The sequence below is a fragment of the Cryobacterium sp. SO1 genome (assembly GCF_004210215.2).
Taxonomy (GTDB): Bacteria; Actinomycetota; Actinomycetes; order Actinomycetales; family Microbacteriaceae; genus Cryobacterium.
This window is the reverse complement of record NZ_CP067394.1, coordinates 2,217,907-2,272,387: the sequence shown is the minus strand read 5'-3', so window position 1 is coordinate 2,272,387 and position 54,481 is coordinate 2,217,907. Positions and strand designations below refer to the sequence as shown.

General features: G+C 64.2%; 63 protein-coding genes and 1 tRNA gene (2 of these 64 running past the window's edge). 44 read left to right on the top strand and 20 right to left on the bottom strand.

Going from position 1 to position 54,481, the window contains the following annotated elements:
- The 5 genes from BJQ95_RS10750 to ndk all read left to right on the top strand — a co-directional run.
- A protein-coding gene (locus BJQ95_RS10750) for a TetR/AcrR family transcriptional regulator (RefSeq protein WP_130178834.1) crosses the window boundary here: on the top strand, positions 1-474 show its 3' portion. 141 nt of this gene lie to the left of the window's left edge; the window shows 474 of its 615 coding nt (coding positions 142-615); its start codon lies off the left edge, out of view; its stop codon occupies positions 472-474.
- A gap of 287 nt (positions 475-761) precedes the next feature.
- Positions 762-4,181, top strand: a complete 3,420-nt coding sequence (gene ileS / locus BJQ95_RS10745) for an isoleucine--tRNA ligase (protein WP_130178835.1) — start codon at positions 762-764, stop codon at positions 4,179-4,181.
- Positions 4,174-5,544, top strand: a complete 1,371-nt coding sequence (locus tag BJQ95_RS10740) for a folylpolyglutamate synthase/dihydrofolate synthase family protein (protein WP_130178836.1) — start codon at positions 4,174-4,176, stop codon at positions 5,542-5,544. The genes ileS and BJQ95_RS10740 overlap by 8 nt, the downstream gene beginning before the upstream one ends.
- Complete coding sequence (locus tag BJQ95_RS10735) at positions 5,541-5,882, top strand: DUF4233 domain-containing protein (RefSeq protein WP_240694889.1); 342 nt, start codon at positions 5,541-5,543, stop codon at positions 5,880-5,882. The genes BJQ95_RS10740 and BJQ95_RS10735 overlap by 4 nt, the downstream gene beginning before the upstream one ends.
- A 22-nt stretch (positions 5,883-5,904) precedes the next feature.
- A complete protein-coding gene (ndk, locus tag BJQ95_RS10730) occupies positions 5,905-6,324 on the top strand; it encodes a nucleoside-diphosphate kinase (protein ID WP_130178838.1) in 420 nt (139 codons plus the stop codon).
- Positions 6,325-6,341: 17 nt separating this feature from the next.
- On the opposite strand, the gene BJQ95_RS10725 is transcribed toward ndk, so the two are convergent.
- The gene (locus BJQ95_RS10725) at positions 6,342-6,941 is read right to left on the bottom strand and encodes a vitamin K epoxide reductase family protein (RefSeq protein WP_130178839.1); all 600 of its coding nucleotides are present in this window, start codon (positions 6,939-6,941) and stop codon (positions 6,342-6,344) included.
- Positions 6,942-7,221: 280 nt separating this feature from the next.
- On the opposite strand from BJQ95_RS10725, the gene BJQ95_RS10720 reads away from it, so the two are divergent.
- The 3 genes from BJQ95_RS10720 (at position 7,222) to BJQ95_RS10710 (ending at position 11,230) form a co-directional block, all read left to right on the top strand.
- Positions 7,222-9,828 carry an Rne/Rng family ribonuclease gene (locus BJQ95_RS10720; RefSeq protein WP_130178866.1) on the top strand — a complete coding sequence of 869 codons (2,607 nt, stop codon included), beginning with the start codon at positions 7,222-7,224 and terminating at the stop codon, positions 9,826-9,828.
- Between the two features lie 123 nt (positions 9,829-9,951).
- Positions 9,952-10,260: a hypothetical protein gene (locus tag BJQ95_RS10715; RefSeq protein ID WP_130178840.1), complete on the top strand. Its 309-nt coding sequence runs from the start codon at positions 9,952-9,954 to the stop codon at positions 10,258-10,260.
- A 16-nt stretch (positions 10,261-10,276) separates the two neighbouring features.
- A complete protein-coding gene (locus tag BJQ95_RS10710; protein ID WP_130178841.1) occupies positions 10,277-11,230 on the top strand; it encodes a hypothetical protein in 954 nt (317 codons plus the stop codon).
- A 10-nt stretch (positions 11,231-11,240) separates the two neighbouring features.
- Here BJQ95_RS10710 and BJQ95_RS10705 read toward each other — a convergent pair whose 3' ends face one another.
- The gene (locus BJQ95_RS10705; protein WP_130178842.1) at positions 11,241-11,528 is read right to left on the bottom strand and encodes a DUF4031 domain-containing protein; all 288 of its coding nucleotides are present in this window, start codon (positions 11,526-11,528) and stop codon (positions 11,241-11,243) included.
- 260 nt (positions 11,529-11,788) lie between these two features.
- Here BJQ95_RS10705 and rplU point away from each other — a divergent pair, with 260 nt between their 5' ends.
- From rplU to BJQ95_RS10635, 14 genes are all read left to right on the top strand, one after another.
- Complete coding sequence (rplU, locus tag BJQ95_RS10700; RefSeq protein ID WP_110127466.1) at positions 11,789-12,097, top strand: 50S ribosomal protein L21; 309 nt, start codon at positions 11,789-11,791, stop codon at positions 12,095-12,097.
- Positions 12,098-12,115: 18 nt separating this feature from the next.
- Positions 12,116-12,373: a 50S ribosomal protein L27 gene (rpmA, locus tag BJQ95_RS10695; protein ID WP_066595878.1), complete on the top strand. Its 258-nt coding sequence runs from the start codon at positions 12,116-12,118 to the stop codon at positions 12,371-12,373.
- An 84-nt stretch (positions 12,374-12,457) separates the two neighbouring features.
- Positions 12,458-14,041 carry a GTPase ObgE gene (obgE, locus tag BJQ95_RS10690; RefSeq protein WP_130178843.1) on the top strand — a complete coding sequence of 528 codons (1,584 nt, stop codon included), beginning with the start codon at positions 12,458-12,460 and terminating at the stop codon, positions 14,039-14,041.
- Entirely contained in the window at positions 14,038-14,844 is an 807-nt protein-coding gene (gene proB / locus BJQ95_RS10685; protein ID WP_130178844.1) for a glutamate 5-kinase, read from the top strand. The genes obgE and proB (BJQ95_RS10685) overlap by 4 nt, the downstream gene beginning before the upstream one ends.
- A 52-nt stretch (positions 14,845-14,896) precedes the next feature.
- Positions 14,897-15,706, top strand: a complete 810-nt coding sequence (gene proB / locus BJQ95_RS10680) for a glutamate 5-kinase (protein ID WP_130178845.1) — start codon at positions 14,897-14,899, stop codon at positions 15,704-15,706.
- 4 nt (positions 15,707-15,710) lie between these two features.
- On the top strand, positions 15,711-17,024 hold the full coding sequence (locus BJQ95_RS10675) for a glutamate-5-semialdehyde dehydrogenase (protein ID WP_130178846.1): 1,314 nt from the start codon (positions 15,711-15,713) through the stop codon (positions 17,022-17,024).
- 119 nt (positions 17,025-17,143) lie between these two features.
- Positions 17,144-17,350: a hypothetical protein gene (locus tag BJQ95_RS10670; RefSeq protein ID WP_130178847.1), complete on the top strand. Its 207-nt coding sequence runs from the start codon at positions 17,144-17,146 to the stop codon at positions 17,348-17,350.
- Positions 17,351-17,393: 43 nt separating this feature from the next.
- Positions 17,394-17,957 (top strand): nicotinate-nucleotide adenylyltransferase, encoded by a 564-nt coding sequence (nadD, locus tag BJQ95_RS10665; protein ID WP_240694893.1) that lies wholly within the window; start codon positions 17,394-17,396, stop codon positions 17,955-17,957.
- Positions 17,954-18,970, top strand: coding sequence for a hypothetical protein (locus BJQ95_RS10660; protein ID WP_256041352.1), 1,017 nt, complete (start codon positions 17,954-17,956; stop codon positions 18,968-18,970). The genes nadD and BJQ95_RS10660 overlap by 4 nt, the downstream gene beginning before the upstream one ends.
- A 58-nt stretch (positions 18,971-19,028) precedes the next feature.
- Complete coding sequence (gene rsfS / locus BJQ95_RS10655; protein ID WP_130178850.1) at positions 19,029-19,472, top strand: ribosome silencing factor; 444 nt, start codon at positions 19,029-19,031, stop codon at positions 19,470-19,472.
- 73 nt (positions 19,473-19,545) lie between these two features.
- A tRNA-Ala gene (locus BJQ95_RS10650) sits at positions 19,546-19,618 on the top strand.
- 159 nt (positions 19,619-19,777) lie between these two features.
- Positions 19,778-20,011 carry an AlpA family transcriptional regulator gene (locus tag BJQ95_RS10645; RefSeq protein ID WP_240694890.1) on the top strand — a complete coding sequence of 78 codons (234 nt, stop codon included), beginning with the start codon at positions 19,778-19,780 and terminating at the stop codon, positions 20,009-20,011.
- Positions 20,011-21,282, top strand: a complete 1,272-nt coding sequence (locus BJQ95_RS10640; protein ID WP_130178851.1) for a tyrosine-type recombinase/integrase — start codon at positions 20,011-20,013, stop codon at positions 21,280-21,282. Before BJQ95_RS10645 ends, BJQ95_RS10640 begins: the two co-directional genes overlap by 1 nt.
- 65 nt (positions 21,283-21,347) lie before the next feature.
- Complete coding sequence (locus BJQ95_RS10635) at positions 21,348-21,773, top strand: ASCH domain-containing protein (protein ID WP_130178852.1); 426 nt, start codon at positions 21,348-21,350, stop codon at positions 21,771-21,773.
- Positions 21,774-21,825: 52 nt separating this feature from the next.
- Here the strand turns inward: BJQ95_RS10635 and BJQ95_RS10630 are convergent, their stop codons facing one another.
- Positions 21,826-21,957, bottom strand: coding sequence for a hypothetical protein (locus BJQ95_RS10630; protein ID WP_256041351.1), 132 nt, complete (start codon positions 21,955-21,957; stop codon positions 21,826-21,828).
- 304 nt (positions 21,958-22,261) lie between these two features.
- Positions 22,262-22,750, bottom strand: coding sequence for a GNAT family N-acetyltransferase (locus BJQ95_RS10625; RefSeq protein WP_130178854.1), 489 nt, complete (start codon positions 22,748-22,750; stop codon positions 22,262-22,264).
- Positions 22,751-22,875: 125 nt separating this feature from the next.
- Here BJQ95_RS10625 and BJQ95_RS10620 point away from each other — a divergent pair, with 125 nt between their 5' ends.
- Positions 22,876-24,120 carry an IS256 family transposase gene (locus BJQ95_RS10620; protein ID WP_256041350.1) on the top strand — a complete coding sequence of 415 codons (1,245 nt, stop codon included), beginning with the start codon at positions 22,876-22,878 and terminating at the stop codon, positions 24,118-24,120.
- Between the two features lie 400 nt (positions 24,121-24,520).
- On the opposite strand, the gene BJQ95_RS10615 is transcribed toward BJQ95_RS10620, so the two are convergent.
- The 4 genes from BJQ95_RS10615 to BJQ95_RS19535 form a co-directional block, all read right to left on the bottom strand.
- The gene (locus BJQ95_RS10615; RefSeq protein ID WP_165384973.1) at positions 24,521-24,946 is read right to left on the bottom strand and encodes a sigma-70 domain-containing protein; all 426 of its coding nucleotides are present in this window, start codon (positions 24,944-24,946) and stop codon (positions 24,521-24,523) included.
- Positions 24,947-25,014: 68 nt separating this feature from the next.
- Entirely contained in the window at positions 25,015-25,131 is a 117-nt protein-coding gene (locus BJQ95_RS10610; RefSeq protein ID WP_165384972.1) for an antitoxin VbhA family protein, read from the bottom strand.
- 258 nt (positions 25,132-25,389) lie between these two features.
- Positions 25,390-25,623: a hypothetical protein gene (locus tag BJQ95_RS10605; protein ID WP_130178350.1), complete on the bottom strand. Its 234-nt coding sequence runs from the start codon at positions 25,621-25,623 to the stop codon at positions 25,390-25,392.
- Between the two features lie 8 nt (positions 25,624-25,631).
- Positions 25,632-25,799, bottom strand: a complete 168-nt coding sequence (locus BJQ95_RS19535) for a DUF2599 domain-containing protein (protein ID WP_130178349.1) — start codon at positions 25,797-25,799, stop codon at positions 25,632-25,634.
- Positions 25,800-25,962: 163 nt separating this feature from the next.
- Between BJQ95_RS19535 and BJQ95_RS10600 the strand changes: the two genes are divergently transcribed.
- Entirely contained in the window at positions 25,963-26,433 is a 471-nt protein-coding gene (locus BJQ95_RS10600) for a GNAT family N-acetyltransferase (RefSeq protein WP_130178348.1), read from the top strand.
- Positions 26,434-26,531: 98 nt separating this feature from the next.
- Here the strand turns inward: BJQ95_RS10600 and BJQ95_RS10595 are convergent, their stop codons facing one another.
- Complete coding sequence (locus tag BJQ95_RS10595) at positions 26,532-27,269, bottom strand: tyrosine-protein phosphatase (RefSeq protein WP_130178347.1); 738 nt, start codon at positions 27,267-27,269, stop codon at positions 26,532-26,534.
- 91 nt (positions 27,270-27,360) lie between these two features.
- Between BJQ95_RS10595 and BJQ95_RS10590 the strand changes: the two genes are divergently transcribed.
- The 5 genes from BJQ95_RS10590 (at position 27,361) to BJQ95_RS10570 (ending at position 31,852) form a co-directional block, all read left to right on the top strand.
- On the top strand, positions 27,361-27,741 hold the full coding sequence (locus BJQ95_RS10590) for a helix-turn-helix domain-containing protein (RefSeq protein WP_130178346.1): 381 nt from the start codon (positions 27,361-27,363) through the stop codon (positions 27,739-27,741).
- A 265-nt stretch (positions 27,742-28,006) separates the two neighbouring features.
- Positions 28,007-29,488 carry an IS21 family transposase gene (gene istA / locus BJQ95_RS10585; protein WP_130178144.1) on the top strand — a complete coding sequence of 494 codons (1,482 nt, stop codon included), beginning with the start codon at positions 28,007-28,009 and terminating at the stop codon, positions 29,486-29,488.
- On the top strand, positions 29,485-30,216 hold the full coding sequence (istB, locus tag BJQ95_RS10580) for an IS21-like element helper ATPase IstB (RefSeq protein ID WP_205750142.1): 732 nt from the start codon (positions 29,485-29,487) through the stop codon (positions 30,214-30,216). The genes istA and istB overlap by 4 nt, the downstream gene beginning before the upstream one ends.
- A gap of 205 nt (positions 30,217-30,421) precedes the next feature.
- On the top strand, positions 30,422-30,553 hold the full coding sequence (locus BJQ95_RS10575) for a hypothetical protein (protein WP_256041349.1): 132 nt from the start codon (positions 30,422-30,424) through the stop codon (positions 30,551-30,553).
- A gap of 24 nt (positions 30,554-30,577) precedes the next feature.
- On the top strand, positions 30,578-31,852 hold the full coding sequence (locus BJQ95_RS10570) for an MFS transporter (protein ID WP_240694838.1): 1,275 nt from the start codon (positions 30,578-30,580) through the stop codon (positions 31,850-31,852).
- A 146-nt stretch (positions 31,853-31,998) separates the two neighbouring features.
- Here the strand turns inward: BJQ95_RS10570 and BJQ95_RS10565 are convergent, their stop codons facing one another.
- The gene (locus tag BJQ95_RS10565; protein ID WP_205750176.1) at positions 31,999-32,595 is read right to left on the bottom strand and encodes a GNAT family N-acetyltransferase; all 597 of its coding nucleotides are present in this window, start codon (positions 32,593-32,595) and stop codon (positions 31,999-32,001) included.
- A gap of 118 nt (positions 32,596-32,713) precedes the next feature.
- Positions 32,714-33,208: a GNAT family N-acetyltransferase gene (locus tag BJQ95_RS10560; protein WP_165384979.1), complete on the bottom strand. Its 495-nt coding sequence runs from the start codon at positions 33,206-33,208 to the stop codon at positions 32,714-32,716.
- Between the two features lie 164 nt (positions 33,209-33,372).
- Between BJQ95_RS10560 and BJQ95_RS10555 the strand changes: the two genes are divergently transcribed.
- From BJQ95_RS10555 to BJQ95_RS10540, 4 genes are all read left to right on the top strand, one after another.
- Entirely contained in the window at positions 33,373-33,978 is a 606-nt protein-coding gene (locus tag BJQ95_RS10555; protein WP_130178438.1) for a GNAT family N-acetyltransferase, read from the top strand.
- Positions 33,979-34,139: 161 nt separating this feature from the next.
- Positions 34,140-34,565, top strand: a complete 426-nt coding sequence (locus tag BJQ95_RS10550) for a GNAT family N-acetyltransferase (RefSeq protein WP_130178439.1) — start codon at positions 34,140-34,142, stop codon at positions 34,563-34,565.
- A gap of 13 nt (positions 34,566-34,578) precedes the next feature.
- On the top strand, positions 34,579-35,094 hold the full coding sequence (locus BJQ95_RS10545) for an RES family NAD+ phosphorylase (RefSeq protein ID WP_370688330.1): 516 nt from the start codon (positions 34,579-34,581) through the stop codon (positions 35,092-35,094).
- A 110-nt stretch (positions 35,095-35,204) separates the two neighbouring features.
- Entirely contained in the window at positions 35,205-35,435 is a 231-nt protein-coding gene (locus BJQ95_RS10540; RefSeq protein WP_130178440.1) for a hypothetical protein, read from the top strand.
- Between the two features lie 1,029 nt (positions 35,436-36,464).
- Here BJQ95_RS10540 and BJQ95_RS10535 read toward each other — a convergent pair.
- Positions 36,465-37,709 carry an IS256 family transposase gene (locus BJQ95_RS10535; protein WP_256041348.1) on the bottom strand — a complete coding sequence of 415 codons (1,245 nt, stop codon included), beginning with the start codon at positions 37,707-37,709 and terminating at the stop codon, positions 36,465-36,467.
- A gap of 495 nt (positions 37,710-38,204) precedes the next feature.
- Between BJQ95_RS10535 and BJQ95_RS10530 the strand changes: the two genes are divergently transcribed.
- On the top strand, positions 38,205-38,435 hold the full coding sequence (locus BJQ95_RS10530) for a hypothetical protein (protein WP_130176240.1): 231 nt from the start codon (positions 38,205-38,207) through the stop codon (positions 38,433-38,435).
- A 146-nt stretch (positions 38,436-38,581) separates the two neighbouring features.
- Here the strand turns inward: BJQ95_RS10530 and BJQ95_RS10525 are convergent, their stop codons facing one another.
- From BJQ95_RS10525 to BJQ95_RS10495, 7 genes are all read right to left on the bottom strand, one after another.
- Entirely contained in the window at positions 38,582-39,187 is a 606-nt protein-coding gene (locus BJQ95_RS10525) for a GNAT family N-acetyltransferase (protein ID WP_130176241.1), read from the bottom strand.
- Positions 39,175-39,816 (bottom strand): phosphotransferase, encoded by a 642-nt coding sequence (locus BJQ95_RS10520; protein ID WP_240694577.1) that lies wholly within the window; start codon positions 39,814-39,816, stop codon positions 39,175-39,177. Before BJQ95_RS10520 ends, BJQ95_RS10525 begins: the two co-directional genes overlap by 13 nt.
- A gap of 952 nt (positions 39,817-40,768) precedes the next feature.
- Positions 40,769-41,809 carry a LacI family DNA-binding transcriptional regulator gene (locus BJQ95_RS10515; protein WP_130176243.1) on the bottom strand — a complete coding sequence of 347 codons (1,041 nt, stop codon included), beginning with the start codon at positions 41,807-41,809 and terminating at the stop codon, positions 40,769-40,771.
- Entirely contained in the window at positions 41,806-42,672 is an 867-nt protein-coding gene (locus tag BJQ95_RS10510; RefSeq protein WP_130176244.1) for a glycerophosphodiester phosphodiesterase family protein, read from the bottom strand. Before BJQ95_RS10510 ends, BJQ95_RS10515 begins: the two co-directional genes overlap by 4 nt.
- 31 nt (positions 42,673-42,703) lie before the next feature.
- Entirely contained in the window at positions 42,704-44,425 is a 1,722-nt protein-coding gene (locus BJQ95_RS10505) for an iron ABC transporter permease (protein WP_130176245.1), read from the bottom strand.
- On the bottom strand, positions 44,422-45,504 hold the full coding sequence (locus BJQ95_RS10500) for an ABC transporter ATP-binding protein (RefSeq protein WP_130176246.1): 1,083 nt from the start codon (positions 45,502-45,504) through the stop codon (positions 44,422-44,424). Before BJQ95_RS10500 ends, BJQ95_RS10505 begins: the two co-directional genes overlap by 4 nt.
- Positions 45,504-46,574, bottom strand: coding sequence for an extracellular solute-binding protein (locus tag BJQ95_RS10495; RefSeq protein ID WP_130176247.1), 1,071 nt, complete (start codon positions 46,572-46,574; stop codon positions 45,504-45,506). Before BJQ95_RS10495 ends, BJQ95_RS10500 begins: the two co-directional genes overlap by 1 nt.
- 439 nt (positions 46,575-47,013) lie before the next feature.
- On the opposite strand from BJQ95_RS10495, the gene BJQ95_RS10490 reads away from it, so the two are divergent.
- From BJQ95_RS10490 to BJQ95_RS10475, 4 genes are all read left to right on the top strand, one after another.
- On the top strand, positions 47,014-47,448 hold the full coding sequence (locus BJQ95_RS10490; protein WP_130176248.1) for an ASCH domain-containing protein: 435 nt from the start codon (positions 47,014-47,016) through the stop codon (positions 47,446-47,448).
- A gap of 530 nt (positions 47,449-47,978) precedes the next feature.
- A complete protein-coding gene (locus BJQ95_RS10485) occupies positions 47,979-48,317 on the top strand; it encodes an antibiotic biosynthesis monooxygenase (protein ID WP_370688329.1) in 339 nt (112 codons plus the stop codon).
- A 3-nt stretch (positions 48,318-48,320) separates the two neighbouring features.
- Entirely contained in the window at positions 48,321-48,947 is a 627-nt protein-coding gene (locus tag BJQ95_RS10480) for a GDSL-type esterase/lipase family protein (RefSeq protein WP_130176249.1), read from the top strand.
- An 88-nt stretch (positions 48,948-49,035) separates the two neighbouring features.
- Complete coding sequence (locus BJQ95_RS10475; RefSeq protein WP_130176250.1) at positions 49,036-49,446, top strand: GNAT family acetyltransferase; 411 nt, start codon at positions 49,036-49,038, stop codon at positions 49,444-49,446.
- Here BJQ95_RS10475 and BJQ95_RS10470 read toward each other — a convergent pair.
- Positions 49,429-49,632 carry a hypothetical protein gene (locus BJQ95_RS10470; RefSeq protein ID WP_256041347.1) on the bottom strand — a complete coding sequence of 68 codons (204 nt, stop codon included), beginning with the start codon at positions 49,630-49,632 and terminating at the stop codon, positions 49,429-49,431. The two genes, BJQ95_RS10475 and BJQ95_RS10470, sit on opposite strands and share 18 nt — an antisense overlap.
- Between BJQ95_RS10470 and BJQ95_RS10465 the strand changes: the two genes are divergently transcribed.
- From BJQ95_RS10465 to BJQ95_RS10445, 6 genes are all read left to right on the top strand, one after another.
- A complete protein-coding gene (locus BJQ95_RS10465; RefSeq protein ID WP_240694578.1) occupies positions 49,631-50,044 on the top strand; it encodes a peroxiredoxin in 414 nt (137 codons plus the stop codon). The two genes, BJQ95_RS10470 and BJQ95_RS10465, sit on opposite strands and share 2 nt — an antisense overlap.
- The gene (locus tag BJQ95_RS19530) at positions 50,019-50,621 is read left to right on the top strand and encodes a uridine kinase (RefSeq protein ID WP_370688328.1); all 603 of its coding nucleotides are present in this window, start codon (positions 50,019-50,021) and stop codon (positions 50,619-50,621) included. The genes BJQ95_RS10465 and BJQ95_RS19530 overlap by 26 nt, the downstream gene beginning before the upstream one ends.
- 79 nt (positions 50,622-50,700) lie before the next feature.
- Positions 50,701-51,147, top strand: coding sequence for a GNAT family acetyltransferase (locus BJQ95_RS10460; RefSeq protein ID WP_130176251.1), 447 nt, complete (start codon positions 50,701-50,703; stop codon positions 51,145-51,147).
- Positions 51,148-51,755: 608 nt separating this feature from the next.
- Positions 51,756-52,232, top strand: coding sequence for a hypothetical protein (locus tag BJQ95_RS10455; protein WP_205750046.1), 477 nt, complete (start codon positions 51,756-51,758; stop codon positions 52,230-52,232).
- 148 nt (positions 52,233-52,380) lie between these two features.
- Entirely contained in the window at positions 52,381-53,793 is a 1,413-nt protein-coding gene (locus BJQ95_RS10450) for a DDE-type integrase/transposase/recombinase (protein ID WP_165384866.1), read from the top strand.
- On the top strand, positions 53,790-54,481 hold the 5' portion of the coding sequence (locus tag BJQ95_RS10445; protein ID WP_130176659.1) for an ExeA family protein. The gene runs 121 nt beyond the window's last position; the window shows 692 of its 813 coding nt (coding positions 1-692); the start codon lies at positions 53,790-53,792; the stop codon falls past the right edge of the window. The genes BJQ95_RS10450 and BJQ95_RS10445 overlap by 4 nt, the downstream gene beginning before the upstream one ends.

The following is a 54,481-nucleotide window of genomic DNA, read 5'->3' as shown; positions in this document are numbered from 1 at the left end:
AACACGTTCTTCAATTACTTCTCCGCCAAGAGCGACCTGCTCTGGGTGGATGTCGACGCGGGCCTGGGCGCTCTGCCCGGCGCGCTGGCCGAGTGTGACCGGAGCGCCGGCGTGACTGGTGCGGTCCGCCAAGCACTGCTGCGGGTGGCCGCGGGGTTCGGGCCCGGCCGGGTGCCCTGGTCCGTCACCCAATACGAGCTGATGAACACGGCCAGCGAGCTGGAGGCATCCGCCCTCGCCCGGTTTCTGGTGCAGGTGGGCCTGGTGCGGGAATTCGTGGGCGCGCGACCCGGGCACTCGGCCGATACCGACCCGGTGGGGCGCGCCTTCTCCACCGCCGTGGTGGCCGCAGCGGCCGCTGCCGCCGCGGAGTGGGCCGGCGCCGGAGTGGCGCGCGGTGACCTGACCGCCTATGTGGATGCGGCTATCACTCCGGTCTGCGCCGGATTCTGGCCTGTTCTCGATCGCGGCTGACCTGCCCGACGCCGGAGTCGACGGGCACCGGGGTTGACGGGAGCGGTACTATTGACCGACGTTGATCCGGCCATCACCGGGGAGTCTTCGGAAGAACAGTGGAATCGCGCCCCGGTGCGAGACCAGCCAGTAGAGCCGAACGGGTCGGGCCCGTCACAGCCTTTGTATGAGCGGTCGTTCGCCTGCACGGGAACGGCAAGCGAGGTGGTACCGCGTTTTGCCCTGTCGGGGCGGGCGTCCTCGTGGAATAGGCCAGCGGCTTTTCACCCGCCTCGTCCAGGAGAAGCATGACGTACCCGAAGTCCCCCGAAGACAACCAGTCCGATCCGGCCACCCCCAACGCTCCCGTCGTTCCCTCTCCGAATTTTCCGCAGATCGAGGGCGAGGTGCTCGACTTCTGGGCGAAGGACGGCACCTTCCAGGCCTCCATCGACAACCGTGAGGGTGCCCCTGAGTGGGTGTTCTACGACGGCCCGCCGTTCGCCAACGGACTGCCGCACTACGGCCACCTGCTCACCGGCTACGCCAAGGACCTGTTCCCGCGCTTCCAGACCATGCGCGGCAAGCAGGTACACCGGCGGTTCGGCTGGGACACCCACGGCCTGCCCGCCGAGCTGGAGGCCGAGCGGAAGCTGGGCATCACCGACAAGAGCCAGATCGAGCAGATGGGCCTGGCCGCGTTCAACGCCGTCGCGCGCGAATCGGTGCTCGAATACACCAAGGACTGGGAGACCTACGTCACCCGCCAGGCCCGCTGGGTGGACTTCGAGAACGACTACAAGACCCTCGACATCACCTTCATGGAATCGGTGATCTGGGCGTTCAAGGAACTGCACACCAAGGGACTGGCCTATGAGGGCTACCGGGTGCTGCCGTACTGCTGGCGCGACCAGACGCCGCTGTCCAACCACGAACTGCGCATGGACGACGACGTCTACAAGATGCGCCAGGACCAGACCGTCACGGTCACCTTCCCCCTCGTGGGCGCGAAGGCCGAGACCCTCGGTCTCACCGCCGTGCGCGCCCTCGCCTGGACGACCACACCGTGGACCCTGCCGACCAACCTCGCCCTGGCCGTGGGCCCGGACATCATGTACGCCGTTGTTCCCGCCGGCGCCAACGGCACCCCGGATGCCGAGGTGTTGCGCGAGCAGGCCGGCCAGGACGCATCCGCCGCGACCACCGAGGTGCTCGGCGCCGAGTACCTCCTGGCCATCGACCTGGTCGGCAGCTACGCCAAGGACCTCGGCTACGAGAGCGCCGCCGACGCGACGGCCGCGATCAGCCGCACCGTCACCGGCCGCGAGCTCGAGGGCGTCTCCTACGACCGGCTCTTCGACTACTACGCCGACGAAAGCGAGTGGGGCACCCAGAACGCCTGGCGTTTCGTGGTCGCCGACTACGTGACCACCAGCGACGGCACCGGCATCGTGCACCAGGCGCCCGCCTACGGCGAGGAGGACCAGATGGTCTGCCAGGCCTACGGCATCCCCGTGATCCTGTCCCTCGACGACGGCGGAAAGTTCCTGCCCGAGGTCACCGAGGTCGCCGGCCAGCTCTGGAGCGACGCCAACAAGCCGCTCACCCAGCTGATCAAGTCGCAGGGCCGGCTGCTGCGCCAGGCCAGCTACGAGCACTCCTATCCGCACTGCTGGCGCTGCCGCAACCCGCTGATCTACAAGGCCGTGTCGAGCTGGTTCGTGCGCGTCACCGACTTCCGGGGCCGCATGGTGGACCTCAACCAGGAGGTGAACTGGGTGCCGGAGAACGTCAAGGACGGCCAGTTCGGCAAGTGGATCGGCAACGCCCGCGACTGGTCGATCAGCCGCAACCGATACTGGGGCTCGCCCATCCCGGTCTGGAAGAGCGACAACCCCGCCTACCCACGCATCGACGTGTACGGTTCGCTGGACGAGCTCGAGGCCGACTTCGGTGTGCGCCCCACCGACCTGCACCGCCCCTACATCGACCAGCTCACCCGGCCCAACCCCGACGACCCCACCGGGGCGTCCACCATGCGACGCATCGAGGATGTCCTCGACGTCTGGTTCGACTCCGGCTCGATGCCGTTCGCCCAGGTGCACTACCCGTTCGAGAACCGCGAATGGTTCGACAGCCACAACCCGGCCGACTTCATCGTGGAATACATTGGGCAGACCCGCGGCTGGTTCTACCTGCTGCACGTGCTCTCGACCGCCTTGTTCGACCGGCCCGCTTTCAAGAACGTGGTCAGCCACGGCATCGTGCTCGGCAACGACGGTGCGAAGATGAGCAAGTCGCTGCAGAACTACCCCAACGTCAACGAGGTCTTCGACCGTGACGGCTCCGACGCCATGCGCTGGTTCCTGATGAGCTCGCCGGTGCTGCGCGGCGGCAACCTCATCGTCACCGAGGAGGGCATCCGCGAGGGCACCCGCCAGATGCTGCTGCCGCTCTGGAGCACCTGGTACTTCTTCTCGCTCTATGCCAACGCCTCCGGCTACACGGCCACCTGGCGCACCGACTCCACCGACGTGCTCGACCGCTACCTGCTGGCCAAGACCCGCGACCTCATCGAGGACGTCACAAGCGACCTCGAGAGGCTCGACAGCACGCTGGCCGCCTCGCGTCTTCGCGACTTCGCCGACGTGCTGACCAACTGGTACGTGCGGCGCTCCCGCGACAGGTTCTGGGCCGGCGTCGCTGCCGACGGCACCGGGGCGGATGCCTTCGACACGCTGTACACGGTGCTGGAAACCGTGACGAGGGTCGCCGCCCCGCTGCTGCCCCTGATCAGCGAGCGCATCTGGCAGGGTCTGACCGGAGGCCGCAGCGTGCACCTCACCGACTGGCCCGACGCCGCGGCATTCCCTGCCGACGCCGGACTGGTCACGGCGATGGACCAGGTCCGCTTGATCAGCTCCACCGTGCTGTCGCTCCGCAAGAAGGCCGGCCTGCGGGTGCGCCTTCCGCTGGCGAACCTCACCGTGGTCACCACCGAGACGGCCGCCCTGGCCGGGTTCGAGGCCATCCTGCGCGACGAACTGAACGTCAAGGCCGTCACCCTGGTCGAACAATCGGCCGACAGCGCCGAGAGCTACGGCATCACCTCCAAGCTCACCGTCAACGCCCGGGCCGCCGGCCCCAGGCTCGGCAAGCAGGTGCAACAGGTCATCAAGGCGGCCCGCACCGGCGACTGGTCCGGGACCGACGGCGTCGTCACCGCCGGCGGCATCGCCCTGGAGGCGGGGGAGTACGACCTGGAATTGCAGGCAGCCTCCACGGCGGCGGACGCCGAGTCCGTGCTGAACAGCTCGGCGCTGGCGCTGCTCTCCGGCGGCGGTTTCGTGCTGTTGGAGACCACCACCACACCCGAACTCGAAGCCGAGGGCCTGGCCCGCGACCTGATCAGGGCCGTGCAGGACACCCGCAAGTCGGCCGGATTCGAGGTCAGCGACCGCATTCGGCTCGACCTGGTCTTCTTCGACGACGCCGATGCCGCCACGTTCGCCCTCGCGAGCGGGGTCGACGTCGCCGGTGAGACACTCGCCACCCGCTTCCACACGCACGCCGCTTCGGCTGACGCCGTCGGCACCCCCGCAGAATGGCTGCAGGGCCTGTCCGGCTCAGTCGTGGAGCACTACGTGCGCTTCGAGGCCGACCACTACGCGAACCACGGACCGGTCATCGTTGCCGTCGCCCGCGAAAAAGGAACCATCAATGTCTGACGACTACTACCCCGACGAATTCCGTGACGCCGGCGATGCCGTGCTCGCCGCACTGCTGGAACGGGTGGGCGAGAGCGCACCCCAACCGAGGCTGCAGGCCACCCGCCGTGCGGTCGAGCTGCTCGGCGACCCGCAGAACTCGTACCCGATCATCCACGTCACCGGAACCAACGGCAAGACCAGCACCAGCCGCATCATCGAGAGCATCCTCCGCGCCTACGGGCTGCGCACCGGGCTGTTGGTCAGCCCTCACCTCGTGCGGCTGAACGAACGCATCGTGATAGATGGGCAGTCCATCACCGACGAGGCCCTGGCCGCTAACTGGGCCGACATCCAGCCGTACCTGCAGATGGTCGACGCCGAACTCGCGACCGCGGGCGACCAACCGCTGACGTTCTTCGAGGCCCTCACCGTTCTGGCGTTCGCCTGTTTCGCGGATGCGCCGGTCGACGTGGTCGTGCTCGAGGTCGGCATGGGCGGCGAATGGGACTCCACCAACGTCGCCGACGGTCAGGTGGCCGTGTTCACCCCCATCGCTCTCGACCACACCAGGCGGCTCGGCAGCACCATCGCCGAGATCGCACGCACCAAGTCCGGCATCATCAAGCCCGCGGCGGCCGTCGTCACCGCCGCCCAGCTGCCGGAGGCCTTGGCCGAACTGAGCCGGGCGGCCGAGCTCACCGAGTCGACCCTGGTCGGCGAGGGAGGCGACTTCGCTCTCCTGGCCAGCCACGTGGCCGTCGGCGGTCAGCTCATCTCGGTGCGCGGCATCGCCGGCACCTACTCGGAGCTCTTCCTCCCGCTCTACGGCACCCACCAGGCCCAGAACGCGGCCGTGGCCATCGCCGCCGTGGAGTCGTTCCTCGGCGCGGGCAGCCAGGCCCTCGTCGAAGACATCCTCGTCGAGGGCCTCGCCACGGCGACCTCGCCCGGTCGCCTGCAGCTGATCGGCATCGAGCCGACCGTGCTGGTGGATGCGGCGCACAACCCGCACGGGGCGCTCGCGCTGTCAGCGGCCCTGGAGAGCTACTTCGACTTCGACGAGATCGTCGTCGTCCTCGGAATCCTCGAGGACAAGGACGCCGCGGGCATCATCGAGGCCCTCCGCCCCGCCGTCGCCCGCTTCCACGTGACCCAGTCGCACTCCGAGCGGGCGATCCCCGTCGACGACCTCGCCGACCTCGTTGCCGAGCACGTCGGCGACGCCGACACCTTCCGCTTCGGCGACCTCGCGCAGGCCCTCGATGCGGCCCGCGGCTGGGCTCAGGATGCCCCCAAGCGCGCCGTGCTGGTCGCGGGATCGATCACCCTCGTCGGTGACGCCGTGGCGTTGGCCGACGCGGGGGACTGGATGACCCCGTGAGTGCGCCGCGGGCGTCCTCCGTACGGCGTTCGCTCGCCTCGATCGTGCTCGGCTTCGAGCTGATCGTGGTGTTCCTGGCCACCCTGGTGATCTTCGGGCTCAGCGAGCTGCCGGCCTGGGTCACCCTGGGCGGCGGAGCGCTGCTCTGCCTGATCATGGTCGGCACCCTCGGGTTGCTACGGTACAACTGGGCCTATGGGGTCGGTTGGGCCGTGCAGGTCGTCATCGTCGCCACCGGATTCCTCAACCCGGCGATGTTCTTCGTCGGGGCACTCTTCGCCGGCATGTGGACCTACTGCATGATCACCGGCTCACGTATCGACAGACGTAACAAGTAGACAGACAGCACAAGGAGAACTCATGACTAACGTCCAGGAAACACTCGTATTGGTCAAGCCCGACGGCGTGGCCCGCAACCTCTCCGGCGAGATCCTGCGCCGCATCGAAGCGAAGGGGTACTCCCTCGTCGACATCAAGCTCGTGCAGGCCGAGCGCACGCTCCTCGCCGAGCACTACGCCGAGCACGCCGGGAAGCCGTTCTTCGAACCGCTCGTCGAATTCATGGAAAGTGGATCGATCCTGGCGCTGCGCATCGCCGGTGACCGTGTCATCGAGGGTTTCCGCGCCCTGGCCGGCACCACCGACCCCACCACGGCCGCCCCCGGAACCATCCGCGGCGACCTCGGCCGCGACTGGGGCCTGAAGGTGCAGCAGAACCTGGTGCACGGCTCGGACTCGCCCGAGTCGGCCGCCCGCGAACTGGCGCTCTGGTTCGCCTAACCACCCGGGTGACCGGGCTAGAGGCGGTGTAGGAAGTCCATTTGCAGCTGGGCGACCGTGGCGGCGATGAGGTAGCAGGCGATGGTGATCACGAAGATCCAGGAGTAGGCGCCGGCCGCGAGGCGCCGCACCCGCGCCGAACCCGGGATGATGCCGGTCTTCAGGTTGTACAGGGTCACGGCCAGGAACACCGGGATCGTCACCGTCCAGGTGACCATGCACCACGGGCACAGCACGTCGAGGACGAAGAAGCTCTGCCCCATCAGCCAGATCACAAAGGCCAGCGCGCCGGTCACGCCGATGTTCAGGCCGAGCCAGAACCACCGCGCAAAGCGGGCGCCGGACAGGATCGCGGCGCCGATGGTGATCACGACGCTCCACGCGGCCACCCCGATCAGCGGGTTCGGGAAGCCGAACAGCTCGCCCTGCCAGGAGCCGAGGTTGGTGCTGCAGCCCACCAGCACACTGAAGTTGCAGGACAGCGGCGCCGCGGGGTCTTCAAGCATCGTGAACTTGTCCAACGTGAGCGCAAACGCCGCCGCGAAGCCGATCGCCCCCGCGATGATCAGGAAAACCGCAAGACCGACCGGAGGCTTTTTTGACGTGGTGAATGGCACATCCGGATTATGCCATGTGTCGCGTCCGCGACCCTGGGAATGCGTGCGATAATCGGAACAGTCGTTTGAGCCGCGCTCAAACCGATGCCAAAAGGCTTAATGGGCTTACATTCGCCCAGATTCATTGGTCCTAGACCAAAGGTATTAGCAACCAGAGCCACGGGCCGGTTGCGTCAACGCAATAGGATTCGCGGGGTTTTCGCGCAAGCGGAAGCGTCGCACGAGAGAGTAACCGAGTGAGTGGCGCGGTCACCCACAGCGGTCAAGGAGCGCACCAGTGATGGTGGAAGACAACGAAAACAAGAAGCGCAAGGGCCTGTTCGGCACTCGCAAAACAACCAGGAAGACAGCACCGGCGGCACCTGCCGAGCAGACTGCTCCGGCCGTTGACGCTGCCGCAGCGCAGCCCGCCGTGGACGTGGACGCACTGAGCGCGGACGCGCTCGACCAGCCCGTGGCCTTCCCGGCACTGCCCACCCCGTTCGACGACAACGTCGAGGAGGTCCGTCGCCCGACGACGTCCCTGATCTTCCAGGCTCCGGCGATCCTGCCGGCACCGGTGCGATCCGGTGGACGCGTGCTCGACGACGAGGACGATGACTCCGAAGAAGCCTCGACCGTGCGCCGTCGTGCCCGCCGCCGCACCGGTGAAGAGGGCCGCAGCGACGACCCCGCCAACACCGTTGTGCGCGTTCGCACCCCCCGCGAGCCCGAGCTCATCACGGAACCGCAGCGGATCAAGGGTTCCACCCGCCTGGAGGCGAAGAAGCAGCGCCGCCGCGACGGCCGCGACGCCGGCCGTCGTCGTCCCGTCATCACGGAGGCCGAGTTCCTGGCCCGCCGCGAGTCGGTCGACCGGGCCATGATCGTGCGCGCCAAACACAACAAGATCCAGATCGGCGTTCTCGAAGACGGTGTGCTGGTCGAGCACTACGTGGCCAAGAACCAGGATGCGTCGTTGATCGGCAACGTCTACCTCGGCCGGGTGCAGAACGTGCTGCCCAGCATGGAAGCCGCCTTCGTCGACATCGGCCGCGGCCGAAACGCCGTGCTCTACTCCGGTGAGGTCGACTGGGATGCCGCCGCGGTCAACTCCCCGGGGAACGCCCAGACCCGACGTATCGAGCTGGCCCTCAAGCCCGGCGACAAGGTGCTCGTGCAGGTCACCAAGGACCCCATCGGCCACAAGGGCGCCCGGCTCACCAGCCAGGTCTCCCTGCCCGGCCGCTACCTCGTCTACGTGCCAAACGGCTCCATGAACGGCATCAGCCGCAAGCTGCCGGACACCGAGCGGGCACGCCTGAAGAAGATCCTCAAGGAGGTCCTGCCCGACAACGTGGGCGTCATCGTGCGCACCGCCGCCGAGGGCGCGACCGACGAACAGCTCACCCTCGACGTCAACCGCCTGACCGCGCAGTGGGCCTCCATTGCCAAGCAGGTCGAAACCGTGTCTGGGCCTGCCCTGCTGCACAGCGAACCGGACCTTCTGATCAAGATCGTGCGCGACGTCTTCAACGAGGACTTCCACAAGATGGTCATCTCCGGTGACGATGCCCAAGAAGTCATCGAGTCCTACCTGCGCCAGGTCGCACCCGACCTCGTCGAGCGCGTGCAGCGCTACGAGGGCGAACGCGACGCGTTCGACGAATTCCGCATCTCCGAGCAGATCGAGAAGGCCCTCGACCGCAAGGTCTGGCTGCCGTCGGGTGGTTCGCTCGTGATCGACCGCACCGAGGCGATGACCGTTGTCGACGTCAACACCGGCAAGTTCGTCGGCTCGGGCGGAAACCTTGAAGAGACCGTCACCAAGAACAACCTCGAAGCGGCCGACGAAATCGTGCGCCAGCTGCGCCTGCGCGACATCGGCGGCATCATCGTTGTCGACTTCATCGACATGGTGCTCGAATCCAACCGGGACCTGGTGCTCCGCCGCCTCGTCGAATGCCTCAGCCGTGACCGCACCAAGCACCAGGTTGCCGAGGTGACCTCGCTCGGGCTCGTGCAGATGACCCGCAAGAAGCTCGGCCTGGGCCTGTTGGAGTCGTTCAGCGAGAACTGCGAAGCCTGCGCCGGACGTGGAATCGTCATCCACCACGACCCCGTCGTCAAGCACCGCCAGACCGCGCAGCCCGCTCAGGAGCGTCGCCCCCGCAGCAAGTCCAACGGCAACGGCGGGGCCGGGCATGACGCTCAGGGCGCAGGCCAGCGCGGCAACGGCAACCAGAACTCGGGCCAGGCTCACGCCGCGCCCTCGCTGACGGATGCCGCAAGGGCCGGCCACGGCACGCACGGAATCACCGAGGACGCCAAGCATGCCCTCGCCCTGATCGCCGCGCGTACCATCAGCCGCTCGCTGACCGGCTCGATCCCCGTGATCACTCCGGAGGCGGCTGCCCCGGCAGCCGAGGTGGTCTCCGGCGCCCCCGTCGAGGTCGCGAACGACGTCGTTACCGGCGCCGACAGTGTTGACACCGCGCCGGCGGACAGTTCGACGTCTCGCGGCTCACGCTCCGGCAACCGGTCGGGTGGCGGCAACGGCCAGGCGAACGGCCAGTCCAACGAGAGCGCGCCGGAGGCGCAGGCCCACGCAGCAGGAGAGCCCGAGCCCGCCGCGGCGGTTGAAGCGGCGGTCCAGGCTCCGGAGGCCGCGTCGGCCGACTCGACGGAGGACGTCGCAATCCTCGACATCCCCGTGCAGAAGTCGCCCCGCAGTCGGCGCCCGGTGAGCAAGCAGGTCACCGACCAGCTTCTCGATTCGGTGCTGGACGCCCTGCCGGAGCCCAAGCAGCCCGGCCAGGGCCGCTCGCGCAGCCGCCGGGTCACCACGGCCGGCGGTCCGACCGCCGCCGTGCAGCCGATCGTGGTTCCCACACACGACAACCCGTAACGGTCACCGACCGTTCCCGGATCCACAGCGGTGCCGCCTTCGGGCGGCACCGCTGTTGTCGTCCCGCCCACCCGGACCGGCCCGCTGACCCGGAACCCGACCCTGCACAGGTGAAATCGACGAATGCACAGCGACCGGGGGACGTCGCGACGGGTGCCCACCGGCCTGATCCTCGGTGTAGTGCTGGTGGCCCTCGCCTTCACCGTCCGGGCGCTCAGTCCCGCCTTCGCCGGCTGGGGGTTGCCCGTCCGGGCGCAGGACACCATCACCCTCGCGCTGAGCGTGATCATCGAATCAGCGCCGTTCGTGTTCCTCGGCATCCTGCTCTCGACCGTGGTGCAGGTCTGGCTCCCGCACGGCTTCATCACCCGGTTCCTGCCCCGCCATCCCGTGCTGCGCCGGGCGTCGATCTCGCTCCTGGGCATGTTCTAAGGCGCCGGACCGGATCGTGCGCACCACCGTCGGATCGGCCGAGACGAGTGTCGTGTTCAGCGCCCCGTACATCCAGTCCTTCGTTCCCGTCGGCGACGAACTGGTGGTGGCCACCCTCAACGATGACCTCACCAACGTGCTCAGCCTGGTCGACCCCGACGGCCGTGCCGCCGCGCTCACGCTGCCTGGCACCGGGACGGTGCACGACCTGCAGGCGTCCCCGTCGTCGGCCACCGTCGGCTTCCGCTTCAGCAGCAGCCCCGGTGCGGCCGGCAACGCCTACGACAACACCCTGTTCCTGCTGGACCTGACCCGCGGCACCGTCGACACCGTGGCCGGGCTCGACGGCCAACCCGTCCAGGCCATCGCCTGGGGCTTCATGGCCGACCGCGCCGAGATCGTGGCCCAACTCTTCGACACCACCCTGCTCCTGATCGACCCCAGGTCCGGAAGCGAGGCCGCGCCCATCCCGATCGGCCAGTTTCTTAACCTGAACGCCTCCGCCCCCGACGGACTGCGTATCGCGGTCTCCGATCAGGGCAGCCAGTACATCCTCGACCTGTCCACCGGCACCGAGGCGGCCATCGTGCCGCAGGATGTCGCCGGCAGCACGCCGTACACCGCCGAACTGCACTTCCTCACCGGGGGAGAGGGGTTCGTGCAGCGGGTGGCCGAATTCGACCAGGCCACCGGTCAGGTCACGCAGTCGCTCATCCTGGTGACCGGGGACGTGGCCACGCCGACCAGCCGGGTGGTCTACGTGCCGGTTCTGCCCAACGAGACGATCGTGGGATTCACGGTGTCACCGAACGACCAGTACCTCGCGATCCAAACCGTGCCGAACAGTCAGACCCAGCAGAGCGACGGCTATCCGGTCGACCCTCAGGCCACCACGGCAACAACGGTGTTCGTGGAGCTGTCCACCGGTGTCATCAGCCGAAGTATCGTGGGCATCGACGCCACCTGGTGAGTCCGGGAGGTCAGTGACGGTGCGCGGCCTGGTCGCGTCGGTCCCGGCCGCTGACCCGCAGTCCGCTGGCCCGCAGCCGGGTGACCAGCCCGCGGAAGTCGACAGGTTCGGCCCCCGCCGCCACCAGGCTGTCGTACCGCGCCTGGGGCACGTCGTAATGGTCGAGATCGAAGCCGCGGCGGGGGATGCCCTGGGCGGCCGCGAAGGCATGCAACTCCGCCAGCGACGAGTCGCTCACCAGGTGCGACCAGAGCGTGCCGTGCGCCGGCCAGGCCGGCTGGTCGATCAGTATGCCCATCCTGAAAGTGTATGGAGTATCCCGCCCCTCAGCTTGACTCTGGCGGCGCTCTCCAACCGGGCGCGCGACACACCCCCGTGAGATGGTTTGACCGGGGCTACCCGATCAGCTAAAGTCGAGTGTTGGTGTGCGTAGGACTGTGTCCACGTAACGCCCAAGGTTTTCTGAAGTGAAATGGTCCGACTTGGCCCATTTGCGCTCGGTAACTTTCCATCATAGGAATCGGAGCCCCCGGGGTTCCCCAGAGATAGGTACGTAAAGTGGTTTACGCAGTTGTGCGCGCCGGTGGGCGGCAGGAGAAGGTAGAGGTCGGGACCATCGTAACGATGGACCGAATCAAGGCTGACAAGGACGGCAACGTCGAGCTGGCCGCCGTGCTTCTCGTCGACGGCGACAAGATCACCTCCGACTCATCGTCACTGGCCAAGGTCAAGGTCACTGCCGAGGTCCTCAACGACCTCCGCGGCCCGAAGATCGTCATCCAGAAGTTCAAGAACAAGACCGGTTACAAGAAGCGTCAGGGGCACCGTCAGGAGCTCACTCGCGTTCAGGTCACCGGCATCGCCTAGGCCCGAGGAGAATAACTAATGGCACACAAAAAAGGTGCGAGTTCCACTCGCAACGGTCGTGACTCCAACGCGCAGCGCCTCGGCGTGAAGCGCTTCGGTGGTCAGGTTGTCGGCGCAGGCGAGATCATCGTCCGTCAGCGTGGCACCCACTTCCACCCCGGCGTGAACGTCGGTCGTGGTGGCGATGACACCCTCTTCGCCCTCGAAGCCGGCTCGGTCGAGTTCGGCGCCAAGGGTGGCCGCAAGGTTGTCAACATCGTGGTGGCTGCCGCTTAGGCATCCACACAGCTTTTCAGCATGAGGGCGGGCTTCGGCTCGTCCTCATGTTTGTTTTTATCGCCACCTGGAAGGGGCATTCCCATGGCCACGTTCGTTGACCAAGTCACGCTGCACCTGCGAGCGGGCAACGGAGGAAACGGTTGTGTCTCGGTCAAACGCGAGAAGTTCAAGCCTCTCGCCGGCCCCGATGGCGGAAACGGCGGCAACGGCGGCGACATCGTGCTCGTCGCCGACCCGCAGGTGACCACCCTGCTCGCGTTCCACCGCTCACCCCACCGCAGCTCCGCCAACGGCGGACCCGGCATGGGCGACCACCGCAACGGCTACGGCAGCGACGTCATCGAACTGTCCGTGCCGCTGGGGACCGTCGTCAAGGACGCAGAGGGCAACGAACTCGCCGACATGACGGAGCCCGGCTACCGAATCGTCGTGGCACCCGGCGGTCAGGGTGGACTCGGCAACGCCGCGCTGGCCTCCACCAAGCGCAAGGCCCCCGGATTCGCGCTGCTCGGCACCTACGGCTTCGAGGGCGACGTCTACCTCGAACTCAAGACCGTGGCCGATGTGGCACTGGTCGGCTACCCCTCGGCCGGCAAGTCCAGCCTGATCGCCGCCATCTCCGCGGCCAGGCCCAAGATCGCCGACTACCCCTTCACCACCCTGCAGCCCAACCTCGGCGTCGTGGATGCCGGTGAGGTGCGCTACACCGTCGCCGACGTGCCCGGCCTCATCGAGGGCGCCAGTGAGGGCAAGGGCCTCGGCCTGGAGTTCTTGCGCCACGTCGAACGCTGTACAGCACTGTTGCATGTGCTCGACTGCGCCACCCTCGACCCCGGCCGCGACCCGATCAGCGACCTCGACATCATCCTCGGTGAACTCGCCGCGTACCCGGTGCCGGAGGGCCAGACGCCGCTGCTCGAGCGCCCCCAGCTGATCGCGCTGAACAAGATCGACGTCCCCGAGGGTCGCGAGCTCGCCGCCTTCGTGAAGGCGGAACTCGAGGAGCGCGGCTATCGGGTCTTCGAGATCTCCACCGTCAGCCACGAGGGACTCCGCCAGCTCAACTTCGCCCTGGCCGAAACCGTCGAGGCCGGCCGGATCACCAGCGCCGAAGCCGCGGCACTCAAACCGCGCATCGTCATCCGCCCCAAGCCCGTCGACGACAGTGGCTTCATCGTGCGTGTCGAGGGTGGCTCATTCGGCAACATCTTCCGAATCCTCGGCGCCAAGCCCGAGCGTTGGGTGCAGCAGACCGACTTCAAGAACGACGAGGCCGTCGGCTTCCTCGCCGACCGTCTGGCCAAGCTGGGCACAGAGGACGAACTGTTCAAGGCCGGCGCAGTCGCCGGCTCAACGGTCGTCATCGGCCCCGGCGACGGTATGATCTTCGACTGGGAGCCCACCCTCACCTCCACCGCTGAACTGATCACAGCCCCCCGCGGCACCGACAGCCGGATGGACGACTCCAAGCGCCGCACCAGCAACGAGCGTCGCGAGGAGTACCTCAAGCGTATGGACGCCAAGTCCGCCGCGCGTGCGGAACTGATCCGGGAGCGGGAAGCCGGCATGTGGTCCACCGGCGAAGAGGAGTACAACGCCGGCGAGGGCGTCGTCACCGAGAACAATGCCGAGCGCCGGCGCACCAAGGAGGGCGACTCCGCATGAGCTCGCACGAGCGCGCCCGGATCTCCTCGGCACGGCGAGTCGTCGTGAAGGTCGGGTCGTCGTCGATCACCGGTGCCAACGCCGATCAGATCGGCCCGTTGATCGAGACGCTCGCGAAGCTGCATGACCGCGGCGCCGAAGTCGTGCTCGTGTCCTCCGGTGCGGTTCCCAGCGGGATGCGTCACCTCGGCCTCGAGGACCGGCCGGCGGACCTGGCCACCCAACAGGCCGCGGCATCCGTCGGGCAGAATGTGCTCGCCGCGACGTATCAGAAGACTCTGGACCAGCACGGGATCTCCGCCGGACAGGTGCTGCTCACCGAGGGCGATCTCCTCAACGAACCGCACCGCAGCAACACCCGCCGGGCGGTGAACCGACTCCTCGACCTGCGCATCCTGCCGATCGTGAACGAAAACGACACGGTGGCCACCTACGGCCTGAGGTTCGGGGACAACGACCGGCTGGCGGCCATGCTGTCCGTGCTGATCCGCGCCGACCTGCTGGTGCTGCTCAGCGACGTCGATGCGCTGTACACCAAGCCGCCGCACCTGCCGGGTGCCGAGCGGATCGACGACATCGGTTTCGACCAGGAGCTCGTCGGCATGGAATTCGGCGGAAGCAACGGGCCCGGCGTCGGTACCGGCGGCGCGAACACCAAGGTCACGGCGGCCCGCCTGGCGGCGTCCGCCGGAACGGCCGTGCTCGTCACCGCAACCGGATTGGCCGGACCGGCCCTCCTCGGCGAACACGTCGGTACCTGGTTCGAACCTGCACCGCAGGCACCCGGGCGAGCGCTGCTGTGACCCGGCCCGGAATCGTCGACCTCCGGCTGGGTGTGCCCTGGTGCGTGCGCGAATGAGCGTCCTGACCAGGGACGGGGTGTCCGGGGCCTCGCGCATCGTGGTCAAGGTGGGTTCCTCCTCGATCAGCGGCGCCAACGCCGGCCAGATCCCACGTCTGGTGGATGCCCTCGCGGCCGCGCACGGCAGGGGCACCGAGGTGGTCCTGGTGTCCTCGGGAGCAATCGCCACCGGCATGCCGTACCTGCAGCTCGACGAACGGCCCACCGATCTGGCCACCCAGCAGGCCGCGGCCTCAGTGGGCCAGAACCTGCTTGTGTTTCGCTACCAGGAGAGCCTGGACCGCTACGACATCGTCGCCGGCCAAGTTCTGCTCACCGCGGGGGACCTCGAGAACCCGTCACACCGCAGCAATGCCCAGCGGGCCATGGACCGTCTCCTGGACCTGAGGATCCTGCCGATCGTGAACGAGAACGACACCGTCGCCACCCACGAGATCCGGTTCGGCGACAACGACAGACTTGCGGCCCTCGTCGCGACCCTCGTGAGGGCCGACCTGCTCGTTCTACTCAGCGACGTTGACGCGCTCTTCACCCGGCCCCCACACCTGCCCGGCGCCGAACGCATCGACCACGTGGGGCTGGGCGACAGCCTGCTCGGCGTGGAATTCGGCTCTTCCCAGTCCGGGGTGGGAACCGGCGGCGCCGGCACAAAGGTGTCCGCAGCACGGATCGCGGCCGAGGCCGGAACAGCGGTCCTGGTGACGTCGACCGCGCTGGTCGCCGAGGCCCTGCGCGGCGACCGGATCGGAACCTGGTTCGAGCCCGCCGACCCGGCAAGCGTGCAGGGGCCTGTCCTAAGCTGAGGTCATGTCGCAGACCACTCCCGCCGCCGTACCGCCCGCCGCAGGACCGACCGGGTCCGGTGCGGAGCCGAGCGTCGACTTCACGGCTCTGCTCGTCGCCGGCCGCGCGGCCTCCGTCGCCCTGGCGTCCGCTCCCACGCAGGGGAAGAACCGCGCGCTGCACGGAATCGCCGTGGCCTTGCGCGAGAACGTGCCGCAGATCCTCGCCGCAAACGCCCGTGACCTGGCTGCCGGCGCCCAGAACGGCCTCAGCGCCGGGCTACTGGACCGGCTGAGCCTGGATGAGCCGCGCATCCGCTCACTCGCCGACGCCGTCGACGAGATCGAAGCGCTGACCGACCCTGTCGGTCAGGTGGTGCGGGGCAGCAGCCTGCCCAACGGCGTCAAGATCAGCCAGGTGCGCGTGCCGTTCGGCGTTGTCGGCGTCATCTACGAGGCTCGGCCGAACGTGACGGTGGACATCGCCGCACTGGCGCTCAAGAGCGGGAACGCCGCCGTGCTGCGGGGCGGCTCCGCCGCCGAGAACTCCAACCGGGTTCTCGTCGCCGTGATTCAGGATGCGCTGGTCGCCGCCGGGCTGCCGGGGGAGTCCGTGCAGACCATCGACCCGTTCGGCCGGGCCGGCGCGACCGCGCTGATGCAGGCCCGCGGACAGGTCGACGTGTTGATCCCGCGCGGCAGCGCCGGGCTGATCCAGGCCGTCGTGACCGAGTCGACGGTGCCCGTGATCGAAACCGGGGCCGGTGTCGTGCACATCTTCCTGGACGCCTCCGCCAACGAGCAGTGGTCGGCGGACATCGTGCACAACGCCAAGGTGCAACGGCCCAGCGTCTGCAACGCCGTGGAGACCGTGCTTGTGCACGAGGACGCCGCCGACCGGGTGCTGCCCGGAGTACTCGCGAAGCTTGCCGGGGCTGGAGTCACGATCCACGGCGACGACGCGGTACGCGCACTGTACCCGGCGGCGATTCCCGCGACCGACGAGGACTGGGCAACCGAATACATGAGCCTTGACCTGTCGGTCGCCGTGGTGCCCGACCTCGACGCCGCGATCGCTCACATCCGGCGATACTCGACCGGGCACACCGAGTCGATCATCACCAACGACGTCGTCAACGCGGAGCGATTCCTGGCCGAGGTCGACTCCGCCGCCGTGATGGTGAACACGTCCACCCGTTTCACAGACGGCGGCGAATTCGGCTTCGGCGCCGAGGTCGGGATCTCCACGCAGAAACTGCACGCGCGCGGTCCGATGGGGCTGCCCGAGCTCACCAGCACCAAGTGGATAGTGCGCGGGACCGGCCAGATCCGCCACTAGGGACGGTGCCGCTCGTGGGGGCGGGCGGATGGTCCCGCTAGACTGAATTCGGTACTGCCACCGCCCGCCCTCGTCGGCTCGCCCTAACCGGCAGAAATGTATTCCTGAATGGAGATTTCATGTTGTTCGTGACCGCTGTACTTGCCGAGGTCGAGCACACCCAGCTGCCCGTCCCGACCTGGGTCTACGGCCTCGTGGCCCTCATCGTCTTCTCTGCCCTCGGATTCGTGGTTTGGAGCTCCCGCGACGTCGCGAACCGCCACAGTGCCAAGGCCAACGCCTACGCTGCCGCCCACGGTGGCGCCGCCAGCCACGGCGGCCACTGACAATCGGCGCAACGTGACCCGGAACCGCCCGCGCATCGGAGTGATGGGCGGCACCTTCGATCCCATCCACCACGGCCACCTTGTCGCAGCGAGCGAGGTTGCGCAAAGTTTCGACCTCGATGAGGTCATCTTCGTGCCCACCGGGCAGCCGTGGCAGAAGCCGGATGTGACTCTTGCTGAGCACCGTTACCTGATGACGGTCATCGCTACAGCGTCCAATCCCCGCTTCACGGTCAGCCGTGTCGACATCGACCGCACCGGCCCGACCTTCACCATCGACACCCTCCGAGACTTACACGCCGAACGGCCGGACGCCGAGCTGTTCTTCATCACCGGCGCCGACGCCATCACCCAAATCCTCGGCTGGAAGGATGTCGCGGAACTGTGGAAACTGGCCCACTTCGTGGCTGTGAGTCGCCCGGGACACGATCTGAGTATTTCAGGATTGCCTAACCAGGACGTAAGCTTGCTGGAGGTTCCGGCTCTGGCGATTTCGTCTACTGACTGCCGGGCACGCGTGAACCGGGGCTTCCCGGTTTGGTACTTGGTCCCCGACGGGGTAGTCCAGTACATCTCAAAGCACCATCTGTATCGGAGTGTGGCATGACGTTGGGTAATAGCCCGCAGCCACTGACGCGACGACAGTTGCGCGAGTTGGCTCGGGAGCAGGAGCCTGCGGTCGCCGAGTCCGGTGACGCCCAGGAGTCCTCCACGGGCGACTCCGCTGCACCCACGCCCGCTGTACCGACGCCCGCTGCACCCACGCCCGCCGCGACGCCGGCAGAGCCGCACCACTCGCGTCACACGTCACCGCCCGTCGAGCGCCTGACGTCCGTGCGGGCCAATGCTGCTCCGGCCCCGCTGCCGACCGCCGCCGCACCGGCCGCCGCCGCACCGGCCGCCGCCGCGCCGACGCCAGAGGCCCCGGTCGACACCGACACCGGTCGCACCCTCACCCGTCGTGAACTACGCGCCCTGCAGGCGGCATCCTCCGCGAGCGTGGATGGCACCACGTCCGGCCAGGACCAGGTCGCGCCGGCGCCGGCGCCGGCGCCGCGCTCCGCAGGCGCCGACCCGCAGCGTTCGGACGTCGCGATCGACAGCACTGTCCTGCACCCGCCGATCGGCCATTGGTCGGTCGACCGCGAAGACGACAGCCACATCGAGACCATCGGGCGCCGCGACGACGCGACCTTCGACGATCTCGTGGGTCGTGGCGTCGGCGCGGGTGGTTTCCCCACGACCACCAACGCGCTGATCCTGCCCTCCATCCCTCGTCAGGGCCCCGGCGGTCCCATCACCAGCACCGGTGAGATCATGATCACCGGGTCCATCGACCTGCCCCGCAGTCTCGGCGCCACCGGCCAGCACCCCAACCTCTTCGATTCGTCGGAGATGGACCGGATGCTCGACCAACTGGACGAGGGCGGCCACCACAACGATGTGGCGCCGGTCAGTGCCAGTCGTGCCGTGAGCACCCACACCTCCACCAGGGGTGTGATGACACCGCCGCGCAAGCGCGGCGCCTCCCTGCCGACGGTCCTGGCCATCACTGCCGCCGTGCTCGCAATCGGCGTCCTATCGCTCTTCGTCGTCGGCTACGCCTTCAACATCTACTGATGTCTTTGATGTCACTTTCACCTCACCACTCACCTTCACTAACTCAGGGATTCAATCGATGACCGCTTCTGCCCACGCTCTCGAGCTCCTCAAGGTGGCCGCCGCCGCCGCCGACTCGAAAGCGGGGGAGGACCTTGTTGCCATTGACGTCTCCAACCCGTTGCCGTTGGCCGACATCTTCCTCATCGTCACGGGGCGCTCGGAACGCAACGTCGTCGCGATCGCCGGCGAAATCGAGGACAAGCTGATCGAAGCCGGCTACAAGCCACTTCGCCGTGAGGGCCGCGCCGAAGGCCGCTGGGTCCTCGTTGACTTCGGCGACCTCGTGGTGCACGTGTTCCACGAGGAGGAGCGCGTCTATTACTCGCTCGAGCGCCTGTGGAAGGACTGCCCGGTCATCCCGATCGACCTGGCCAGCGCGCGCGCCATCGACGACTCATCCGACATTGCTCCCAGTGCCGGCGATGACGGATCGATCGTGGAAATCGATGCCGCGGAGTAGCGTTTGGTTCGCGAGCACTCCAAACATGTAGTAACCTAATGAAGTTGTTTCGGAGGAATTCGAAACAAAGTCTGGGTCCGTGGCGCAGCTGGTAGCGCACCTGCATGGCATGCAGGGGGTCAGGGGTTCGAATCCCCTCGGATCCACCGATAGTAAAGGTCAGACGGCCATTCCAAAACCCGAACAAGGGATTTGGGATGGCCGTTCGACGTTTATTCGACACTTATTGCTTTCGTGCCCACCTTTTTCGAATGCCCTCGAGGTGTTCCCGGGCGGGTTCGGAATCGCTTGCATACCTCGTAGGTATGACTAGTGAAACTTTTCTCTCCAGCGACTTCGAGTCGGTTCTGTCTATCTCCGATCTGGCGGCACGTCTCGGCGTCCCCATCCAGACGATCTACGACCTGCGCCATCATGGTCGAGGTCCACATGGCTTCCGTATCGGCCGCGAGCTGAAATTTCGGGCGTCCGAGGTCGAGGCGTGGCTTCGTCGTTTGGAAGAAGACGACGCACGGCGATCGCGGGTGGGGCGAGGGTAATGGCTGGTCGCCCTCACACGGCTATTGGCACGTACGGACAGATCGGTGTTCGCCGCCAGGCCGACAGGTTCCTTGTTGCAACACGATACAGGGATGCCGATGGGCGCCTGCGGGTAGTAACCGCACGCGGCGAATCCCAATCCGCCGCCAAGGCGAACCTGAAATTGCGACTGCTGAATCGCTCCGGCTATGGAACGTCCGGGATGCTCTCGCTCAGCAGTTCCTTCGGTGACCTTGTGGCCCTGTGGCTGGCAGATCTTCAACTGCAGGACCTTGTGGAGCAGACCAAAGAGAACTACCGCGACGATATCCGCCTGCATGTGCTGCCCGCGTTCCAACACTTCACACTGGGAGAGATCACGACCGGTCGGGTCGAACGCTTCTTGAAGTCGGAACTGGCCGTGTCGTACTCTCGGGCGAAGCATTCGCGGACCATGCTGAATCTCCTGTTCGGATTCGCGCTGCGCTACGACGCGATCCCACGAAACCCCGTCGAGGGCACCTCGCAGCTGAAGAAGCCCAAAGGCACTCCGGAGGCGTTGACCTTGAAACAGATCGCGGCCATCCGCCACGCGGCAGCGACCTGGCGCACCGGCCCCGACGTTCTCGGCCCAAAACCCGACGGGCAGGTCCGGGACATTCTGGAAATCCTTCTGGGATCGGCGCTCAGGATTGGCGAGGCCCTCGCTTTGCGTCCGTGCGATGTTCATGATCGTCCGCAGGGCATGGTGATCGAGGTGACCGGCACGGTCGTCTTGAGGACCGGTCACGGTGCTGTCCGTCAGCCCCACCCCAAAACTGAGCACTCGATTCGCCGCATTGCTTTGCCAGAGTTTGCGGCCGCCGTTCTTCGCGCGCGGCTTTCCGCTATGGGCCCGAACGACTCCGAACGAACAATTTTTGCGAATCGAAACGGTGGCCCCTTCAGCCCCTACAACGTTCGACGCACCTTTCGAGCATTTCTGGAGCTGGCAGGACTAGATAAACCCGACATCACTTTGCGTTGGTACCGCCGCACGGGGGCGACCGTCATTGCCCGCGGTGGGAGCACCGATGCGGCAGCCGCGTTTCTCGGCCATGGCTCCACCGCCATTACCGAAGGTCACTACATTGAACCCGATCGAACTGTTGATCATGGCCCAGCGGAACTTCTTCAACGCACCCTCCGCCCGGTCGATCCGGACGATGCGCTTCTTCGACGAATCATGACAACGGATGAAGAAGATCTGCTGTCTGATCTTGAAGGCGTAGACAGCGACGAAACTGCATGATCCAGGGTGAGCAGGGGAACGCCTTGGGGTTCAGGGGTTCGTGCCTCGGCACCTAGGATCACTTCATGACCAACCACGGTGAATTCCCGATTGCTGAGTTCGGCTTTCCAGGCCCGCTTCGGGATCGTCTGATCGCCGCAATTCTGGCCGGCCAGAAGACCTCCACCAGCTCGACTTTCGTGGAGTTTTCGGTAGAGGACGAACAGTTGCCGATCGTCGGGTATAGGCAGACGGTTGTGGATTCAAACGATGCCGCGGTGGCGATCATCCAGACGGTTGCGGTCGAGATAGTCCGACTTGCTGACGTCGGCCTCGAGCATGCGCGCGATGAGGGCGAAGGATTCGACTCCGTAGCCGCCTGGCGGCGCGGTCATGAAGCCTTCTGGCACAGCGCGGAGATGCGTGACTTCCTCAATAATCCAGACTTCACACTCGATGACGAAACGCTCGTCGTGCTGGAGCGGTTTCAGTTGGTCGAGGCGCTCCGCTAGGTAGCACCGTAGTTCTCGTACCGGCAGCCCAAGGTGGGGCAATGTGGGGTGACTAGAGCCCGTGGATCGCGTAGCGACGTTCGATCCCGGCTGTGACCCGTCCCCAGTCGCTTCCCGCAACGTGGTCCTGGTGTGCTTTGAGCGCAGAACTGTCCTGGAAGCACTCGTCGACCTGCCACACCATGGGATCGACGGTCGAGGCGACACTGAATGAGATGCACCCGGGCTCCCGGGTCCGCACGCGTTCGTTCGACGTGATCCGAAAGAGGCTCAGCGCTACGGCCGTCTGGGCCCGATCGCGGCAGACGAGTTGACCACTCAGGCGCACTTGGCTCATGCCATGAGCGTGTACGCAGGCCGGGGAGCCGTGCCGGGAGTGTCGTCTCCTGCGTGTCCCGAAAGACGGACGGTCAGCGACGCAGGTCGAGCGCAAAAGTCGCCTTCCCAGGATGGAGCTCGTCGAGTGTCGCAAGGGAACCTTCAGCGGGTCAAAACCTTAAGAGCATCGTGTCCGAATTGCCGGCTCGTCCCGCGACCACGAATCCGTTGCTCACATATAGAGCGCGGGCTCGCTCGTTTTCATCCTCGACACTCAAGCTCAGTCCCCGGAGGCCACGATCCGCTGAGGCTCGTATGGTCTGCTCAAGAAGAACGCGGCCCACGCCCCGGCCTCGATGAGTGCTCACTACGCCCATGCCCAGCTCGGGGATGTCCTCGTCAACGAATCCATATCCGGGATCTTCGGCGGTCATGAACCTCGCCCACGCGGCACCGACCGGCTTGTCCGCCTCGTGTGCAAGGAAACCGAAATCTGAGCTCCGTTTCCAGTCGGAGAGGTAGTGCCACAGGTCGGGGGTATTCATGATCGATTGCAGAGTCGCAGTCTGCCGGTCCTGGCGCCAGTTAGCTGCTTCCAGCAGCATTGCAGCGAGAAAATCGATGTCCTCGGCTGAAGCATCGCGGATATGCAAGGTCATGAGGTTACGTCCCCGTGAGTGGTGTGGTTTCCCGCTCTTGAGTGTTGCTTCGTCAACGTGAAGAGCCACCGTGGGATGGTCAGTGAGAACCGATCAAAGCTACTCACAGAAAGACACAAACCACGATGGCTCTAGACCAGTCTGCCCTGCTCGACCTGCTGGGAGAACTCAAACTCACCGATGTCACCGATCGCATCCGATCCGCGACCGAAAAGCTCTACCAGGAACTGATCGATGCGGAAGCGACCGCGTTCATCGGCGCCGCCCCGTTCGAGCGCTCCGGCGACCGCACCACCCACCGCAACGGCACCCGATCCAGGACGTTGACGACCACCGCCGGCGACCTCGACCTGAAGATCCCGAAGCTCCGTGCCGGGTCGTTCTTCCCTGCCCTGCTCGAGCGGCGCCGACGGGTCGACCAGGCGTTGTTCGCGGTCGTGATGGAGGCCTACGTCCACGGCGTCTCAACCCGCAAAGTCGACGACCTGGTCAAGGCCCTCGGCGCGGACACCGGGATCTCCAAGTCCGAGGTGTCTCGGATTTGCGCGGGCCTGGACGCGGAGGTGGCCGAGTTCCGCGACCGCACCTTGGCCGCCCAGGACTTCCCCTACGTGTTCCTCGATGCCACCTACTGCAAAGCCCGGGTCGGCCACCGGATCGTGTCCCAAGCCATCGTCGTCGCGGTCGGGGTCGCCGCCGACGGCCGCCGGGAAGTACTGGGCTTCGACGTGGGTGACAGCGAGAATGAGGGCTTCTGGACGTCGTTTCTACGGTCGCTCAAGACCCGCGGTCTCGACGGGGTCAAGCTGGTCATGTCTGACGCCCACACCGGGCTCAAGAAGGCCATCAGCACCGTGTTCCAAGGCGCCGGGTGGCAGAGATGCCGAGTCCATTTCATGCGCAACGTCCTCGCCGTGATCCCGAAAGGATCCCAGGACATGGTGGCCTCGATCATCCGCACCATCTTCGCCCAACCCGACCGTGAGCACATCGAGAAGCAGTTCCGCGAGGTCACCACGATGCTCAGTCGGTCGCACCCGAAGGTCGCCGCGATGCTCGTCGACGCGCAACCCGACCTGCTCGCCTTCGCCGCGTTCCCGCGGCGGCACTGGCGCCAGATCTGGTCCACTAATCCGTTGGAACGGGTGAACAAGGAGATCAAACGCCGCACCGACGTCGTCGGCGTGTTCCCCAACGCCGCCGCGCTGCTGCGCTTGGCGGGGTCGGTGTTGATCGAGCAGCACGACGAGTGGGAAGCCGGCGAAAGACGCTACTTCTCCGAGGCCTCGATGCTCGAGCTGGCCACCATGAACAATCCCATCGAGGTCATCGACGAGGCGGTGATCCTCCCAGAACTCGCCGCCGCCTAGACTAGAACCACTGACCCGCACGGTGTTGAGAAATTCCACCACTCAGCGGGACGTGACCGGTCATGACAGTGTTCCTCAATTCAGACAAGTGGCTAGGTCGATTTGTCGACATGGATTTGCGCGCTTATCGAAGAAACATGACTCGAGTGTTGCAGTCATTGCGCGTGACGTCCAGGCTCAAACACTCCGGTTCTACCTAGGCAATGGACGAACGTCTACGTGGAATCGCTGCCCGGCGGCATGAGCCTGTGCGAGGCTGTCACTCAAGTGCAACTCAACCTCGCGATTCAGGAGCTCGCTCATGCGCGAAACATTAGTCGTCCAGGGTGTCCTGGCCTTGATCGGCGTCGCATTCGTGATCGCAGGTGGTGCGTATCTGTCGACCAGCGTGCCGCTTGGACTACTCGGCGCGGTTGGTGGCCTGCTCATCATCGGGGGAGCGCTCGTCGTTGTGCTGCGTAAGAAGCGAACAACGAGCGCTCATCCGCATAAGTAACCCGAACCGGGCCTCCAAGATAGTTCGCTCCCGTGTGGGCAGCGCGTCGAGATAGAACGTGATGTCAGACCGGCGCAGGGCCTGAGTCGCGTATTCGTCTGGCTGGGGCAGGTCGTCGTCCATGATCAGCTCGGAGATGTCGGCCAATCCCTCGCCGAGGGGAGTCTGATTTGAGATTGGTTCGACGTCCCAGTCGAGCAAGGCCCGCACGTCGGTCATCGGAGACTGGCAGGCCTCGGCCAGCTCCGCCAGGGTGGGTTCGTGGTGCAGGGTGCCGGTGAGGTCGCTGCGGATGCGCTTGATCTTGTTGAGCTTCTCCACGGTGTGCATCGGGAGGCGAATGGTTCGTGCAGCGCCGATCATGTCCGGTTGCCCTATCGAGATACGGGTCTACGAATCTAGCCATGGCGATTACGGGCACGAATTCGCCGGCCGAACTCGTTCAGATCGATGGTGCCATTGGCGTAGAGGGCGGCATCGGCATCGAAATCGGCGCCCACCGTGAGACCTGCCATAACTTCTGAAGAATAATCTTCGAACAACCCACTGAGAATTTATGGGTACAAGCGATCCGCTTTAGGAATTCAGAAGCGGCCACCAATTGCTGGGTGGCCCGCTTCCCCGGCATGCTCCGCGGTGTTTCACGAATACCCATGTTTGAGTTACGTCATAACCCAGCGACACTCGCGTCGACAGGCGCGTCCGGTGTCATGTCGCGGCTTAGGCACGCCCAGTTCCCGGAACCGTTCGGGACGAGATCCGGTGGCGCGCAGTCATCCGCGGTGCTGGCGGATTAGCGCTGCGATGAGCAGCACGAGCCCGATCACGGCAGCCGCTGCGCCGATAACAAACGCCGTCACCGCGAAGGTGCCGTCCCCGCTTGAGTCGCTGCCCTCGGCAGATGCAACGAGTATCGAGAAGGCGACGAACCCTCCGATTAGCAGAAGCACTCCGACGCTTGCGGTGACGGCGCCACCAATGATGAAGCCGAGACGTTGCTGAGACATAGTTCCTCCTACGGATTGCAAAGCTTGGTTAGCATTGTCCATGTCGATACCACCGGTCGGGTGGTTTCGAGATCCCAAACAGGTTCGATGACGCCACCCGTGCCATGGCAGATGTACTGTCCCTGCAGGGTGATCCGCCACTTTGAGAGGTTTGCCTTCGGAGTTTTGGTAATCAACTCATCCCAGCCGGCCCACGCAGGAACGTTTAGCGCGACAGATCAGGAGCCAGTCAGGGCAACAACGACCTCATGGGCGCAGCCATGGCAATAGTTCAAGCCACTCCTGCCCGTCCCCGCTCTGTCCGTGCAACCCGACGGCTCGGCCTGGAAGAATTGAGCGATGACCGTAACCCTTCAGCGAATCCACACCAGCGATTTCCTAACGTGGATCGACCAAAGCTGTGCCGAGTACGTCGGTGATTTGCTTGCCCAGGGCCGATCACACGAGGAAGCTCGGCGCATAGCGGTCGAGAGCATGGCTCGTTCGTTCCCGGATGGTACTCAGAACCCTGGCAATGAGGTCTTTCACGTCATGAACGAGGCTGATGAGGCAGTCGGATATCTGTGGATCGGGCAGGATGTCACCACCGATCCGGGAGCGTGGTGGGTCTGGGACGTTCTCATCAACGCTGACCAGCGTGGCCAGGGTTATGGGAGAACGGCGATGCTGCTCGGCGAGGAATATGCACGCACACAGGGTGCGCACTCTCTCGGCCTAAGCGTCTTCGGATTCAACACCGGGGCCAGGGGGCTTTACGAGTCCCTCGGCTACGAGACAACTTCGGTGAAGATGCTCAAGAAGCTCGACTGAGCCTTTTCTTCGCTATCGCTGGTTGGCGTCGCCGCAGGGCAAAGCCGAGATGGACACGCGCAAGCGGAACGCTCAGTGCGTCATGTCGTGCACCCGGGTCAGACGGAGCCTCGCCAGCTCGTGACGGCAGCCCTGTTGACGTCGCTGAGCGCAGATGAGGCGAGGAGCCCTTCCAGGTCGAGGCCGAGAAGTGCTGAGCGAAATGCGCCCTCTGTTGTCGTGCCGTAGGTCTGACACAACGCCTCGATCTCGGGTTCAGCGTTGTTCCGATTCGATGTTGCCGCTCGAAGATGGGCCAGTCTGACTGTTTCGAGATAATCGTCGACGATGGCGTCCGGTTCCGTGTCAATGGCAGTCAGAAGCAGCATCGCGATGAGTCCGGTTCGATCTCTTCCGCCCATGCAATGGAAGAGAACTCCTCCTTCTGGCGAGCTGGCCAACGCGGACAGGACAGCGACGCTACGCTCGGGCATCGCCTCAAGATGCGGCAAGAAGTACAGGGCCGTGCCGCTGAGCCCATTGCTCCAGAAGTCCTTCCAGAAGACGGCATCATCGAGGCCGTCCAGATCGACTGTGAGAGTGGTCAGCCAATCGGGCCGCGGCTGGGTGTCCCGCGCCCGTTCTCCTGCCTGGCGGAGGTCGACGATGGTGCGGATGCCGGCCTCACGCATCTGGTTCCATCCCGCCGGGGTAACCCAGTCGACATTCTCGGAACGGAAGAAAACGCCTCTCGGAGTCAGTGCTCCATTTTGTCGGGGGAGGCCACCGAGATCGCGTGCGTTCACCAAACCGTCGACCCGAAGAGCCCTGCCCTCATGTTCCGCCTCGTTGACCATGGACTCAGCTTAGGAGCGGGAGAAAGATCAAACAACAGTTATTGCGCAACAATCGTTGCGCAATAACTGTTGTTCTTATAGGGTCATCGGTATGACCCCCCGCGACGCCTCACGCACCACGCTCAGCTCGGCTGCCTCCATGCGGGTCCTCGCGCATCCGACCCGGTTGCGTCTGCTCGGCCTGCTTCGCGAACGCGGCCCGTTGACCGCCGCCCAGCTCGGAGACGTCGTTGATGAGGCTCCCGGTACCATCAGCTATCACCTCGGCAAGCTTGCCTCCATCGCCCTGATCGAGCCCGCCGAGGCTCAGAGCACCGACCACCGCGAACGCTGGTGGAAGGCCACGACCCTGCTGACCAGCTGGGAGCCCGCCGATCTACTCGACGACCCCGACAAGCTGGCGGCGTCTTCTGTTCTGCAGAAGTCGATTGCTCAGGCCTACGCCGCCCGGTTCACCGACTACTGTGTGTGATCAACTCTTTGTAGGCCGTTTCAGCACTGGAATCCTGCCAAGTTAGCGGCCGGTTTCCTGCCAAAAGAGCGCTAAGAATCAGGCCAGTCGATTCCCCTCCCAGACCTTGGATTTGGGGAAGTCGCAGAGATTGAGATCACCGGTGGCCGAGGCCCTCTTCAGTGAGCTGGAGACATGGGCCCGCCACCCCCAGATAGGTTCCTTACGGCGTAGCTACTGCCAAGCGGTCGCGCCGGAAGGAACCAGGAAGCAGATGACGGTACCCATGTCCGTGCAAGAAAATATCAGAACACTCGACTCCCACGGAATCCCGGGCCGGGAAATCGCCCGCCGGTTGGGAGTCAGCCGCGACGCGGTGGTCAAATACGCCGGGCAACACGATTACTCACCGAAGCCGCCGGTGCCGGTGGCCCGGCCGACTGGCTCGGCGATGACCGGGTTCGAAGCGACCGTGGAGAAGTGGTTGGGTGAGGACCAGCGCCGGCCGCGCAAGCAACGCCACACAGCCAAACGGGTCTTTGACCGGTTGGTCGCCGAGCAGGCCTTCGGCGGGAGTTATTCGCCGGTGCAACGTTTCGTGAAGAAGTGGAATGCCCTCCACCGTCAGGCTGGTGAGGGCTTCACTGAATTGGTCTGGCCGGCTGGCACTGCGCAGGTCGACTTCGGGCAGGCCGAGGCCATCATCGGTGGGATCCGGCAGGTCCTACACATCTTCGTCGTCACGTTCCCGTTCTCGAACATGCGCTTTGTTCAGGCTTACCGTGGCGAAACCGCCGAGTGCGTCTGCCACGGACTGCGCACCGTGTTCGACCACATCGGCGCCGCGCCCCGGCACTTGGTCTTTGATAACGCCACCGGCATCGGACGACGCGTGGGCACCAAGGTGGTTGAGACCAAACTGTTCGGCGCGTTCAAACTGCACTACCGATCGGAGTCCCGTTACTGCAATCCGTACTCCGGCAACGAGAAGGGCAACGTGGAAAACGCGGTCGGGTTCCTCCGCCGGAACCTGATGGTCCCCGAACCCGAGGCGGCCACGCTGCAGGGCCTGAACGACGTGCTGATGGCCCGGTGCATGGCGTTGGCTGAGGCCACGCACTACCGGAAAGGACTGCCCATCAGCGAACTCTTCGCCCAAGACGTCGCCGCGTCTCTGGCGCTGCCCGGAGTCGGGTTCGACCCGGTGCGTTACGAGTCCCGCACTGCCGACAAGACCGGGAACCTGCTCATTGACGGGAACACCTACGCGGCCGGGTCCTCCTTCCACAGCCGCACCCTCACCGTCGGGTTACGCCACGACGTCGTCGAGATCCTCGACGAGCACGCCACGCCCGTCTGCTCCTTCCCGCGCGCCTTCGGCCGGCAGACGGAGACGATCTTCGAACCGGCGTCACTGCTGCCGTTGCTGGTGACCAAGCCCGGAGCCTGGGGGCATTCCCAGCTGCGGCCTCTGGTCCCCGAGCCGGTGCGCGACTGGCTCGACAAAGCCACGGCCACTAATCGGCGAAGGCTGCTCAACGCCGTCGATGCCGCCTCGGGATCGGCCGGGTTCGACGCCGCCATCACTGCTGCGCACTTGCTCATCCAGCGCGGAGACGCCCCCGAGATCGCCGCGTTGGGCATGCTCGCCCGGCGCCTGGCCGACGGGACCGCCCCGGCGGCGGAGAACGTGGACTTGAGTGTTTATGACATCTTCACCACCGACGCCTTCACCACCGTGAACACGCTGACGGGAGAGATCGCGTGAGCCTCGTCACCGTTCAGGACATCATCGAGACCGGCCGGCAGGCATCGCTGACGAACACCGTGCTGGCCGAATGGGCCGAGAAAGGCACCCCGAAACAACGTGAGTACCTGCACGGCATGCTCCTCGCCGAGCACGAATCCCGGCAAGCCTCACGCCGCCAACGACTACTCAGCGCCGCCCGACTACCAGCGCTGAAATCACTGACAGGTTTCGACTACTCCAGCGTCAAGTTCCCCGAGGACTACGGCCGAGAAGAACTGACGTCGCTGGAGTTCATCGACCGAGCCGAGGACCTCGTCCTCTACGGCGATGTCGGCACCGGCAAAACCCACCTCGCCAGCGCCCTGGTCGCTGCCGCCTGCCGCGAGGGAATCCCGGCACGCTTCTTCACCACCTCGTCACTGGTCATGCAGCTGCGCCGCGCCAAAGATGAAGGCCGCCTCGATCGGGAGCTGGCCAACATAGCCAAAAACCGGCTCCTCGCAATCGATGAATTTGGCTACCTACCGATCGATACCGAGGGTGCCCGACTCCTGTTCCAGGTCATCGCGGACGGTTATGAAAAAAGAAGCTTGATCATCACCACAAACCTCGAGTTCTCCCGTTGGGGCACGGTATTCGGCGACGACAACATGGCCGCAGCCGTCATCGACCGCATCGTCCACCACGGCCGGCTCCTGCAGTTCCGCGGCGAGTCCTACCGCGTGAAACACGCCCTCATGAAATAGCCCGGGCCGCCCAAAAACCGGCCGTTCAGGCCGCCTTGCTCAAATGGCCGGAAACAGTGCCGAACTGGCCGGTTAATTAGCGCTGAAATGGCCGGCTTCAAGTTGACAAAACACAGACTACATCGACGCGACACCGACCCTGCCTCGTGAGTGGGTCGCGGCCGGCGCGAGCGGGGATCGCAGCCTGCGTCTAACGGTCGACGAATTGGGCACCATGCGTGCCGAGCTCGACGCCCTGGTCAACCGGTGGGTCGACGCGAGCGCTGCCCACGACCCGGCTACCGCCGATGGCGCCGAGCCCGTGGTGCTCGTCTACCAGGCCTATCGCCGTCCCTGAGTCAGACCGCCGATGAGGAAGAGCATGAAGGAGGCGCTGCCTCGCGACCGCCGCGCAACGGGCGCCCTCTCGGCCCTGCTGGCTGCCCACGCAATCTCGCAAACGGGCAACGTGATCACAGCGTTCGCCATCCCCTTCTACGTCCTCGGCCTCGGCGGGTCGGGAGTCGAGGTGGGAATCGCGGCCTTCTTCGCTACCGCCCCGGTCGTTGTCGGCGGGGCGCTCGGCGGGGTTGTCGTGGACAGAATGGGTCACCGCAGTGCGGCGATCGTTGCGGACCTCGTGAGTGGTGCCACCGTGCTGGCCATGCCGGTACTGGCGCTGACCGTCGGGCTGCCATTCTGGGCCCTTCTCCTCCTGGTGTTCGCGGGCGGGCTGCTCGATACCCCGGGACAGACTGCCCGGCGCGTCATGCTGCCCGATTTGACCGTAAGGGCCGGCGTGCGGATCGAGCAGAGTGTCGGGCTCCTCGACGGCTCTGAGCGCTTCGCAAAGCTGATCGGCGCCTCGATCGCCGGCCTGCTCGTCGCCATCCTGGGACCGATCGCAGCCCTCTTCGTCAACGCGGCAACGTTCGCGGTCTCAGCCCTGCTGACCTGGGCGTTCGTGGCAGCCGTCCCTGCCACCGTCAGGCTGAGCGTCGACAGCAGCGATAGCGCTCCCCGTTCCTCCTACTGGGCCGACCTGGCCGAAGGCTTCCGCTTCGTCATCCACGACCCGCTGATGCGGTTGGTCGTCGGCCTCGTCCTGGTCACCAACCTGCTCGACGCCGCCCGCGGCGCGACCCTGATGCCCCTGTATGCGAACGATCGACTGGGAGGCGCGGCCGCCCTCGGTCTGCTCGTTGCGGTCATGGGCGGATCCGCCCTGGTGGGCAACGTGGCCTTCGGCTTCGTCGCTCACCGTGTGCCCCGCCGCGTGACCCTGGCGGTTTGCTTCGCCGTGGCTGGCGGCCCGTCCAGCGCTGCCTTCGCCGTCGGTGCGCCGCTGCCCGTGCTCGTCGCGATGACCGCGCTCTCGGGCCTAGCGGCGGGGGCGATCAACCCGATACTCGGCACGGTGGAGCTCGAACGCGTTCCCGAACACATGCGCGGCCGGGTGTTCGGCCTGATCAACGCCGGTGCCTGGGCGGGCGTGCCATTCGGCGCCCTACTCGGCGGCATCGCCGCCGACACGATCGGCCTGTCGCTCGCCTTCGGAATCATCGCGGTCGTCTACACGCTCGTCACGCTGAGCCCACTGTCCGGAGGAGCCTGGCGGGAAATGGAGCGGCGCCCGGTCGTGGTGGCCGCGAACTGAATGCCCCGAACGCTCGCCCGTCCACGCGAACAACCTGAGCCCCGATAGTTCGGCGCGTCCACCCGTCACGGCCCTGAGGGATTGTCTAGGTTCGTCGGCCAGGTGTCACACGAAGAATGGCAGGCAGGGCGAGAGGCCGTTCATCGTCACGTGAGACGCGGCCCCGCTTCCCACGCCTCACGTGTCAGACGCAGTCGGTCGGAGGTAACAGCTCGGCCATCGAGCACATCCCTGGAGATGCCATCGTGCTTGTAGCCAAGCTTTCGCGAGACACCCTGTGACGCTGGATTGCTTTGGAAAACCTCGGACAAAGCAGCGTCGGCTTCGAGACCGTCGAAGGCGAGGTGCAGAAGCGCGGACCGTGCCTCGGTCCCCAGGCCTCTACCGTGATGGTCGAGGCCGAGCCAGGATTCTGTCTTGACTTCGCGAAGGACCGGGAAGTCACGCCCTCTCAGAGCAACCATGCCAATGGGGTGCTGCTCTTGGAAAACAGCGAGTTCGAGGGTCCACGCGTCTGTGCTCCAGTCGCCTCGGCGGCTCCAATGCTGTTGCATGACGTGCACTGTGCGTTCGGGTGGTGATAGGTCTGTCCACGGCGTTAGGTAGGGTCGCTCACCGCGCTGATGGACGCCCCCGGCGGCGACCAACGCGACTTCGGTCAACTCCTCATCGGTGGGCAGGCGAAGCTCGAGTCGATCCGTATTCAGGCGCAAGCCGACGAAGGGCCAGTGATCAATGAGCATGACAACAGTCTGGCTACTTCGCTTACAATCGCCGGCGCGGCTCGCTGGGCCCGTCGCACGGGGCCGGCGGGGAACGTTTAGCGCGCTTGTTCGATCGAACGGCTAGCGTCTCCTCCGGTCAAATCTGCGTTTCGCGCCTCAGCTCGAGCGCGTAATAGATGTCCGCACTTGACCGGGAAGTTTCGAGGAACCCTGCTTTGGCGAGTACGCGCTGGGAGGCGATGTTGTCGACCGCAGTGTCTGCTTTGACTCGCAGTGCGCCGTAGGTCGCGGCAATGGTGATCGCCGCCAGTAATGCTTCCGTCGCCAGGCCAAGTCCTCGCATGGGTTGGACGAGTCCGTAGCCCAGTTCGACCACTCCGTCTGCACCCGGTGCACCGAAGAAGCCGATGCCGCCAATTGCGCGCCGGTCCTCGACCCGTTGAATCATGTACAGAGTGAAGGCAGGGTGGGCGTCGAGTGAATCCGCCAGACTCCGCAATGGATCAAGCTCGTCTTCGAGCGGATAATCCTCGTGCCACAGGTCATCCTCGTTGGGCGCCCGGTTGACAATCCGCTCAGCCTCAACGGAAGAGAGAGCGTGAAGAACCAAACGTTCAGTAATGACATCCATTTCGCACAGCATCGCACATCACCGGGCGCCCATAGGGGGCGTTCCTCGGCTAGCTCCAGCGCCAGCGATTCGGTGCCACCGAGGAACCTCCTCCGGGTTCAGCCCCTGGTGCGACGCATGCCGACCGAAACGCACTAGGTTTCCGGCTGCCATAGTGTCGGACCATGCATCTATCAGAATCGCCCACGCTCTCAGGATCGCTCGTAACCCTTGAGCCCCTGTCTTTCGATCACGTAGCCGAGCTTCGTGAAGCTGCGAACGAAGGAGAACTCTGGCGTGCTTGGTACACATCAATACCGCACCCCGAGGCGATGACCGCGGAGGTTGAACGCCGACTCGGCCTCCACGAGCAGGGAAAAATGCTGCCATGGGCCACTCGGCTCGCGTCAACAGGGCGGATCGTCGGCATGACGACCTTTATGAACCCGAGCACCGATGCGCCGCGATTAGAAATCGGCTCCACTTGGCTGGCGAGAAGCGCTCAAGGTACGGGCGCGAACCGAGAGGCCAAGCTCCTCCAACTGACGTACGCTTTCGACGTTTTGGACTGCATTGCCGTCGAGTTTCGCACTCACTGGCACAACCGCCAATCACGAAAGGCAATAGCTGCTTTGGGCGCAAAGGAAGATGGAGTGCTGCGCAGTCACTCAGTTGGACCGGACGGTGCACTCCGCGACACCGTCATTTTCTCTATTACGGCCAGTGAATGGCCTGCCGTGCGTGTGGGCCTTCGGCACTCCTTGGCCACGCGGGAATTCTCCCTCCAGTAATTGCATCGTCTTGCCGGCTCGGCCGCTTGATTTCGTTCCGGGAGATGAACCTCCAACGGGACCGTCAGCAGCGACGCGGTTGTTAGACAAGCAGAGCGCACGCGTCGAGTCGCTGCGAGTTGTCTTGCGGACGCCCGTTGGATGACAGTTATCGTGGAGTTATGCCCGTGAAAGACGACTTCTCCGTTGACACCGACCTGAGCCGAATCGACCTGCTCACGGTTCACCGCTGGCTTTCTACCGATGCGTTCTGGGCGCTCGGGCGGTCCTTGGAAACCGTTGAGCGCTCGGCCGAGGGCTCGTTGAATTTTGGCCTCTTCAGCGGCACGGGTGTCCTGTGCGGGTACGCCCGGGTTGTCACCGACCATGCGACGTTTGCTTGGCTATGCGACGTGTACGTTGACCGTGAGTTCCGAGGCCGCGGTCTCGGCCGGTTGCTCGCTCAAGCGGTGGTGGACAGGTTGACGCCGATGCAACTCAAACGAGTGCTTCTTTCGACGCTCGACGCTCACGGCCTCTACGAACAAGTGGGATTCGTGTCGGCCCCAGACCCGCACAAGCTGATGGTCTTGAATAGCGCAGGATAGGCGGTGGGCTGTCGTGGGGAGCGAATCAGTGTGGGGTGAACCCTCGGTGGTACAAGTTGGCGATGTCTGGTCCAGCATTTCCGGCTCGTTCTATCGCGCCGTAGATCCCTCACACCAGGACACGGCAATTCTGGGTTCGCGCCTTGCAGGCAGGTACTCGGAACCGTCTCAACCGACGCTGTACCTGAGCTCATCTCCTCAGGGAGTCGACGCGGCGATGATCGCTCATACCCAAGGTCGTGTCGCCGAGCTCGTCTTGCTGGAATTTCGCGTGGAGGCCCATAGCATCGTCGATTTGCGCGACCCGGCAGTCCTCCTCGCAGCCGGTATCGACCTTGCGGACGCAGTCGCGCCCTGGCAGGACATCGTGAAAACCGGAGGCGAACCCTCTTCGTGGCAGGTCCGCCGGCGGTTGGAAGCCCTTGGAGCGAATGGCCTCGTCGATCCTTCGCGCAAACGCCCAGGGCTGTGGCATCTGACCCTCTTCAGGTGGAATTCTCCGGGTGCGCCACGTGTCACTCTCCGATGACCTGCTGAGGTTGCTCATCACGGCCGAGCAGTAGCGGAACCCTGAGTGCGAAGACAACGCGACTCCCGTGTTCGAGACGATAGAGTCGCGGAAATTGATTGGATCATCACATGCGCAGCAAAAGAGGCAGCATCATTGGTTTGATCGTCGGAGTTCTGGTCGCGTTGAGCGCGGCTATTTTCCTTGTGAACACGGGAATCCGCGTGGATGAGCTGGGTACTTCCCCGACGCTGATTGAGCAATTCCTTGGCTGGGGCGGCTTGCTGGTCGGAACGGCCCTTGCAGTGGCATCCGTCATCAAAGTGCTCGTTTCGAACGAAGACACGACCACCAGCTCATAGGCCTGCCTTCCTCGCCAAGGCGGAAGTGCTGGCGAAATCGACGTGCGCGGCTCACTCGCTGTTGGCCGTTCGCCCTCCCTGCACATCGGAGAGAGCGCTTGCCAATTCGGTTTTAATCGAACTCTGTTTGGGGCGTGCCGGGAGGGAATCGGGCCAGGTGCATCGATTGCTGCCCGGCAAGATTCGAAGTGCGGTCGAGCCCCGTAACGATCGCCTACCGTCTCGGGGTGGGGTTACTCGTCGCCCATAGAATCTCATTATGAGTCCGAATCGACCTGCACTGATGGCGATCGCGATTGCCGTCGCAGTCGGCATGTGTGGGTGCACAGATGACGCTTCGACAGTAGTTCCGGCAGCTGGCTCGTACCGTGGACGCATGAAATCGCCGCGACTCAAGATGCGGCGCGCTTTGGCTGCTAGGGGCACTACTTACCACTGCGATTCACAGCGAAACCAGCCTGCATGATGCTGTGCCGGCGAAAGATCTTCTGGTCGCCACGCAGGGGGAACGCCTGTTGGCACACATTCCGGCACTCATCGTCTGCCATTTTTTCATGGCCCAGATCGATGACCTTTGACGAGGAAAGGCCGCGTGGTAAATCTGGATGCTAAAGTCTCGGTCATGTCCGTTCCCGACCATCCTCTGATCCCCGACACGGAGACTCGCGTTTCCGTCCTGCTCAACAGGATCCATGTGCTCGGCACTGTTGAGGGTGTCACAGTTATTGCCGAACGGGTCGACTTCACAAACGAGCGAGTGTGGCTACACGGGCGAGCCGTGCCCAACAGCTTGACCGAGCAACTGACAACCGAGTTCTGGACCGCCGGCCAGCGCTGGAGAAACGTGCAACAGTCACAAGGTTGGGAAGCTGCGGGGGAACCGCCGCGAGGACCCGGTGGAATAATGGCCCGTATCGAGGTCACGCTGGCCCAAAATGATTCGGGAGTGAACTTTGATCGCCAACTCTCGGGGTCACGTCCCGCTGAGTGGTGGAATTTCTCAACACCGTGCGGGTCAGTGGTTCTAGTCTAGGCGGCGGCGAGTTCTGGGAGGATCACCGCCTCGTCTATGACCTCGATGGGATTGTTCATGGTGGCCAGCTCGAGCATCGAGGCCTCGGAGAAGTAGCGTCTTTCGCCGGCTTCCCACTCGTCGTGCTGCTCGATCAACACCGACCCGGCCAAGCGCAGCAGCGCGGCGGCGTTGGGGAACACGCCGACGACGTCGGTGCGGCGTTTGATCTCCTTGTTCACCCGTTCCAACGGATTAGTGGACCAGATCTGGCGCCAGTGCCGCCGCGGGAACGCGGCGAAGGCGAGCAGGTCGGGTTGCGCGTCGACGAGCATCGCGGCGACCTTCGGGTGTGACCGGGCGAGCATGGTGGTGACCTCGCGGAACTGCTTCTCGATGTGCTCACGGTCGGGTTGGGCGAAGATGGTGCGGATGATCGAGGCCACCATGTCCTGGGATCCTTTCGGGATCACGGCGAGGACGTTGCGCATGAAATGGACTCGGCATCTCTGCCACCCGGCGCCTTGGAACACGGTGCTGATGGCCTTCTTGAGCCCGGTGTGGGCGTCAGACATGACCAGCTTGACCCCGTCGAGACCGCGGGTCTTGAGCGACCGTAGAAACGACGTCCAGAAGCCCTCATTCTCGCTGTCACCCACGTCGAAGCCCAGTACTTCCCGGCGGCCGTCGGCGGCGACCCCGACCGCGACGACGATGGCTTGGGACACGATCCGGTGGCCGACCCGGGCTTTGCAGTAGGTGGCATCGAGGAACACGTAGGGGAAGTCCTGGGCGGCCAAGGTGCGGTCGCGGAACTCGGCCACCTCCGCGTCCAGGCCCGCGCAAATCCGAGACACCTCGGACTTGGAGATCCCGGTGTCCGCGCCGAGGGCCTTGACCAGGTCGTCGACTTTGCGGGTTGAGACGCCGTGGACGTAGGCCTCCATCACGACCGCGAACAACGCCTGGTCGACCCGTCGGCGCCGCTCGAGCAGGGCAGGGAAGAACGACCCGGCACGGAGCTTCGGGATCTTCAGGTCGAGGTCGCCGGCGGTGGTCGTCAACGTCCTGGATCGGGTGCCGTTGCGGTGGGTGGTGCGGTCGCCGGAGCGCTCGAACGGGGCGGCGCCGATGAACGCGGTCGCTTCCGCATCGATCAGTTCTTGGTAGAGCTTTTCGGTCGCGGATCGGATGCGATCGGTGACATCGGTGAGTTTGAGTTCTCCCAGCAGGTCGAGCAGGGCAGACTGGTCTAGAGCCATCGTGGTTTGTGTCTTTCTGTGAGTAGCTTTGATCGGTTCTCACTGACCATCCCACGGTGGCTCTTCACGTTGACGAAGCAACACTCAAGAGCGGGAAACCACACCACTCACGGGGACGTAACCACTCTCGGTTGGAGGATCAGGAACCGAATGGCGAATTGAATGGTCGTGGCCGAGACCCAACGGTGGCTCGGTGAAATTCATCGGAACATCACCGGGGGCAGAAGACAGCGAACTCAGCGTCGAGACGCCACCGCCCAACTAGGACACGACGGGTGAACTCCGGACGCCAACTGCTCGCACATCAAACCTCCCCCGCTCCGGTTCGTTCTCTCAATCGTCCCGTGGCACCAGCTGTTCCTCTGGCTCCTGCACCCCCACCGTTCACGATGTCGGACGATACGTTGTCGTCTTCATCGGGGAACCCTAAGTGCGAAGACAACGCGACTCCCGTGTTCGAGACGATAGAGTCGCGAAAACTGATTGGATCATCACATGCGCAGCAGAAGAGGCAGCATCATTGGTTTGATCATCGGAGTTCTGATCGCGTTGAGCGCGGCCATCTTCCTTGTGAACACGGGAATCCGCGTCGATGACCTGGGTACTTCCCCGACGCTGGTTGAGCAATTCCTTGGCTGGGGCGGCTTGCTAGCCGGAACGGTTCTTGCCGTGGCATCCGTCATCAAAGCGCTCGTTTCGAACGAAGACACGCCCACCGGCTCATAGGCCTGCCTTCCTCGCCAAGGCGGAGGTGCTGGCGAAATCGACGTGCGCGGCTCGCACGCTGGCGGCCGTTCGCCCTCCCTGCACCTCGGAGAGCGTGCTTGCCAATTCGGTTTCAGGGGAACCTTCTCCGGGCGTGCGTTCTTGGGCTATTTCGGCATCGTGAGGCTGAGCCATCGTTCTTCGATGGCATAGCCGAGATGTTCATTCATGCGGATGCTGCCGGTGTTGATTTGAGCACCACCCGTGCCGAAGATCCTGACGCCGTCGTTAGCCAACGCCGTGATCGATGCGGCCTTGACAGCAACGGCGAGCCCTCTGCGGCGGCAGGAGCGGTGGACGGAAGTGAATTCGGTTTCTGCTCGCGCGGTAGTCAGCCGTATGGTGCTGACGGCCACGAGTTGCCCGTCGTTGATTGCGCCGAATAGGCGGCATCCGGATCTCCACAGTTCGCGTAGGTCGGACTCGTCGCGATGCGGTGCTGCTGTCGCTGGCGTGTACGGGTAGTCGGCGTGGTTCAAGGCTTCAAGGGCCGTGACCTGAGGCGCCCAGCTGGCGCCGAGTTCCTCGATCAGGAATCCTTGGTCCGTTGCCGCGACGACTGCCGCGTTCAGCACAGTCAGGTCGGGTGGATCACTCAGGCGAAGGCGGGCACCCCATGATTCGCCGACAACGACGTAACCCGCCTCGGTCAGGTGCTGCAGGCGTGGATCGTTGACTTGGACTACCTGGATATCCGCGTTCACGAGGCCCACGGGCGTGCGATCATTTCGACAAGTCGGTCGCGATCGCGTCGGTATTGGGCGGCATGCTCCAGGAAATCATTGCGACCCGTGTCGGCCGCACGTTGATCCGTGAAAACGGCAAGATCCTCCATGCGGTCCGCTGCCGCCCGAAGAACGGCAGCCTGGTCGAACCCATAGCCATAGGCGCGGATGAGCGCATCGAGCCGGCCGGGGCGAGCATCCCAGTCCGGAGCGTCAGGGTCTGCGTACTCGCCGAGCGGGACGAGCCGATATGCGAGGTAGGCGAGGTCCCAAATCCGAGGCCCGGGGGAGGCCATGTCGACGTCGATGAGACCGGTGATGTGCCCGTCTTGGAAGACCATGTTGTACGGTGCGACGTCATTCAGGCACACCACCTCGATTGGCTCGTGCGCAGGCAGCTGCCATATGGCGGCCGTGTGCGCGAGTGGCGCGCTGGCGTCATGAACCCGTCGAAGCAAAGAGCCAGCCTCGTGCAGGATCGTGGGCGACCAGATCCAGCTGGGCATTGGGTAGTTGCCGACTACTCCCGGAAGGTAGGAGAGCACTTCGCGGCCCTCGTCGTCCAGGCCAAGAGGCTCAGGCACTTCCGTCACGCCCGCCGCGCGGAGTGTGCTCATAAGTTGATGTACCGCGGGAGTCCAAGGTCCGGTGGGGCGGTGAACGGTGTCGCCTACCCGCACGACCGTGCTCGAGTTTCCCCCGGCCAGAACCTCTTCATCCATCCCCCCAACGTAAGGGCTGAATGCGGAACGCCCAACGCGGCACATTTGGTCGATGCAACCCTTGCTCGCTGGGTTCGCGTGCGGTTTGCGTAGAGTGGGCAGATGAGACCTAAGCACGGGTTGTTCAGCTGGATGGTTACGCGAGCGCTTTTCAGCGTCGGTAGTTTCGCTGTGATGACCGGAATTATTCAGTTGGTGCTGACGACATCATGGGCCTACGTTTGGCTCCTATTGGTAGGCCTCGCCCTCGTAGCTCTATCTACGTGTGGCCCTTGGGACAGTGAGGAAAGTGGCCGAAATCGGTCAGTCCTGAGTTTCCGAGCTCGCCCATAGCGCGCGAATCTCGGACCGTGGAGACAATCACGACAAATGCCCACGAGCGGAACCTTCAACGCGTTTTTTGACAGACGCGTTGAAGGCGAGTCCTAGGCCGGAGTGAACTCTCAAGGGCCGGTAAGGCACTCTTCGACGGCTAGCGGGATTGCGTCAAGCTGGCGGTTTTTGCCTGCCATTGTCGGTTCTGGTGTGATGCCGCGTGCGGTGAGGCACGCGCCGATGCGATTGGCCGTCTCTGACGTATCTTCGTTCTGGATTTGCCAGGCACTGTCCAGCAGGGTGAATTCCAGCGCGTCCCGGTGACCCTCCACCCCAGAAGTCACAGAGTCGCCGGTGTTTAAATACTCGATTATTGTCCCGCTTTGATCGACTCCCACGAGCGGAGAGCCAGCGTTGATCCTGCATCCGTCATAGCGGGCGAAGCCATCCCGGTACTCGGTTTCCGTGACGACGCCATTGGAGAGAGCGGCGTTCTGTGCCGTGGAGGGATAGGTGGCCGCACCAGGTGGGGTCAGACCAGGACTCCTGAGCGCCGTAGGCTATTTCCCGGCACGAACTCGCCCGCGTAGGACTCATGGAGCGGCGGCGTCGGCCTTCCCGCAGCGATCTGCTCGGCGAGGATCGCCATTCCGCGACGTGCGAGTGTCTCAATCGGCATGCGCACGGTGGCGAGTCCGAGAAGGCCGAGCCCAGGCATGACGCCGTCCATCCCGGTCGTCGAAACCTCCTCCGGCGCCCGGATGCCCGCGTCACGCGCGTCCTGCAAGAAAGCCACTTGGCGCATGTCGGTGGGAAACATCACCGCGGTCACGGTGCGGTCACGCACAAGCCGAATGAGCGCGGGTGACGACTCGTTCAGCGTGGCGAACGTCGGTGTCGCCACAACGATCGCCCGCACCCCTGCGACGGCGAGCCGGGCCACAATGGCGGTAGCGCGTCGGTTCTCGCCGAGTGACACTGTCGGCGGAGGCACCACGACCGCGATGGCCCGGTGTCCGTGCTCGAGCACCCGGTCGGCGATGAGATTGCCGTTGCTCACCTCGTCGTACACCACGGCGTTGATAGCGGGATGATCCTCTGGCCGCCCGAGCACGACCGTCGGCACGACCGACACAAACGGCACGAGGTCGTTCGCCGGGATGACGCCGGTCGCCACGAGTATGCCGCTGACCCGCTGCTCGAGCAGCCGATGCAGTCCGGAGCGCTCGTGGCGCGACCCCGTGTCGAACGACGGCGACACCGTGAGCAGCTGCAACCCGTGGTCTGCAGCGCGAGATTGCAACTCTGAGTGAAGCACGCCGTATGTGGGATTGCGCGGGTCACGCAGCAGCAGGCCGACCGAGTCTGAGGTATTGCTCGCGAGCTGACGTGCGGCCCAATTGCGGATGTAGCCGGTGCGTTGGATAGCCGCTATCACGGCGGCGCGTGTTTCCTCCGTGACGGGGACGACGCCCTCAAGCACGCGTGAGACGGTCGCCCCGGAGACGCGCGCTTCCCGTGCGACGTCGGCCATGGTCACGCGGGTCCACGGCTTGGTAGCGGAGCCGGTCATGATGTGCGGGCGACTGCACGATCGGTGCGGGAACCGAGGTATCCGCTCAGCAACGCGGGCCAGTCGGTCTGGATGACGTCCGCCCCGAGTTCGACGAGTCTGCCCCAACCCTCGTCCGCGTCGTCGAGCACCGACCGGGTGTCATCCCATCCCGCCATGAGCGCCCGACCGTTGCCTAGGTCGAGTGCATTGACGTAGGCGAAGATGCCGCGTTGTCTCAGTTCTGTGACCCACTCCGGGTCGCAGAACGGGTGCGACTCGTCGGCAGCGATGAGTTCCGCGCCCACGAGGTTGATGAGCGGGTCGGATGCCACGGCGTCGAGTTCGGCTTCAGTCGACACGATCACGACAAAAGGGTACTTCACGGGGTGCCGTCGCAGAAACTCGAGCGCCGATGGCTCGGGAGGACTCTTGAGGATGAGCTGCTCAGCCATGTCGAACCTGTCGAACCAGCCGAGCAGGTGCTGCCAGTAGCGCCATGAGCGGTCGATATTGAAGAGCACGCCGGGAAACGACCGCAGCACGGTTTCGAGCCGTTCGACCCGCACCGGTTCGTCGCTGCGCTGGCGGTACGAGAGTGCCTCAATCTCTTCGGTGCTGAGTTCTTGCAGATTGCGGTCGAGCCCGAAGTGTGCATTCTCGTAGCCGTCATGGAAGACGAAGTAGTCTCCGTCGGTCGACGCGATCACGTCGATCTCCACCATATCGGCGCCGCTGCGCAGTGCCGCTGCCACCGCGGGGGCCGTGTTCTCGACGATCATGCCTGATCCTGTGCCGCGGTGCACGGCGATGAGCGGTCGGCGTGCCTCGAGCCGTTCGTTGAGAAGCGCGTTGATGGGGCGGTGGCTGGTCTGGCCGAACATAGGGTTTCTTTCGTGTCGGGGTTGGAGTTGCTCAGGAGTGCGACGGCGTCGCGCGGCGCTTGCCGGAACGCCCGTAGACCAGCCACATCGTGAACGCGGAGATGACCATGAGCAACACGGTGTAGACGAATGTCAGCGCCGTTGAATCGTTGATCGTCTCGCCGCTCGTGGCGCTCTTGATCACCAGGCCGAGCGGCTGGAAGAGCGGGTGGGCGAGGAAGACCGCGGTGTCGTAGTCGTCGAGCAGGCTGTTGAAGTTGAGCGCCGTGAGCGCCGCCGCCGTCGGGAGCACGAGCGGGAACACCACTCTGCGGAAGGTGTACATCGGACTCGCGCCGAGGATCGCCGCGGCATCCTCGATGTTGTCGGGCACGCCGGAGAACGCGGCCTTGAGCAATCGGAAGGTAAACGGGATCTTTCCGATCACGTATGCGAGCGCGAGGATGCCAACTGTGCCCGTGAGCACCCACCCGAAGACGGCTGCCTGTGGGCGGTCGAACGTCATTACGAGACCGAGGGCGACCATGGTCGAGGGAAGAATCCAGGGGATGTGCAGCAAGTACTCCATCGCGATTGTCAACGCGTTGCGGTAGCGCTGAATCATTCGCGCGGTGAAGAGCATGAGGACGATCACGACGGCGGCCGTGACGGCGCTGTATGCGACGCTCACGAGAAACGGCTTATAGCCGCTCTCGGTGGTGAGCACGGTGACGTAATTCTGCAGGGTGAAGCTGTCCAGCGTGATCGTGCCTGAGTTGATCGATCTCGCGTCTGTGAACGAGAAGAGCACGATGAGCGCCGGTGGGAGTACGTAGAGAGTGAACAGGGCGTAGGCAACGATGTGCACTGCGACATTCGCTACCGGGTTACTGATGCGCTGCTTCTGCAGGCTCGTGGGGACTTTCGAGACAGAGAAATAGACGCCACCCTTCTCCATGCGATTGAGAACGACGAGCAGCACGACCGAGGAGATGCCCAGGATGATCGCGAGCGTCGCCGAGAGGTCCCGCGAAGTCGGGCTATTGGCGAAGGAGAGGATCATTGGGGTGATGGTCTGGAACCCGCTGCCGCCCAAAACTTGGGGCGCGGCCAGCGCTCCCAGTCCACCGAGGAAAGTGAGGATCGTGATCGCGTAGATCATCGGCTTGATCACCGGCAGTACGACCTTGCGCAGCACGCTCCAGTTTGAGGCGCCCATCATTCGTGCTGCTTCAACGGTTTGAAAATCGACGCGAGCTATTGCCGCAGAGAGAAACAATAGATGGTTCCCCGTCGCGGCGAACGTCATAACGAACACCACCGCGAACATGCCCGAAAACCAGTTGGGGTCGAAGTCGGGAAAGGCCGCGAGCAGGGCATTGGTGATGATGCCATTCGAGCCGTACACCGTCTTGTAGCCGGAAACCAGCACGATGCCGCCGTAGATGAGGGTCGTCGCATAACCGAGCCACAGCACGCTAGCGCCCTTGATGTCGTAGAACCGAGTGACGAGAACAATGAAGATTCCCACGGCGTTCACGGTCACCGACAGTATGACGGCGAGCAGAAAGCTATTACGGAGCGAGTTCATCGCCCGCTCCGAGCCAAGGAGCCGGTCAATAGACCTCAGCGTCAGTGAACCGTCGGGCGCAACAAACACCGACCGCAATACCGTGACGTTGGGCAGTACGAGGAAGGCAGCGATAAACCAGAGCAGCACGACGGTGATGACGAGAAATAGCGGATGCCGCAGCATCCGCTGTGCGGATCTCACAGCGTCGACCCCGCTGACACGAGCTGCGGGTCAGCGCCCGCGAAGGCTGACTCGTCTGTCACCTGGTACTGCAGAACGTGCTCGGTCGGGATCTCGACGCGCACGCGCTTACCGACCACATGGCCGGAGTCCCCCTTCTCAAGGACGATCGCGCGCAGTGAGCCGTCCGCTTCACAATCGACGGTGTAGGTGGAACTCGTGCCCTGATATGCACGCTCCGCGATGAATCCCTCGGCTGTCGCGCCGGTTGCCACGGCGCTGTCATCGAGCAGCGTAACTTTCTCGGTGCGCACGTAGCTCGGCGCGTCGGCCGAGAGTTGCCCGGCGGACCGGGCGGCGAGGCGTGCCGTGAGCGCGGGCGTGAGCCGATTGGCGTCGCCGATGAAGGTGCAGACGAACTCCGTCGCTGAGCGCGCGTAGACCTCCTGCGGGGTGCCGATCTGCTCGATGCGGCCGTTGTTCATCACGGCCACGCGATCGGACATCGTCATGGCCTCGTCCTGGTCGTGGGTCACGTAGACCGTAGTGATGCCGAACTGGCGCTGCAATTGCTTGAGCTGCACGCGCAATTGCTGGCGCAACTTGGCGTCGAGGTTCGACAGGGGTTCATCGAGCAGCAGGATTTTCGGGTGCATCACGAGGGAACGCGCGATCGCGACTCGCTGCTGCTGCCCGCCGGAGAGCTCGGACACGTTCTTCTGCAGCTGCGCGGGGCTGAGGTTCACGTCCCGGGCGATTGCGTCGACGCGCTCCCGCACCTCTCGTTTCGGCGTGTGTCGTGCCTTGAGGCCGAAAGCGATGTTCTCTTCGACGCTGAGACTGGGAAACAGCGCGTAGTTCTGAAAAACCATGCCGAGTTCGCGCTGGTCACTTCTCAGTCGGGTCACGTCGCGGTCGGCGATGGAGATGCTGCCGCTCGTTGGTGCGACAAGGCCGGCGAGCGTGCGGAGCGCCGTCGTCTTTCCACAGCCCGACGGGCCCAGGAGGGTGAAGAACTCACCCTCCCGAACCGTCAGTGAGAAATCAGCCAGTGCGGTGAAGTCGCCGAAGCGAACCTGGATGTTCGAAAGGGTGATCATTACTGGCCCAGGTACTTCAGTTCGATCTCTTCGACCCACGACGGTAGGTTCGCGGCGACAAACTCCCAATCGATGTCCTGCTGCGCGAAGGAATTGGTGACCTCGACCGCTGCCGCGTCTGCGCCCGTGAGTGCGTCTTCATTGGTCGGTGCGGTGAAGAACTCCTGTGACCACTCGGCCTGCACCGGGGCGCTGCCGAACCAGTCGATAAACTCCCGGGAGGCCTCCGGCTTGTCGTTTCCGGCCACGAGTCCGATGTGCTGGTAGACGATCGGCACGCCGACCTCCGGGTAAACGGCTTTGGTAGTGACGCCGTATTCTTCCTCGCGGCTGACCTTGCCGGCGAGCCACATCTGGCCCATTGTCACGCTCTCGTCGGCCATTCGTGCGTATAGGTCGGTGGCCTCGACCGAGGGGCTGCCGTTGGCGTAGAACTGTTCGATGGCGGTCCAGCCCTCGTCGCTGATTCCGAGGTATCCGGCTTCGTCCTGGTAGCGGGTGAGGATGCCCGTGACAACCATTTGGGTCGTGCCGCCGCTCAGGCTGGTGCTCGTCTCGTAGAGGCCGTGGAACTCCTCCTTCTCCCAGAGGTCGGTCCAGTCTTCGGGCGCACCTTCGCCGCCGGGGTATGCGGCGGAATCGTACACGAGCATGATCGGTTCCTTCACGATCGGCCAGAAGTTCTCGTCGTCGCCGTCCGCGACCGTGGCGTCGACGAGCCCGGCCCACTCCGGTGTGTATGGCTCGAGCGCGTCTGCGGCCTTCATGTTCTCGAACACGACGTTGTTCGGCCCGAACACGACATCGGCGATGGGATTGTTCACCTCCGCGACGATGCGGTTCTGCACGTCCCCGCCACCCATGTCGACGAATTCAATCTCGAAGCCCGCGGTTGCCGCCTTCTCTACAAGCCACTCGCCACGTCCATCGGAGACCGAGTTGGAATAGACGATGAGCGGTCCGGACGCATCGCCCGCGGCCGGGCCCCCAGTACCCTGTGAGCACCCGGAGAGAACGAAGGTGGCGGCCATCGCAACTGCGATGGTGCGGAGAACAACTATCTGTTGCATGAAGATTCCCTCTGATGTGTAATAAACGCGGTCTTGCGCTTGTAAGCGCTTTCATGCTCAAGGGTCGTCTTCGGTGGTGTCATGATCCTGGCTTTCCTATGACGCGACGGTGAACGAAACGTGTCGATTCCAGTTGCCGGGCCGTTCGAGGCCACACGCTATCCTCCGAGAACACGGCGTCGAGAAACTCCACCACCTGGCGGGACGTGCCCCGGCACGAGAAATAGGAGCTGAGATTCACGAAATGGTGTCGGTCGTGACCCTTCCAGTCGACCCGTTCGCTGGCCTCCTTCGATTGGGAGCCGAGGCGTCCGTAAGGGGGACCTTCATGGGGCACATAATTCGTCGCCAGGGCTTCGAGCCGGCGTTGAACAGCTGGGTGGCATTTTGGAACGCCTTACGGCTCAGGGTCGCGAGCCGCGGGACCTAAAATCGCCTCATGGCTAACCACGGCGAATTCCAGATTGCTGAGTTCGGTTTTCCAGGCCCGCTTCGGGATCGGCTGGTCGGCGCCATCCTGGCCGGCACGAAGACCTCCACCAGCTCGACACTCGTGGAGTACTCGATAGTGGACGAACCGCTGCCGATCATTGGGAACATGCAAACGGTCGTGGATTCAAACGTTGCCGCGGTGGCGACTATCCAGACGGTTTCGGTCGAGATTGTCCGACTTGCTGACGTCGGCCTCGAGCATGCGCGCGAAGAGGGCGAAGGATTCGACTCCGTGGCCGCCTGGCGGCGCGGTCACGAAGCCTTCTGGCACAGCGCGGAGATGCGCGACTTCCTCGATAACCCAGACTTCACGGTCGATAACGAAACGCTCGTCGTGCTGGAGCGGTTCCAATTGATTGAGGTGCTCAGCCAGGCAGACTGATAGCCCTCGTGCCGCCAGCCGAACCTTGTGCAGGCGTTTGTTGGTGAGTGGCCAGCGAGCTTGGCAGTCTGGCCGAGTGCTTGTCGAGATGCATCGGAGCCGGAGCCTTGGGTTGGGTATGCGGGGCCGCGGCAATAGGCTGTGGCTTACCGAGGGGGACATCGGGGAATCGCTTTGGGTCCTCCGCTCGCATCCCACCTGTTCAAAACAGTTACGTGTGGCCGGGACGGAGCTCAAGAAAGGATCCTCGCAGTGGAGATTGTGACCGCATTCGCTGGGGCCGTGCTCTCACTGGTCGTCTTTGGAATCGCGCTCTATGCGGTGATCCTGGCAACCAAGCTATTCAGATATTGGCGACTGACTCGCTCTGCAGAGCGAGCGCGGAGAAGGCAAGAGCTTTCCGATGCGCGGATTCGCGATTCGCTCCAGGTGGCTGGATTCAAGGACTCGGAAATCGAAGATGCTCTCCGCAACTCCGGGAGCGTTGGGCCACCGACAGCTCAGGAGTGAGACGCTGACGGGAACCTTGAATGGGACACTGTTTAGGTGATAACCGAACATGCTCTTTTGCCCGTCATTCCGGCCGGGAAGATGAATTCGAGATCGCTTTCGCCGAGGCGAGGTTCATCATCGCGTCGATGCCCGGGTGTCGAAGCCTCACGCTGTCTCGGTCGATCGAATCTCGCAGCACATACTTGTTGCTCGTTGAGTGGCAGCACCTCGACGACCACACGATCGGATTCAGGCAATCCGATCAATACCAGGCGTGGCGTGCCCTTCTGCACCACTTCTACGAGCCGTTCCCCCTAGTTGAGCACTTCGAAACCGTGCCAGAAAAGGGAGACCCGCGGGCCTCCTACATAAGCTGAGTCATGTCTATTTCTATTCCTGATGTGCGTGTCTGCTTCGTCGGCGACTCCTTCGTTGCCGGGCTCGGCGACTCAGCTGGTCTGGGGTGGGTCGGTCGAATCGCCAACGAGTCACGCCGGCGAGGACTGCCGCTGACGACATACAACTTGGGTGTCCGCCGCGATACTTCGCTTCTGATCTGCGAACGACTGGCTCGCGAGGTCGCGCCACGACTCGCGCAGGCTGAGCTCCCACGGATCGTCGTCTCATATGGTGTCAACGACACGATTTTGGAAAACGAAAGTACCCGAGTCAGCCGCGCTGACAGCGTGGCCGCGCTTCGCAGCATCCGCATTGCCAGCGGACCTACCGAGCTGATGTTCATTGGACCGCCGGCAGTCGACGATGATGCCCAGAACGAGCGAATCTCGGCTTTGAGTGACGCCCTTCGTGAAGAAGCGGGAAGCGTGGACATCCCCTATCTCGAGTGCTTCGAGAGCACCGTGGCCGACTCCGTCTGGCGCCGCCAAGTGCGCGAGGGCGACGGATATCATCCGGACGCGGCCGGCTACGAGCGGCTTGCCGCAATCATCGAGAGGCCTTTGCTCGCATGGGTCAGCCCGCACGCCATCGCTACGTCCCAAGCCTGAGTCCAATGAGTATCGATATTTTCACGCATCCCGTAGAGCTGGACGTCTTGCGGTGCTGGGTCTGCGACGATGACGGCACACTATAGTCATGCACATTCGCGACCTTACTTCGGCGAACATCGGGGCAGCGACATTGCTCTGGCACGGATCAGGGCTGACCCGCCCGTGGAATCCACCCGAGATTGACCTGCAGCGCGCACTCGACGGCCTGACTTCAACCGTACTAGGGGCCTTCGACAACGACCGATTGACCGGAACCGTGATGGTCGGACATGACGGACACCGCGGCTGGGTGTATTACCTGGCCGTTGATGAGAGTCAGCGTGGAACCGGTTTAGGAAGACAGCTGATGTCGGCGGCGGAAAACTGGCTGCGCGAACACGGAGCTGTGAAAATTCAACTCATGATTCGCTCGACCAACGAGGCAGTACTCGGCTTCTATGAGCACCTCGGCTACGAAGACGCCGATATTCAGGTTCGATCAAAGCGACTGACCTAAATGGTTGCGGCTGACCTTATCCTTCGCGGGTCTGACCTCGACTACATCACGAAATAGAACCACATGACGAAAACCCTTCCAACGCCTATCGATGACGGTGCCGCGGATCACCTGATCGGATTGCACCTGCCCGACATCGGGCGGCGAGGTGAGCATGACAAAATGCTCGACCGGGCGTTGGATCATGTTCATCTATCCACGAACGGGCGTCCCTGGCCAGTCCGAGCCAATCGGATGGGCAGACATCCCCGGAGCAAAAGGATGTACTGCCGAAGCATGCGGCTTTCGTGACAGCTTGGTTGAACTCAATGAGGCGGGCGCCCAAAACGTGATCGGGCTCTCGGTGCAGAGCTCGGCCTATCAACGCGAAGCCGTCGAACGACTGCATCTGCCCTACCCACTCCTCTCGGATGAGGAGGGGCGATTGGCTGCGGTGCTCAACCTTCCCACCTTTACGGTCGAAGGCTTGACGCTGCTGAAACGCATGACTCTTGCTATTGACGGGGAAACCATCAGGCACGTGTTTTATCCCGTTTTCCCGGCGGAACGCCCATCGGGACCTCATTGGAGCGATGTTGAATTCTCATTACGATCGTGATGTGGAACTAGACGAGCTGATCGACCGAATTGAAGTTCAACGCCGACGGACAGGTAGGCCGATCGTGGTAGGCGTATCCGGCTATTGCGGCTCCGGCAAATCCACTCTCACTCGTCAGATCGTCGACGCCCTGCCTGGTGCGGTGAGAATGCGTGGGGACGACTTCCTTGACCCTTCCCGCTCCCACAGGCGATCGTCAGACTGGGACGGTGTGGAGCGGTCGCGGCTTGTTTCGGAAGTCCTGGCCCCATTACGAGAGGGACGGCCCAGCATGTTCCGGCGATACGACTGGACCCGAAGGGGACTCGGGGAACCCGAATCGCTGCCGGACGCACAAGTCCTCGCAGTCGATCTGATCGGTCTGTTCCATCCCGAAGCACTTCCGACAATCGACCTCGCTATCTGGTGCGACGTTGACCTGCAAACGGCAGCTCGACGCGGACTAGCGAGAGACGCAAAGCTAGGGAGAAACCATGAGGGCCTGTGGCGCGACGTGTGGATACCCAATGAGCGTGACTTCCAGGATCAGTTCTCTCCACGTGCGCACGCAGACGTCCTCTACCCGACATCTCTATAGAGGGACGGTCAGCGACGCAGGTCGAGCGCAAAAGTCGCCTTCCCAGGATGGAGCTCGTCGAGTGTCGCAAGGGAACCTCATGCGGGCGCTGGATTGCGTAGGTGACGCCAAACTGGAGATTTGCGACCTAACTTCGGCGAATTTTGGAGCAGCGACGTCGCTCTGGATCAGAGCAGGGCTGACGCGCCCATGGAATCCACCCGAGCTCGACCTGCAGCGTGCCCTCGACGGCGTGACCTCGACAGTGCTTGGCGCTTTCGACGTTGACGGCCGGTTGGTTGGAACCGTGATGGTCGGGCACGACGGACACCGCGGGTGGGTGTACTACCTGGCCGTTGATGAGACTCAGCGTGGGACGGGGTTGGGAAGACAGCTGATGACGGCAGCAGAAAACTGGCTGCGCGACCACGGTGCCGTGAAAGTTCAGCTGATGGTCCGTTCGACCAACGAAGCAGTACTCGGGTTCTATGAGCATCTCGGATACGAAGACTCCGACGTCCAAGTGCGTGCAAAGCGATTAACTTGAATCGCTTCGCTTTTTGATCTGAGAACTCGGGCGTTCCATTGGCTGAGAAACCAGGTGGGTCCGCTGCCGTGTGACCAATGAGAGTGCCGGCATGGCGAACGCGTTGTGCAATCCGGGATACTGATGGGGCTACTGAAATGAGGAGGGCATTATGGTTGCATCCGACGTCCCCGCTGAGATGAGCGGAACACGACGCACTTTTCTCAGGATCGTCGTGTCACTGGGTGTTGTACGTCTCGCGGGGTGACGATGTAGGCGTCGTCGCCGGTGACGATGTGTTTTAGCGCGACCGGATTTGGTGTCTGCTCGTCGGCGGCGTCAGGCTGACGATGTCCGGATAGACGAAGGGCCCGGCGTGCGATCTTTGCGGATCACGCCGGGCCATTCTGACGCGTAAAGGCGCGCTGATGCTCACGGTAAGTCATGATTCTGTTGTTGTCGAGTTGGACCTGCGGGTCGGGCGCGTGGTCTGCCCGGATTGTGGTGGCCGATTACGTCCGTGGGGGTGGGCCCGGGCGCGTGTGATCCGCGATGGCCTCGTCACGGATTGGGCTTGTCGTCGCCTTCGCCCGCGCAGGTCGAGGTGCGCGGTCTGCGGCGGCACGCATGTGCTGCTCGAGGTGCGGTTGGCCGTGCGGCGGGCCGATGCGGCCGAGGTGATCGCGGCGGCGGTCGAGGCGAGGACAGTGCTGGGTTGGGGCCACCGGAAGATTGCCGCGGGCTGCGGCAGGCCGGTCTCGACGGTCCGTGGTTGGTTGCGCGCTTTCGCCGCCTCGGCCGGTGCGATCGGCGAGCGGTTCACGGGGTTGTTGGTGCGGGACGCTCCCGATTCGGTGGTGCTGTGGCCCAAACCGGCCGGCACCGCTCGGGGTGAGGCGTTGTCGGTGTTGATGGCGTATGCGGAGGGACTGGGGCGTCGGTTTGCCGCGACCGTCACGGTGACGTGGATCCAGGCGGGTATCGCTACGACGAACGGGCGGCTGTTTTGCTCGAGCTGGTGGGCTGGCGCTCCCAACACCAACAGGCCCTTATGCCAGACCGGGGCGGCGGGAAGGGTGGCAGGAGCGCCTGCCATATCCCTGTGATGGGCGTCTTCACTGTTTGAGAGGACCTTTCATGCCCGCAACACCGCCGACCCTCCCTCCGACGCTGCCACCGGCAGTGCCGCGGGTTTCCCCGGCACGCCCTGCCGTGTCTTTGCTCGTGCCGGCCGGGTCACCGTCGGAAACGGCAGTGCGCCGCGACCGGACGGAGAAGATCGCCCTGTTCCGGTATCAGCTCATCCGCGCTGCCGCCGATGCCAGCGTCACGACGCGGCAGCGCGGTCCGATGGTGCGGGACCTCGCGGCGATGGTGCATCCGGGGCCGTTTGGCGGCACGGTGACGGTTTCTAAAGACACCATCGACCGGTGGATTCGGGCCTGGCGGGCCGGCGGGTTCGACGCGTTGAAACCCCGCGGCCGCGCCCAGGGCGCCGTGACGCCGGCGCAGATCCTGTCCTTGGCCGCGACCCTGAAACGCGAGCGGCCCGCCCGCACCTCAGCGCAGGTGCGCCGCATCATGATCGATACCCTCGGCGACGCACCTTCCGAGTCGACGTTGCTGCGGCACTTCCGCACGCTGGAACTCCCGACCGGAGTCCGCGAGGTCTTCGGCCGGTTCGAAGCGGACTACCCCAACGAAATGTGGGTCGGTGACGGCCTCCACGGCCCCCGGATCAACGGGCGGAAAACGTATCTGTTCGCGTTCCTCGATGACCACACCCGCCTCGTCACCGCGGCCCGGTGGGCCTACGCCGAAGACTCCGTCCGCCTCACGGCGGCCCTCCGCCCGGCGTTGGAATCCCGCGGTATTCCGGGCACGATCTATGTCGACAACGGGAGCGCTTTTGTTGATGAGTCCCTCTCTCGGACCTGCGCACGCCTGGGAATACGGTTGACGCATTCGAAGCCGTATCGTCCGCAGGGCCGCGGGAAGATCGAGCGGTTCTTCAACACCGTCAACTCGCAGTTCCTCACCGAGATCACCGTCGTCGACACCGCGACCGGCGTCGTCGATGCCGGGGTGGGCAGCATGGTGACGTCATTGGATGAGTTGAATGCGTTGTTCAGCTCGTGGGTGGAGATGGTTTACCACCAGGCCACACACTCCACGACGGGGCAAACACCTTTGCAACGCTGGGACGCCAGCTGGGCCGGCCGCAAACCGGTGCGGAAATCGCGGGACGAGATCGCGGAAGCGTTCCGGTGGTCGACGATCCGCACCGTGACGAAGTCCGCGACGGTGTCGTTGCAATCCAACACTTACCAGGTTGATCAGCTCCTCGTCGGCAAACGGGTGGAGCTGGTCTATGACCCCTTCGACCTCGCCGGGCTGATCACCGTCTCCGCCGGCAACGGCGTCCCGGCCGGCATCGCCGTCTTGAGCGAGATCCGGCGGCACGTGCATAAAAAGGCCGCCACGGCCGCTGCCGACAGCATCGAGACCGGTGCGAAGAACGCCGTCTCCGGCATTGACTACCTCCGCCTGGTCGAGACCCGTCACAAGGGCACCATGGCGGGCGAGCCGATCAGTTTCGTCAAAGCGTCCACCTCGAAACGGGCCGCGGTCGTCTTCGTGCCGAGCGTCCAGGAGGCCGTCCGATGAGTATTGACACCCTGCAATCGCACTACGGTTTCACCCGCATGCCCTTCGCCCGGGACATTCCGCCGCAAGCCTTGCACCCGCACCCTTCGCACCGGGAAGCGATTGCCCGCATCGATTGGTGCGTCAGTCAACGCCAACTCGGCGTGATCAGCGGTGAAGTCGGCGCCGGGAAAACCATCGCCGTTCGCGCTGCCCTCGCTCAACTGGAGCCCTCCCGGCACCAGGTGATCTACATTCCCGATCCGACGATCACGATGCGCGGCATTCATACTCGCATCGTCACCGCGCTCGGCGGCACCCCCGCGTTCTTCTCCGGAGTGCTCGCCTCGCAAACTGCGGCGCTGCTCGCCGGGGAGCTCGACGAACGCGCCCGCCTGCCCGTGGTCGTGATCGATGAAGCACACCTGCTCACCAACACCGATTTGGAAGCCCTTCGCATGCTCACCAACAGCGATATGGACACGGGCTCGCACTTCGCGATGCTGCTCATCGGCCAGCCGACGCTGCGGCGCAGGCTCAAGCTCGCGGTGCTCTCGGCGCTGGATCAACGCATCTCCACGCGCTACACAATCACCGGGATGAACGCAGGCGACACCACGGATTACGTCCGTCAGCACTTGAAGTTCGCGGGCCGGTCCGACCCGCTCTTCTCCGACGACGCGATCCATGCCATCCACCTCGCATCGCG

Coding starts and splice junctions, on each gene's coding strand:
- BJQ95_RS10570 (WP_240694838.1), top strand. CDS start 30,578: ATGAAGGAGGCGCTGCCTCGCGACCGCCGCGCAACGGGCGCCCTCTCG.
- BJQ95_RS10645 (WP_240694890.1), top strand. CDS start 19,778: ATGACTAGTGAAACTTTTCTCTCCAGCGACTTCGAGTCGGTTCTGTCT.
- BJQ95_RS10530 (WP_130176240.1), top strand. CDS start 38,205: ATGCGCAGCAGAAGAGGCAGCATCATTGGTTTGATCATCGGAGTTCTG.
- BJQ95_RS10705 (WP_130178842.1), bottom strand. CDS start 11,528: ATGGGCATACTGATCGACCAGCCGGCCTGGCCGGCGCACGGCACGCTC.
- BJQ95_RS10490 (WP_130176248.1), top strand. CDS start 47,014: ATGGCTAACCACGGCGAATTCCAGATTGCTGAGTTCGGTTTTCCAGGC.
- BJQ95_RS10485 (WP_370688329.1), top strand. CDS start 47,979: ATGGGACACTGTTTAGGTGATAACCGAACATGCTCTTTTGCCCGTCAT.
- BJQ95_RS10555 (WP_130178438.1), top strand. CDS start 33,373: ATGCATCTATCAGAATCGCCCACGCTCTCAGGATCGCTCGTAACCCTT.
- istA (WP_130178144.1), top strand. CDS start 28,007: ATGTCCGTGCAAGAAAATATCAGAACACTCGACTCCCACGGAATCCCG.
- BJQ95_RS10515 (WP_130176243.1), bottom strand. CDS start 41,809: ATGACCGGCTCCGCTACCAAGCCGTGGACCCGCGTGACCATGGCCGAC.
- BJQ95_RS10740 (WP_130178836.1), top strand. CDS start 4,174: ATGTCTGACGACTACTACCCCGACGAATTCCGTGACGCCGGCGATGCC.
- BJQ95_RS10550 (WP_130178439.1), top strand. CDS start 34,140: ATGCCCGTGAAAGACGACTTCTCCGTTGACACCGACCTGAGCCGAATC.
- BJQ95_RS10495 (WP_130176247.1), bottom strand. CDS start 46,574: ATGCAACAGATAGTTGTTCTCCGCACCATCGCAGTTGCGATGGCCGCC.
- ndk (WP_130178838.1), top strand. CDS start 5,905: ATGACTAACGTCCAGGAAACACTCGTATTGGTCAAGCCCGACGGCGTG.
- BJQ95_RS10610 (WP_165384972.1), bottom strand. CDS start 25,131: ATGGCAGGTCTCACGGTGGGCGCCGATTTCGATGCCGATGCCGCCCTC.
- ileS (WP_130178835.1), top strand. CDS start 762: ATGACGTACCCGAAGTCCCCCGAAGACAACCAGTCCGATCCGGCCACC.
- BJQ95_RS10520 (WP_240694577.1), bottom strand. CDS start 39,816: ATGAGCACACTCCGCGCGGCGGGCGTGACGGAAGTGCCTGAGCCTCTT.
- BJQ95_RS10535 (WP_256041348.1), bottom strand. CDS start 37,709: ATGGCTCTAGACCAGTCTGCCCTGCTCGACCTGCTGGGAGAACTCAAA.
- proB (WP_130178844.1), top strand. CDS start 14,038: ATGAGCTCGCACGAGCGCGCCCGGATCTCCTCGGCACGGCGAGTCGTC.
- BJQ95_RS10615 (WP_165384973.1), bottom strand. CDS start 24,946: ATGCACACCGTGGAGAAGCTCAACAAGATCAAGCGCATCCGCAGCGAC.
- BJQ95_RS10480 (WP_130176249.1), top strand. CDS start 48,321: ATGTCTATTTCTATTCCTGATGTGCGTGTCTGCTTCGTCGGCGACTCC.
- BJQ95_RS10465 (WP_240694578.1), top strand. CDS start 49,631: ATGTTCATCTATCCACGAACGGGCGTCCCTGGCCAGTCCGAGCCAATC.
- BJQ95_RS10565 (WP_205750176.1), bottom strand. CDS start 32,595: ATGCTCATTGATCACTGGCCCTTCGTCGGCTTGCGCCTGAATACGGAT.
- BJQ95_RS10630 (WP_256041351.1), bottom strand. CDS start 21,957: ATGGTGTGGCAGGTCGACGAGTGCTTCCAGGACAGTTCTGCGCTCAAA.
- BJQ95_RS10500 (WP_130176246.1), bottom strand. CDS start 45,504: ATGATCACCCTTTCGAACATCCAGGTTCGCTTCGGCGACTTCACCGCA.
- BJQ95_RS10475 (WP_130176250.1), top strand. CDS start 49,036: ATGCACATTCGCGACCTTACTTCGGCGAACATCGGGGCAGCGACATTG.
- BJQ95_RS10605 (WP_130178350.1), bottom strand. CDS start 25,623: ATGTCTCAGCAACGTCTCGGCTTCATCATTGGTGGCGCCGTCACCGCA.
- obgE (WP_130178843.1), top strand. CDS start 12,458: ATGGCCACGTTCGTTGACCAAGTCACGCTGCACCTGCGAGCGGGCAAC.
- BJQ95_RS10660 (WP_256041352.1), top strand. CDS start 17,954: ATGACGTTGGGTAATAGCCCGCAGCCACTGACGCGACGACAGTTGCGC.
- BJQ95_RS10640 (WP_130178851.1), top strand. CDS start 20,011: ATGGCTGGTCGCCCTCACACGGCTATTGGCACGTACGGACAGATCGGT.
- BJQ95_RS10675 (WP_130178846.1), top strand. CDS start 15,711: ATGTCGCAGACCACTCCCGCCGCCGTACCGCCCGCCGCAGGACCGACC.
- proB (WP_130178845.1), top strand. CDS start 14,897: ATGAGCGTCCTGACCAGGGACGGGGTGTCCGGGGCCTCGCGCATCGTG.
- nadD (WP_240694893.1), top strand. CDS start 17,394: ATGGGCGGCACCTTCGATCCCATCCACCACGGCCACCTTGTCGCAGCG.
- BJQ95_RS19530 (WP_370688328.1), top strand. CDS start 50,019: ATGTTGAATTCTCATTACGATCGTGATGTGGAACTAGACGAGCTGATC.
- BJQ95_RS10540 (WP_130178440.1), top strand. CDS start 35,205: ATGCGCAGCAAAAGAGGCAGCATCATTGGTTTGATCGTCGGAGTTCTG.
- BJQ95_RS10720 (WP_130178866.1), top strand. CDS start 7,222: ATGGTGGAAGACAACGAAAACAAGAAGCGCAAGGGCCTGTTCGGCACT.
- BJQ95_RS10595 (WP_130178347.1), bottom strand. CDS start 27,269: ATGGTCAACGAGGCGGAACATGAGGGCAGGGCTCTTCGGGTCGACGGT.
- BJQ95_RS10460 (WP_130176251.1), top strand. CDS start 50,701: ATGCGGGCGCTGGATTGCGTAGGTGACGCCAAACTGGAGATTTGCGAC.
- BJQ95_RS10715 (WP_130178840.1), top strand. CDS start 9,952: ATGCACAGCGACCGGGGGACGTCGCGACGGGTGCCCACCGGCCTGATC.
- rsfS (WP_130178850.1), top strand. CDS start 19,029: ATGACCGCTTCTGCCCACGCTCTCGAGCTCCTCAAGGTGGCCGCCGCC.
- BJQ95_RS10510 (WP_130176244.1), bottom strand. CDS start 42,672: ATGTTCGGCCAGACCAGCCACCGCCCCATCAACGCGCTTCTCAACGAA.
- BJQ95_RS10600 (WP_130178348.1), top strand. CDS start 25,963: ATGACCGTAACCCTTCAGCGAATCCACACCAGCGATTTCCTAACGTGG.
- BJQ95_RS10670 (WP_130178847.1), top strand. CDS start 17,144: ATGTTGTTCGTGACCGCTGTACTTGCCGAGGTCGAGCACACCCAGCTG.
- BJQ95_RS10560 (WP_165384979.1), bottom strand. CDS start 33,208: ATGGATGTCATTACTGAACGTTTGGTTCTTCACGCTCTCTCTTCCGTT.
- BJQ95_RS10625 (WP_130178854.1), bottom strand. CDS start 22,750: ATGACCTTGCATATCCGCGATGCTTCAGCCGAGGACATCGATTTTCTC.
- BJQ95_RS10620 (WP_256041350.1), top strand. CDS start 22,876: ATGGCTCTAGACCAGTCTGCCCTGCTCGACCTGCTGGGAGAACTCAAA.
- BJQ95_RS10635 (WP_130178852.1), top strand. CDS start 21,348: ATGACCAACCACGGTGAATTCCCGATTGCTGAGTTCGGCTTTCCAGGC.
- BJQ95_RS10470 (WP_256041347.1), bottom strand. CDS start 49,632: ATGATCCAACGCCCGGTCGAGCATTTTGTCATGCTCACCTCGCCGCCC.
- rpmA (WP_066595878.1), top strand. CDS start 12,116: ATGGCACACAAAAAAGGTGCGAGTTCCACTCGCAACGGTCGTGACTCC.
- BJQ95_RS10590 (WP_130178346.1), top strand. CDS start 27,361: ATGACCCCCCGCGACGCCTCACGCACCACGCTCAGCTCGGCTGCCTCC.